This window comes from Phenylobacterium sp. (genome assembly GCF_036495085.1).
GTDB lineage: Bacteria > Pseudomonadota > Alphaproteobacteria > Caulobacterales > Caulobacteraceae > Phenylobacterium.
Window position 1 is genome coordinate 1 of the sequence record NZ_DASXNL010000169.1, and the last position, 52087, is coordinate 52087.

Consider the following 52087-nt stretch of genomic DNA (forward strand, 5'->3'; position numbering starts at 1 on the left):
GCGGGCGTTGGCCACCCGCTGGTGGATGCGCGCAACGCGCCGCATGGCCTTGCGCCGGTTGGCGCTGCCGCGCTTTTTGCGGGCCAGGTCCCGCTGGGCCCTGCGCAGGGCTCGAAGGGCCTTCTTGCCGTGGTTGGCCGGAGTGATGCTGGTTCCATCGCTGAGGGCGGCGAACACCGCCACACCCAGGTCGATGCCGACAGCCGGGGCGATGGACGGCCGCGGCTCGTCGACTGCAACCTCCCACTGCACGGCGGCGAACCACTGCCCTGCGCGGCAGGAGAGGGTGATGTTGCGGATCGCGCCCGGGACAGCATACCAGCCCCGGATCGCCACCCAGCCGAACCTGGGCAGCTTGATCCGCCCCGTCGACCTGCCGGTGCGCTCGACGCGGAGCGAGACCGGATCGGGAAAGCGGAAGCTGTCGTTCACACCACGCTTGCGTGGACCCGGGTAGGCCGCGCGACCGGTAAAGAAGTTCCGATAGGCCCGGTCGAGGTCGCGCAGCGCCTGCTGCAACGGGTGGATCGGCGCGGCCTTCAGCCAGTCCACCTCTGCGCGCAGGGCCGTAAGTTCGCGGCACTGGCCGGCGAAGCTGATCGCATGGCCGGTGTTGGCCTTATAGGCGCGCCACCAGTCCCGGCGCTGCTCCAGGGCCAGATTGTAGACGAACCGGCAGGCTCCCGCCGTGCGCGCCAGTTCCGCCGCCTGTTCCGGCGTCGGATAGAGCCGATAGGTGTTGGCCTTGCGAAGCAGCACCAGACGAATCTAGATTGGCCTATGGAAGCTGACAATGAATATCGACAGGGAAGACACTGCGTTTTCGCGCTTCATGCGCACTTGGTCTTCGTCGCAAAATATCGTCGGCGGGTGTTCACCGCAACGATCCTGGACGATATGCGCCCGATCTTCGCCAAGGTCTGCGCGGACTTCGAGGCTGAGCTGGTCGAGTTCGACGGCGAGGACGATCACGTCCATCTGCTGGTCCACTATCCGCCGAAAGTTTCGCTCTCCAGCCTGGTGAACAGCCTCAAAGGGGTGTCCAGCCGTCGCTTGCGCCGGATGCATCCTCCGCTCGTGCGGCGATACTGGAACGGCGTTCTCTGGTCCCCAAGCTATTTCGCCGCATCTTGTGGGGGCGCACCACTCGCCATTATCCGCCAATACATCGAGCAGCAGCGCACGCCGGATTGAAGACTTCTTACAGGCGCAGACGCGCCCTGGCCCTATCTCCGGCCTGAACGCCGGAGCTTGTGGGCCGGGTGATATGGGTCAACCAACAACTATAGCGGCGCTGAACCTTTCCGAGTCGCCAGGCGGCGCGCGGCCTTCTGAAGTCGCGCTGGCTCGCCCCGGTGATATTGGGAGAGAGCCGCGTCCAGTACGCAGAAAATGGCTTCAAGCCTGCTGGGGTTGTTATCCGGCTCGAGCCAGATCGGGCACCGGGCGCCCGCAAGCCATGCCGCGAGGCTGAGCTTGGTGCGAAGGACCGACGTGCTGTCGGTCGGGCAAGCCATGATACGACCGGCGGTGATGCGATAACCGCGTACCGCGGCCTCAAGTTCTGCGTCATCCCCTTCGAGGGCGGCGGCGACTCGGTCGGTAGCCGCTTCCAGTTCGGTGGCGAGCGCCTTCCAGACCTTCGTGCGGCGACGGGCGTCCACCCTGACCCGTCGAGACTCGTGAGTTTCGGGGACCAACCAGCCCACGGCGGTGTATCTCGGGCGGGCGTCCAATTCTGGGTCCGGGAGCGGCCGCGTGGCCAGCTTAACTACGTTGTGAGGGAGCGGCTGCGTTCGCCAGCCCTCAGGCTGGCGATAGGGCCCCTTCCGGGTCGTTGGGAAGGCGAGCACGTTTGACGTGCTGGGCTGTTCGACAGCCTGGCGCATTCTCGATCTCCATGCGGTCGAGCTTCGGGTCGGTCCGGAGCGAGGTGATAGCCTTGCGCAGGCCGGCTGTTAGTAACGCAAGTTGACGCACGTCGGGCACGTCGTTACGTAACGGAAATGGTTCTATCCAACGCGGAACGTCAGGCCCTCTACCGCGCGCGGCGCCGGGTGAATTCCGAAGCGCTGGCCCGGCTTCTGACAGGGTGGGCGGAGCAGCGCGAAGGCCTGATGCGCCAGATCGAGGCTCTAGAAAGCAGCCTTCGCACTCGCGCCAACAATGTCGGTGGCACAACAGACGCGCTCGCCCGGGTTCGCGAGCACATCGCCGGCTACGATCGCCTGATTGCGGAGATAACCGCCACCGAAGGGGATCGGAGCGCCGCTGGCGGCGCGGCGTCACCCCTGCCCTAGCCGAACGGCTCCGGGCCGCAGGCGAGCGAGTGGCCATTCCGGATTATCGGCCGATCGTCAGCGGTTTGAATCCTGATGACGTGGCCGACCGGGTCGCTCGCCGTCCTGGCGAAAAGTGCAGATAATGCTCGAAAAACATGTTACTCCAATAACATGGGTACGCTAACTGTTGTCGACTACGCGCTCTTCGCGGCAATGGCGGGCTGCGTCGCCGTGCTCTTCGGCGCCGGAATCGTCTGGCTCTGGCGTCGGTCCTAGGCGTCCCACGGAAGCCACCGCGATTGGCCCAGGCGATCACCAGGCCGCAATGTCGCGATCGCGGCGTTGGGCCGAACTCGAGTCACGGGCGCCTTCGGCCGGTAGCCTTGTCGCAGCTTAACGGCCGCCGGCTTCGGCGAGGTCGAACCAGGCCTCCAGCGACTCTGCGACAAAGTCGGGCAGCCGTCCCTCCCGGAAGAAGCCCCACTGGTTGAACGCGCCCTGCCACTGCGCCTCGATTAGCCGGGCGGCGAGCTCCGGCGCCACCGGCAATGGCTCCAACCGCTCGGCGACCGCCTCTCGCAGCATCTGCCAACGTTCGCGCGCCAGGGCGTTCAGCTCCGGGTCGCGGAAGTCCTCGCGCAGCCATAGCAGTCCGGTGGCCAGTACGTCGGGATCCTGGATGTCGGGAGTCAGCAGCCGGAACAGGTTGATTACCGAAGCGCGTCCGCGCATCCGCGGGGCCTCGGCGATGACGGCTGCGAACTCGCCGTTGTCCTGGGCTAGGGCGCGCAAGATCAGCCCTCGTTTGTCGCCGAACCGCTGCAGCAGCGTCGAAGGCGCGATCCCCACCTCCGCCGCGACGGCCGCCAGCGTGAACTCCGCGGGCCCGTTGCGGAACATCACCCGCAGCGCCCCTGCGAGCACGGCCGCATCGCTGATCCGTCGAGGGCGAGGCATCTTGACTTATTTATGAGTGAATGTTCATTTATAAACAGAATAGAGGGGTTCGTCCAAGCCGCCAAGGCTGCAGTGGAGGATGCCGTGAGCATGACCCCAGAAGGCTTGAGCCTGGCCGGTAAGGTGGCCCTGGTGGCTGGAGCAACCCGGGGCGCCGGACGAGGCATCGCCCGATCGCTTGGTGAGGCCGGAGCCCTTGTCTACTGCACGGGGCGCAGCGCCGCGGGGCATCCCAAGGGCCTGGATCGCCCGGAGACCCTCGACGAGACGGTCGCGTTGATCGAACAGGCCGGCGGTCGCGCCGTCGCGGTGCGTGTAGACCACACCCACGAAGAAGAGGTGGCGAACCTCTCGACCCGGGTACGGGGAGACGCCGGGCGCCTGGACGTGCTCGTCAACTGCATCTGGGGCGCCGATTCCCTGATGGCCTGGGGGCGTCCCTTCTGGGACATCGATCTCGCCAAGGTTCACGCCTATCTCGACCAGACCCTTATCAGCCACATCGTCACCAACCGACATCTGGCTCCGCTGATGGTCGAGGCCGACCACGGCCTGATCGTCGAAGTGATCGACGGCCATTTCGCGGGATATCGCGGGAACATCCTCTACGACCTCGTCAAGGCGTCGCTGGCCCGCCTCGCCTACGGAATGGCCGTTGAGCTGGCGCGAACCGGGGTCACCGCCCTTTCTCTCTCGCCAGGCTTTCTTCGTTCAGAGGCCGTGCTCGACCACTTTGGAGTCCACGAAGAGTCCTGGCCCGAGGCCGTAGCGAAAGACCCCTATTTCGCGGAATCCGAATCTCCTCGACTTGTGGGCCGCGCTGTAGTGGCGTTGACCGCCGATCCCGACGTACGCCGTAAGGCGGGGCTCATTCATTTCGCCTCCGACCTGGCTCGTGAGTACGGCTTCACCGATGTCGATGGCCGCGTGCCGGACTTCCCGAAGATGTTCGACGCAAGAATGCGGGAGATCGCCACGACACCGCCGCTTGACGAACAGGGTCGCCTCCTCGCCTGGGCGCGCTATTTCCAGATTCACCAGGATCCGGCGCGGCGTGAACTCGCCTTGCTGCTTGCCAAGGCGCTCGGCCTTGAGGGCCTGGGCCCCGGCCTTGCGCCGGTGATGACGCACCCATGAGGCGGGAGCGGCAAAGCGGCGCCACCCCCATCGGGCTGGGTTTTCGCGCGGGCCGAGGCGGCAGCGTGGTCATCGGCGTCACCGCTGAGGACGGCGAGCCTTGCGTCGTCATGTCTTCGTTTCTCGCAACGGCGGCGCAAGGAGATCGTCTCTCGCTCGAGCCGTATCACCTCGCCGCCGAAATGAAGCGAGGTCCCAGTGACGGTGTCCCGGCCGGCGCCGCCGCGGCCGTGGCTGAAGGGCGCAAACGGCAATGCCAACTGGCGGCGCAGGGCTTGGGCGACATTGTCCGGAGGCTAGAGGAAGCGAGATACGAGCCTGTCACCGCGGCGCTACTGGTCAATCGCGCCGGCTGGATCACTGATCTGCTGGCGTACAGCCTCTCCGCACCCGAACATCCCGCGGTCGCCGAAGGACTCGCCGTGCGTGAGGCGCTGCGGTTTGCACTCCGTCGAAGCGGTATTCAAGTCGCTGAAATGGACGAGAAGTCTCTCCAGGAGGCTGCGTCGAAGGCGTTGCGGAAACCCTCAGCAGATATCGACAGCGTGTTGCGAGCCTTTCGTGTGACCGCCGGCAGGCCTTGGCGCAAAGAGCAGCAGCTTGCGTGCCTCTCAGCCTGGGTCGCACTCGCGGCGCTACACGCTCGCTGCGGCTAGGTTCGGCGCTCAGGCGGAACCGGTCCAGCACCGGCTCAGGACTCACCCCGCGCCGCCCTGCGCGCGATGAGCATTGGCCCAGAGGCGTGCTTCGTAGAGTGTGTCCGGCGATTTGGACTCAAACAGGTACGGGCAGTTATGGACAGTGGCGCGTTGGACTTCCGCGACCGCAGGCGGGTGCTCGATGGGCTCGACGGGGAGTCGTTCGATCTTATCGTGATCGGCGCGGGAGTGACTGGAGCCGGGGTCGCCCGTGACGCCGCCATGCGCGGTCTGAAGGTTGCGCTCGTGGAAGCCCGCGACTTCGCGTCTGGAACCAGCAGCCGATCCTCAAAGATGATCCATGGAGGCTTGCGCTACATGGCGCAGGGCGACCTGGCCCTGGTCCACGAGGCGGCCTCGGAACGCAAGGCGGTGGAACGGATCGCCCCCCACCTGACCCGCCAGACCCCCTTCGTGATCCCGGCCAAGACACCGGCGGTCACAGCGAAGCTGCGGGCCGGACTGTGGGCGTTCGAGAAGCTTGGGAGCGTACCGAAGGATCGCCGGCACGAGGTCTGGACCCGGCGCGATCTGGAGCTCCGCGAGCCGACGGTCGAGGCCCGCGAATTCTCCGGCGCCGTCGTCTACCCGGAATATCTCACCGAGGACGCCCGCCTGACGCTCGCCAACGTCCGCAGCGCCAAAGCCTATGGCGCGCAGGTGATCAGCTATGCCCCGGTGCGCCGCCTCATCGTCGAGAACGGCAAGGCGGTTGGCGTCGTGCTCAGCGACGCGCTCTCCAGCGAAGACGCCGACCGGGCGCGGCTGTCGGGACGTGTGATCGTCAACGCCGCGGGGCCGTGGGTCGACGCCGTACGGCGGTTGGAGGACGGCGCGGCCAGGACGCAACTCCAGCTGACCAAGGGCGTCCACGTTGTGGTCCCACGTCACCGCCTCCCGGTCTCTCGCACGATCATCATGCCCGCCTCGGATCGCCGAAGCGTGTTCGCCGTGCCGAAGGGAGAGTTCACCTACCTGGGCACCACCGACACCTTCTATCCCGAGAGCGACTACTGGCCTGCCATCGAAGCTGCCGACGTCGACTACCTCCTGGCGGCAGCCCAGGCGCGGTTTGCGACGCCGCCGCTCGGCCACCAGGACATCGTCGCGGCCTGGTCGGGCGTCCGTCCCCTGGTGGCCCAGGAGGGTAAGTCGGCCTCGGACATCTCACGCAAGGACGAGGTCTGGACCGGGCCAGCCGGCGTGCTCTCCATCGCCGGCGGCAAGCTCACGGCCTACCGCAAAATGGCCGAGCGGATCGTGGATATGGTGCAGCAGGCGATTGGCCAGGAGCCGTTGGCTGCTGCCACGGCGCAAACCCCCTTGATCGGCGGCGACCTCGATCCGGCCGTGGTGCTGGCGCGCCTCGAACCCAAGCTGGGCTCGCGCGACGCCGCAGAACGCCTGGTTGGCCTCTACGGCGCCGAAGCGGAGGACCTCGCCGCCGGCGGCGCGGGACCGATCGTCGAAGCCCGCCACGCGGTCTTGTTTGAGGGCGCCGTCACCCTTGAGGACTACTGGGTGCGTCGCAGCGCGCGCGCCTGGTTCGACCACAATGCGGGCCTCGACGCGCTGGGCCCGGCGGCCACGGAGATGGCTGGGCTCCTCGGTTGGTCGCCTCAGGAGACGAATCGTCAGATCGATGCCTGCCGCGCGCTGAACACGGCGAGCCGCGCCGCCCTGCACCCGGTAAAGAACGAGGCCTGATCCATGTCCGCCGCTTACGTGTCGCAGCTCCTGACCGCGCTCGGTCAGGACAAGGTGGCGGTCGACGAGGCCACGCTGAAATCCAGACGCCATGACTACTGGATGGTCAGCCACCTGCGCGATCGCGTCGGTGGAGAAGCCCCGCTCCCCGCCTGCGTCGTGCGGCCGACGACGGTCGCCGAAGTGCGGACCGTCGTGCGCATCGCCACTGCGGCGCGAGCCCCTCTCATCACGTTCGGCCTGGGCAGTGGGGTGGTTGGTGGCGTGCTGACCACGCCCGACGCGATCCTGTTGGACCTCGGCGGGCTAAGCCGCACGCGCTTCATCGACCCGAAAAACCTGCTGGCGAGTTTCGACGCCGGCAAGAACGGCATGGAAGCAGAGCAGGAAACGGCCGCCCAGGGTCTGACGATCGGGCACTGGCCGCAGTCCATCGCGGTGTCGAGCGTCGGCGGCTGGATCGCAACGCGCGCCTCGGGCCAGTTTTCCAGCGCCTATGGCAACATCGAAGACATCGTCTATTCCGTCGAGGCGGTGATGCCCGATGGAGAGCTGGTTACGCTTGGCAAGGGCCCAAGAGCATCGGCGGGGCCGGACCTGCGCCACCTGTTGCTGGGCTCCGAAGGCGCGCTGGGGGTCGTCACCGGCGTCACCCTGTCCCTGCGCCGCGCGGCGCCGGCCCGCGCGCGATCGGCCTTCGCAGCACCGGACATGCGCACCGGCTTCGACTTCCAGCGGGAGATCGTGCAGACCGGCTGGCGGCCGCCGGTCGTGCGCCAATACGACGAGCGCGAGAGCCGCCGACTGCACGAGGCGGCGCGCAACTGCACTGTGATCATGGTCCACGAGGGCCCACAGGAACTGGTGGACGTCGAGAAGGCCGCCGTCGCCCAGATGGCCGCCTCAGCCGGCCTGAGCCCCCTGCCTGAGACCATCGTCGAACACTGGCTGGAGAACCGAAACCATGTCGCGGGCTGGGACCAGCTCCTCAGCCGCAACATCGTGGCCGACACCGTTGAGATCTCCGCCCAATGGGACCGGATCGCCGGGATCTATGACACCGCAACGGCCGCGGTCGGCAAGATGGAAGGCTGCCTCGCTGCCTCGGCTCATAGCTCGCATGTCTACCGAAGCGGGCTCAATCTCTACTTCACCTTCGCGGTCCAGCGCGCGGAGGCCGCGGCGCTTGAAGGCGCGTACTTCGAGGCCTGGCGCCATATCATGGAAGCTACAGTGAAGGGCGGCGGGAGCGTCGCGCACCATCACGGCGTCGGCCGGGTGCGCCGCGACTATCTCGAACAGGAACTCAACCCGGAAGGTTTACGTCTGTTGCGGAGCATCAAGAAGGCGCTGGATCCGACTGGGGTCATGAACCCCGGCGCTCTGCTACCCGATGCCTGAGCTTCTACTGGGTCTCGACGTTGGCACGACGACCCTCACGGCTTGCCTGTTCGCGCCCGGCGGCGAGCGGCTAAGCCAGGCTGCGGCCCCGGTGCGGACGATGACGCCCGCACCGGGACGGGTCGAGCAGGATGCGCAAGGCATCTGGCGCTCGGCCCGCCGGGTGATCCGGCGCGCCCTCACCGGTGCGGGCCGCCACGCCAACGACCTGGCCGCCATCGGCATAACGTCGCAGCGCACCAGTCTCGTGCTCTGGGATCGCGCCACCGGCCAACCCCTGACGCCTCTGGTGGTATGGAGCGACCTGCGCGGCGCAGCGCGGGCGAGCGAGCTGCGGGGAGCCGGCTACGGGATCGTCGCCCAGCAAGCGGCCGCCAAGCTGGAGGAACTCTGGATCGGGGTGGCCGACCGGGCGCAACTGCTCGCCCAACGTCGCCTGGCATGGGGCAACATCGATTCCTTCCTGATCTGGAAGCTAAGCGGCGGCGCGGCCCACGTCACCGACCGCAGCCAGGCATGGCCCACCGGATATCTCGACCTGGGGACCTTCAACTGGAACGCTGCGCTGATCGAACATCAGGGTTTGGACGAGAGTGCGTTCCCCGCGCTCGTGGACACTTGGGGGGAGATGGCGCGCACCGATCCCGCCGTCCTGGGCGCTGCGACACCGATCGCCGCCAACATCGCCGACCAGCAGGCCGCCCTGGTGGGTCAGGATGCCGAAGCGCCCGGCGCCTGCAAGATCACGCTCGGCACCTCGGCGACGGTGGACGTGAGCACCGGCGCCCAGTTCGTCTACGGCGGACCGACCATTCCGCCGTTCATATTGTCGTCGGTTGGCGCAGAGACCCGGTTCTGCATCGAAGGGATGGTCTATTCGGCGGGGTCAGCCCTGGATTGGCTCAGGAGAAGCTTTCGGCTGGGTAGCTTCAGCCGTTTCGAAGCCATCGCCGCGACCACGCCCGACAGCGGTCATGTCGTAATGCTGCCTGCGCTTCAGGGCCTGGGCGCACCCCACGGTGATCTTGGGCGGCGGGGCCTCGTCGGCGGGCTCACCCTGGCCACGGGCCCAGGTGAGATCGCCCGCGCCGGTGTCGAGGGCGTGGCGTTCCGCGTTCGCGAAGTGATCGAGCACATCTACGCTCAGAGTGGCCTCAGCCGGCCGGACGTCCTGCGCGCCGACGGCGGGCTGACCAACAGCGACGTCTTTATGCAGGCCCAGGCGGACATACTTGGCACGCCGGTGGCGCGCCACGTCCTGCGCGAAGCGACCGCCTGTGGGGCCGCCATCTGCGCAGGGCGAGGCGTAGGCCTACTCACGCCATCCGACACCGCCGGCTTCGTGCGCCACGACCGCACGTTCCGGCCGGCGATCAGTGCAGACGAATCGTCGGCTCGGCTGGCCGCCTGGCGTGACCAAGTCTACGGCCCCTAGGTCGGGCGCCTTTCATCCGATCGACAACGGCCCGTGGTGCAGCTTCGGCAGGACATGGCGGGCGAAGAGATCGCATTCGGCCTGGTGCGGGTAACCGGACAGGATGAAGGCCTCAATGCCCAGGGCTTGATAGGCCTGCAGCTTCTTCAGCACCTGGTCTGGATCTCCGACTATGGCGGCGCCGCAGCCGGAGCGCGCGCGCCCTATGCCTGTCCAGAGGTTCTCTTCGGCATATCCGTCATCGGAAGCGGCCTCGCGCAGCTCCGCCTGGCGGCGAACCCCGGCCGACGTCGAATCCAGAGACTTGGCGCGGATTGCCTCGCCCGTGGGCGCGTCGAGCCGTGACAGAAGCCTATCGGCCGCGGCGCGCGCGGCTTCTTCAGTCTCGCGCACCACCACATGGACGCGATAGCCGAATTTCAGCTTGCGGCCGTGTTTCGCCGCGCGCGCCGTCAGGTCACCGACGATCTCCTTCACCGCCTCCATCTTGTCAGGCCACATCAGATAGACATCGCAGCCCTGCGCCGCGGCCTCTCGGGCGTCCTCCGACAGGCCGCCGAAATAGAACGCCGGCGAACGCCCCGAGACGGTGCGGACGCGCGGCGGATCCACCTTGATCTTGTAGAACTCGCCTTCGAAATCGACGGGTTCGCCGTTCAGCTGGGTTCGGAGGAGTTGCATCACCTCGACCGTACGGCGATAGCGCGGCGCGCTGGCCAGCGTCTCTCCGGGCAGGTCGCTGGAGATGATGTTCACGGTCAACCGACCACCCATCATCTGGTCGAGGGTGGCGAGCTGGCGGGCCATCTGCGGGGGCCACATCTCTCCCGTACGGATCGCGGCCAGGATGCGCATCTTCTTCAACATCGGCGCGATGCCGGCGGCGAAGGCCAGGGTGTCGATACCAAGCGCATAGCCGGACGGCAGCAGGATGTTGTCGAACCCGCTCTTCTCCGCCGTCAGCGCAATATTGCGGCAATGCTCCCAGCTCGACTGGAGCAGCGGGTCCGGAACCCCCAGGAACTCATAATCGTCGTCGCAGAGCGCGGAGAACCAGGAAACTTCGCAAGGCAGGGTATTCACGGCAGCGGAACTCCTCGAGCTGCGATCAGGACGGCGTACCATTCGGGCCGGGTGAAAGTGACGCTCAGCGCCTCAGCAGCCTCGGCGATGCGCGCGAGTTGCTGGGAGCCTACAATGGGGATGGCGCGGCTCGGATGCTGCCGGATCCAGGCGTAGGCGGCGACCGTACGGGAGACGCCCTTGGCCCTGGCGAAGGCGTCCAATGCGTCGCGGACCGCACGAACACGAGGGTCCGCCGTTTCGCCGTCGCCTAGTCGGCCCTGCGCCAGCGGCGACCAGGCCAACACGCCCATGCCGGTGGCTAGCGCCTGGTCGAGGGTCCCGTCCGTCAGCGGGTCAATCGTCAGCGCAGAGAACTCGATCTGGATGCAGGCCAGCGGGAACGGCAGATGCGCCTGAAGGGCCGCCGTCTGGGCAGCGGTGTAGTTAGAGACGCCGACCTCGCCGATCTTGCCGGCTTTGCGCAGGCCCGCGAGGGCCTCGGCGACCTCAGCCGGGTGGGCCAGGCTGTCAGGGCGATGGATCTGCCAAAGGTCGATCCGCTCGACATTCATCCGCCGGAGCGAGGCCTCGACTGCGCCAGCCAGGTAAGCGGGACTGGAATCATAGGGCGTGCCCATGACGATCCCGCCCTTGCTCGCCAGTACGAACCGCTCGCGTAGCGATGGCTGGGCTTTCAGAACCTGACCCAGCAGGGCTTCGGCCGCGCCGAACGGCTCGTTGTTGTCGGGTCCGTAGATGTCGGCGGTGTCCAGCAGCGTCATGCCCGCCGCCAGCGCCGCCTCGACCCGGGCCTGCGCCGCCACAACGTCCTCGCCACGGAAGCGCCACATCCCCCAGGCCAGCGGCGAGACCTTTATGCCGGTCTTGCCCAGCGGGAAGGGTTCATTCAACAAGGCCACAGTCATTGGGCGCACCACGCATCGTTTCGGAAAAGGGCAATTGGCATGAAAAACAGCGTCCGGGTTGGGATTGTCGGCTCAGGAATGATGGGCCGAGAGCACATCCGCAACCTCCTGCTGTTTCCCCAGGTCCAGATCGCAGCCCTGGCCGATCCGACCCCTGCGTCGCTGGAGTCCGCGGCCCGTGAAGCGAAAGGCCGGGCTCCGGAAATCTTCGAAAATCCTCAGACCATGCTCGCCGCGGGCGGCTTGGACGCCGTGATCGTCGCGTCGCCGAACTTCACCCATCGCCAGGTGCTCGAGCCGCTGTTCGAGGCCGGGGTCAACATCCTGTGCGAGAAACCGCTCTGCACCACCGTCGAAGACGCGCGCTGGGCGGTTGAGAAAGCAGCCGCGAGCAAGGCGGTCTTCTGGACCGGCATGGAATACCGCTTCATGCCCCCGGCCGCGGCCTTCATCGATCAGGTCAAGGAAGGGCGCGTCGGACGCCTGGTCATGCTCTCGATCCGCGAGCACCGCTTCCCGTTCCTCGTGAAAGTGGGCGACTGGAACCGTTTCAGCCGCAACACCGGCGGCACCATGGTCGAAAAGTGCTGTCACTTCTTCGACCTCATGCGCCTGATCGTCGGCGAAGAGCCGGTGCGCGTCTTCTGTTCGGGCGCGATGGACGTCAACCACCTGGACGAGCGCTACGGCGGCGAGACGCCAGACATCATCGACAACAGCTACACCGTCGTGGACTTCGCCGGCGGCCAGCGGGCCATGCTCGACCTCAACATGTTCGCAGAGGGCGCCAGGAACCAGGAAGAGCTGGCCGCGGTGGGTGACAAAGCGCGACTCGAAGCCTTGATCCCCGACGGCGACCTCGTGTTCTCCCCAAGGGTCGGATTCCGCAAGCCGAAGCAGGTGCAGACCACCCACATCGATGTCGATCAGGCCGCGTTGGACGCGGGGTCCCACCATGGAGCCACCTACTATCAGCTGGAAGCCTTCCTCAAAGCGGTGGCCGGCGACGGACCGGTGCAGGTGACCGCCGAAGACGGCCTGCGCGCCGTCGCAATGGGCGCAGCCGCCGAGCTCAGCGCGCGGGAAAAGCGCGTCGTCCACATGTCGGAGTTCGGGCTCTAAAGGCCAGCCCGAGGAACCACCGGCCGTATCGCCGGAGGTTCCTCGGGATTTTCTAGAAGTCTTTGCGCAGGGTCGCGCCCCAATAGCGGTCGTCGTCGCGCGGCACGAAGCGGGCGACCCCGGCGACCGAGCCGTAGGCGATATAGGGCGAGTAGTGCTGGTTGGTGATGTTCTTCACGACACCGCGCAGCTGCCAGCCGTTGTTCGCCCCCAGCAGTGCGACGCCGGCGTTCCAGATTCCGTAGGCGGGCTGGATCGTGTCCGGGGTCTCTGAAAGGGAGTACTGCGTCTTGTCCTTCCAGGTGTAGTCGGTGGAGAACTGGAGGTCCCAGTCGCTGGTCAGACGGGTGGTGTAGTTGGCGTCCGCGTGGACCTTGAGCTTCGGAGCGAACGGCAGCGGCTGGCCGTTGATGTTGCAGCTTACCGGTGAGCCGACCGGGCAGGTGAAGTCATCGACCTTGGCATCGGTCCGCGCGAAGGAGAGATCCAGGTCCAGGCCGTCGATGGGCCGCGCACTGAAGTCGCCTTCAATGCCCTTTGAAGAGACCTTACCGGCGTTGATCAGGCGCGTGACGAGGCCGCCGGCGACGGTGTCGGTGAAGTTCGCCTGGTAGTTATCGAACTTGGTGTCGAAGATCGCCAGCGCGCCGGACAGCTTGCCGCTCAGCAGGCTGCCCTTGATGCCGACTTCGGCCGAGTTGGACGTCTCGGGCTGGAGCGCGATCTCGTCGATCGCCTGCATGTTGAAGAAGACGTTGTAGGCCGGGCCCTTATATCCACGGGAATAGGTCGCATAGATCATCGAGTGATCGTTGAGATCGTATTGCAGGCCCGCGCGGCCGCTCCAGTTGTCGTCGGTGGTGGACCCCTCGCTCGAGTGGAACGGCCGGATGCCGGTCAGAGCCACCGCGGTCGAGGCGACCCGGGTATGGTAGTAGGACAACTCATCGCGGATCGCGCGCGCGCCCAGAATGGCGCGGAACGCCGGGGTGATGTTGAAGTTGCCCTCCCCGTAGAGCGCCATGTTGGTCGACTTGATCCCGTAGTCGGCGAGCCCAAAGTCGGAGACTGGGGCGGCTCCGACCAGGCGAATAAGGTCGCGGCGGTATACTTCGTCGGTGACCTCCCGGAGATAGTAGGCGCCGGCTACGTAATCGAAGAAGCCGCCCTTAGGCGAGGTGATCCGGAATTCCTGGGATGTCTGGTTGGAGTCCACCAAACCATCGTCGCGGACGTCAGGAAAGGCGGCGGTCACCACCGGCAGATTGTCGAAGTCCGGGACCTGGTGGTTCTTCCAGATCCGGTAGCCGGTGATCGAGGTCAGCACAAATTCACCCAGCTTGTAGTCGGCCTGCAGATTGGCGCCGTAGTTGCGGTCCTTCACTGTCGAACCGATGTTCGCCACCGATGACTTGTTGTCGGCGCCGGGGGTGACGCCATAGCTCGCCAACAGGGTCGCGAGCGCGGGGTTGGGCGTCACGACGTTGGTCGGATAGGCCACCCGGTTGGTCGAGGAGAAGACGCCATTGGGCGCGCTTTCCTTACCGTCGGCGTAGTCGGCCCCGAAATTCAGGGTCAGCTCGTCGGTTGGGGTCGCCTCCAACCGCATCCGCACGCCGTGGTGCGTGTAGCCGTTGATCTTGGAGTTACGCAGGACGTCGTCGACGTTGCCGCCGTAGCTGGCGGTGACCGCCGAGATCAAGCCGTTGAGCTTGCCGGCGATCAGGGGCCCTGAGACGGAAGCCTTGAGGCGGGTCTCGTCGCCTTCGTAGTAGGAAGCGTCCACATAACCATGGAGGTCGGCGGTCGGGCCTTTGGTGATGATGTTGACCACCCCGGCCGAGGCGTTCTTGCCGAACAGAGTGCCCTGCGGTCCGCGCAGCACCTCGATGCGCTCCAGGTCCAACAGGTCGAGGGTCGACTGGCCCGGACGGCTGAGCACGATGCCATCAATGACAGTGGAGACAGATGGCTCGACGCCAGGCGAAGTCGTGATGGTACCAACACCGCGGACGAACACCGTGCGGTCTTTGTTGGAGGCGCCGGTGCGGAAATCAACCGTCGGCACCGACTGGGCGATGTCCTGCAGGTTGTTAAGGTTCTTGCGCGCGAGCTGATCGCCGTTAAGCGCGCTGATCGCGATCGGAACGGTGTTCAGCGACTCTTCGCGGAAGCGGGCGGTGACGGTCAGTTCCTCGACCGTCGAGTTGGCGGCGCCGGCCTCGGCGGCGACGGCTTGGCCGGCCCCGATGACTGCAGCGCCAGCCAGAAGAGCTCTTAGCCATGCTTGTCGGCGGCGGACCGAATTCGTCCGAGATGGGTCGGTATGCACTCACTATCCCCTTCGTTTTGTTCGCCCGCGGCCCCTCGAAGGGTTCGCCACGATCCCGGCGCAAGGCCGGGGCCTGGAAGGATCACTTCCAGTGCGCGCTTCGTGTTATCGAGGTTGCAGCGGCTGGGCCGCCTTCCCTCCCCCAGTTCGTCCAGCCCGCTTCTTTCCGGTGGTCGTGGACTCAAGGGCCATCTTACGCAGACTGGCCTACGTCGCAATGCATCGATATGCAGCGTTTCTCAAAGCGATACGAGCTCCACTTCAGGCAGTGGCTGAAGCTTCGGCACCCAGGCGTGCAGCCAAGCCAGGCCGAGGAGATACGAGACTGAGGCGATGGCCAGCAACGGCGCGTAGCCCAGGCCCGCGGTCAGGATCTGTCCCGCAAGGAAGACGATGCCCATGCCGGCCAGGTTTCCGCAGAGGGCTCCGAAGGCGGTGACCGAACCGATCCGCGAACGCGGCGTGATGTCGGCGATGGTCGAAAAAATGCTGATCGAGAAGCCCTGATGGCCCCCAAGCGTGACAGCCAGCAGCCCTGCGGCAATCCAAAGGTTGTGCGTATAGAGCGCCAGGGGAACGGTCGTGACCATCAGGGCGCAGACCAGCATCACCCCTTTGCGCGTGGCGTTGACGCTTACGCCGCGCGCCAGCAGGCGTGAAGCAGCCCAGCCGGCTGCGACCGAGCCAAGAGCCGAGCCGAGATAGGCGACGGCGAGCGGAGGACCGAGATGAGCTGCCGATATGCCGAACACCCTATGGAAGAAGTCCGGCGCCCAGAACAGCAGCAGCCACCAGACCTGGTCGGACAACACCTTGGCGCCGGCGATGCCCCATGTACGGCGATCGGCTAGCAAGACCTTGAGGCCGCCCAGCGTGCCCGGCGATGCTTCCGTGGGCGCGGGCCTGGCGAAGGCGACACCACGAGTGACGCCGATCCACAACGCGACCCAGACGAACCCGAGCGCGCCGACCAAAATGAAGGAGCCTCGCCAACCCACGCTCACGGCGAGGAGCGGCAGGACCAGCGGCGCGGCGATGGCGCCGATGGACGAAGCGCCGTTGGAAACGCCGAACGCCAGGGACCTGGTGCGCGCGCTGAAGACGCTGCCCAGCGTCTTGACGAATGCCGGGGTTCCCATGGACTCAGTCGCGCCCAGCGCGATCCGCGCTGCGGAGAACTGGCCCATGGTCATCGCCCAGCCATGGACCATGGCCGCCAGGCTCCACGCCGCCACGCCGGCCGGCGTCGCCCACTTCACCCCGAGCCGGTCGACGATCCAGCCGACGCCAATGTAAGCCAGGGCCGCCGACAACTGGAACAGCGAGGCGAGCTTTCCGTAGTCGGCGTCGCTCCAGCCCATGTCCACTTCGATCAGGGGCTTAAGGACGGAGATCAACTGGCGGTCGACGAGGTTGAGTATGCCGGCGGTGATCACCAGTCCGAGCAGCCACCATCGGCGGCGCTCAGCTTGGACATCCTTTGACGCGAGAGCCTCCTGCGCGGGGACGACACTTTCAGCCACGGGTTACCTGTTTGCCATCGAGAAGAAGTGGCACGGCATTGCGGCGCAGCCGCCGGGTGCCGGGATTGAGCATCACCTCGGGCGTATATTGCGCGAGGTAGACGCGGCGCATGTTAGGTGTGCGGTTGGCGCCGGTGGCGTGCAGCAGGTGGCTCGAGAAGGCGACAATGCTGCCGGCCGGGACCTCCACGGCGACGCCTGTTTCATCGCCCTTCCAGCCCACCAGATCGTTGGTCCCCGGCTGGCGCTCGTGCGGCAGGATCCAGTCGCGGGCCAGCGGCGTCTGCGAAAAAGGCAGCACCCTTACGGTCCCGTTCTCCACCGTGACGTCGTCAAGCGGGCACCAGCAGGTGAGATAGGGCGCGTGATCCACCGGCCCGCCGTTCCCGACCACGTATCCGCTGTCCTGGTGCCAGCCGAACGGCAGGCCGCCCTCGGGCCCCTTCACGACGTACTGGTCGAAGAAGAAGTAGGCATCATCGCCTATTGTGGCCCGGCAGATATCCGCCATGGTTTCGCTGAACAGCATCCTGCGCAGCGCGGGGGCCTCGCGCTGGCATTCGTTGGCGAAGTACCGCTTGCCGCGGTGGCTGATGCCCATTGAATCGACGCCGGCCGCGTCCATGCGGGCGTCCTCGCGGGCCACGAAGGCCGCGCACTGCTCGCGCAGCAAGTCGAGCAGTTCGCCCTCCAGCGCACGCTCGAACACGGCATAGCCCTCGCTTGCGAATTGCTCGCGCTGCGGCCCGTAGCCCATTTCAGTCCTCATGTTGGCGGCACGACGATTCGCAGAACCGCCCCTTCTGAAGTTCGTGGCAGCCTCCTGCCCGCAGGTCCATAGGCTCATCATCTCGATCTCGAAGACGGCGCGACGGCGCTATCCCAGAACCGGCGGCTTACGATCTGTGGGGTAAGGCGAGGAAGCTCGGCGGGCCCGGCTGGATCGCAAGCGATCCGTCACAGGAGGCCCGATTGGTGCATGGCGAGAAGAGATATCAGCCTCGCCAGACGCGGATTGGCGGTCTGCCCCCCGGGGGCTGTCCCCGGGGACTTCTCGACTGTCTTCGCCTGGACCAGGCGCCATGCGCCGCAGATTCAGCGCCGACACCCTCACCGCACAGCCACTCTGTCCTGCGTCCAGATTGGCTTCAAGGGCGACGTCTTACCTAAGGCATGGCCGCCGGCCTTGGACTGAACCAGCCGCGTCGGTAGGATCGGCCGCCCGCCAGATCGCGCGGCGGCCGCCAACCGCTATTTGGTGAAACGCACTTCCCGAGCCGTCGTGCTGCCGCGGTTGGTCCGCAAGGAATCCCGTGCGGCGAACGCCTGATTGCTCTTCACGACAGTGCCGAACGCGGCGGCGCTGGTCGCATCGCTCTCGGCGAGAGGACGATCGAACGCCGCCATGTTCTTGTACTCGATCATCAGGAGGACATCCGGCTCGTGATCCCGCGGGGAATCGACCGCCAGCACCTTGTAGTCGAGCACGTAGCCGGCCTTCTTTTCGGCCTCGTTGACCTGGCGCCACTTGCCGGCGAGGTAGGCCATGTAATCGTCGAACATGCCGGGCTTGGTCTCAACCCGGCTGATCACCCAGACCGGGCCGTTGTCGTAGACACGCTCTGCGGTCTGCGCCTGGGCCAGGCCTGCGCCCGCGATCGACAAGGCCATCGCCGCGGCTGCGGCGCAAAGAAATGATTTCATGACGTGGTTTCCCCGGTGGGTCGGCCCCGCTCGCATGAGCAACCAACCCCCCGTTCACTGAACGTCGTTGGATAAAATTTGGCAAGGGTCGCATCGGGCCAGGGCAGCGCGTTCGCCATAGCCTGCAGCCCTGAAGGCCACCGGCCGGTTCCATGTCCGATCCGGGCGTCGCGAAGCAGGAGGTTGCAATTGCCAGCCTCAACCGGCCGGTTCGAGATCGGTCTCGAGCCGGAGGGTCGCTGCAATCCTTATATTCATTGCGGACTACTACGCTCAGGCGACACAGGACGCGCCTGGCGGCCTCCCCGATTGAGGGCGGGGCTCGGCGGCGCGGCCGCCGAGCGTGCGGCGCGCCACCGGCTTGGCGACATGCCGAATTCGGCGGCGAACCAGCGATTGAACGAGCTTTGCCGAACGTAGCCAACGAGGCCCGCGATGCGGGCCAGCGGCAGGCCCTCGTTCGACACGTAGCGGACCGTAAGGTCGCGGCGGATCCGGTTGAGCAGGTCGGAGAAATCGGCGCCTTCGGCGGCGAGCCGTCGCTGGAGCGTACGCTCATTGAGGCCCAGACTGGCCGCCACCCTGCCGATCGAGGCCTCGCCGACCGGCATCAGGAGATAGATCGCCTTCTGCGCCTCTTGGGCCAGCGATTGGCGATCGGCGTTCGGCAGCGTCTGGACGTAGCGCTCCGCATGTCGCGCAAGGATCGGGTCGGCCGTGGGATTGGGCGCATCCATGTCCGCGCGACTGCAGGTCAGGCCGTTGAAGTCGCTGCCGAACTCGCAGATGGGTCCGAAGACGCGTCGATGGATGGCAAGGTCTGAAGGCGGAGCGTGGTTGAAGTTCACGCTCTGCGCCCGCCACCTCGGTCCCAGGACCGCGCGGAACAGGCGGTAGATGACCCCTATCGCCAACTCATAGGCCTGCCGCGTGTCATGCCTCCCGCTCACGAGCAGCTCCTCGCGCACAACCACGACGTCGCCATGCTCTTCGACCGCCACGACGAGCGACGGGTTCAAGAGCTGCCGGTATTGGACCACCGTCATCAGCGCGTCGCGCATTGTCGCCTGGTGCGTGATCAGCAAACTCACCGCGCCGAAGTCGGCGAGTTGCCGCGACTCCGCCATCCTCAGGCCGAAGGTCTCACAGCCTGAAGCCTGAGCCGAAGCCTCCAGCAATTCCACGACGCTGTCGGCCGAAATCTGCAGATCCGGGTCGTCAAGCGCGCGCCGGTCGATGCCGATGCGGCGCACCATCGCGTTGCCATCCAGGCCGACCTGTGTGGCGACCTCACCATAGTTCGAGAGCGTGGCTGCGCGGACGAACGGCGTCATGCGTCACCTCGGAAGTGGCTGTCGTGAAATGAAAATGGCCTGTCGTCAAATGAAAAACCGACGTTGCGTCAAGCCTTAGAGCTCCTTGTCAGTGAGACGAGGGTTCGCAGGAACCCCGTGAGGAGACGCTAGGGTGCATAAGGCGATCAGATTCCACGAGGTAGGCGGTCCGGAGGTGATGAACCTCGAGGACGTCAACGTGGGAGAACCGGGCCCCGGCGAGGCGCGCGTGCGCCACGTGGCCGTCGGCCTGAACTTCGCCGACACCTATTTCCGCAGCGGACTCTATCCGTCGGCGCTGCCGGCGGGACTGGGCGTCGAGGCCGCGGGCGTCGTCGAGGCGGTGGGCGCCGGCGTCGACAATGTCTCGGCGGGCGATCGCGTCGCCTACACCGGCAGTCCGCTCGGCGCCTATTCCACAGCTCGCGTGATGCCGGCCGACTCGCTCGTGAAGCTGCCTGACGAGATCGCCTTCGAGACCGCCGCGGCGATGATGATGCGCGGCCTGACCTCGGCTTACCTGCTGCGGCGGATCTGGCCGCTCCAGTCCGGTGACACCGTCCTGCTGCACGCCGCCGCAGGTGGTGTCGGCCTCATCGTTTCCCAATGGGCCAAGCTCCTCGGCCTGACCGTCATCGGCACGGTCTCCAGCGACGCCAAGGCCGAGCTGGCCCGGGCCCACGGGTGCGACCACATCATCCGCTACGACCGCGAGGACGTCGCCGCCAGCGTGCGGGCCCTGACCGCCGGCGCTGGCGTACCGGTGGTCTTCGACAGCGTCGGCAAGGACACCTTCGCCGGCTCGCTGGACTCGCTCAGGCGCCGGGGTCTGTTGGTCTGCTTCGGCACCGCCTCGGGACCGCAGCCGCCGATTCAGGCCATGCAGCTGGCGATCAAGGGTTCCCTCTTCGTAACGCGGCCGGCTCTGGCCGATTACATCGCCGACCCGGCCGAGCGGGCCGAACTGGCGGGCGAGCTCTTCGGCCACGTCGCCGCCGGCCGCATCCGCATCGAGATCAACCAGCACTACGAACTCGCCGACGCCCGGCGCGCCCACCAGGACCTCGAGGGTCGGCGCACCACCGGCTCCTCGATCTTCGTCCTCTGAGCCACGGAGTTCGGACCATGCCCAGCAGCGTGACCACCGCCCCCCGAAAGACCGGCCTCGGATCGATCCGGGCCACGCCACTGACCTGCTTCATCGGCGCGGAGCTGAACAATCTCGACCTCGCCCATGCGGCGGCGGACGCCGACCTCTTCGCGGAGGTGAAAGCGCTGCTGCTGCAGCACAAGGTGCTGTTCCTGCGCGACCAGACCATGAGCCGGGCCGAGCACGTCGCCTTCGCCAGCCGCTTTGGCGCGCTGGAGGACCATCCGGTCGTCGGCAGCGATCCGGAGCACCCGGGCCTGGTCCGCATCTACAAAAACCTCGAAAGCCCGCCCGAGCACTACGAGAACGCCTGGCATTGCGACGCGACCTGGCGCGAGGCGCCCCCGATGGGCGCGGTCCTGCGATGCATCGAGGGTCCGGCGGTCGGCGGCGACACGATCTGGGCCAACATGGCCCGGGCCTACGAGGACCTGCCGCCCCACATCAAGGACCAGATCGCAACCCTGCGGGCGAGCCACTCGATCGAGTCCACCTTCGGGGCGGCCATGTCCGTGGAACAACGCCACGCCCTGAAGGCGCGCTTCCCGGACGCCGAACATCCCGTCGTGCGCACCCACCCCGAGACCGGGGAGAAGGTGCTCTTCGTCAGCGGTTTCGCGACGCACTTCGTGAACTTCCACACGCCGAAGAACGTCCGCTTCGGCCAGGACTACGCGCCCGGCGGCGCGAACCTTCTGGCCTACCTCATCGGCCGCGCCGCGATCCCTGAGTACCAGGTCCGCTGGCGCTGGACGCCGAACAGCGTGGCCATCTGGGACAACCGCTGTACCCAGCATTACGCCGTCCAGGACTACTGGCCGGCGGTCCGCAAGATGGAGCGCGCCGGGATCGTCGGGGACGCGCCGTTCTGACCGCGCCGCCCAGCACACCTTTCCATACGACACCCCTCCACAAGGAGACGCTACGATGAACTTCCTCGACGACTCGCTGCTTCCGGAGAACCAGGAAGACCTGGTGATCACGGTCGCGCCCTATGGCCCCGAGTGGGTGATGTCGGACTTCCCGGAGGACTTGCCGCTGACCATGGACGAGCACGTCCAGAAGGCGGTCGATTGTTACAACGCCGGGGCCACCGTCCTCCACATGCACGTCCGCGAGCTGGACGGCACGGGCTCGAAGCGCCTGTCGATGTTCAACGAACTGCTAGCGCGTCTGCGCGAGGCCGTGCCGGACATGATCCTCCAGGTCGGCGGCTCGATCTCCTTTGCGCCCGAGGGCGAGGGCGAGGCGGCCAAGTGGCTCTCCGACGACACCCGCCACATGCTGGCGGAGCTGCAGCCGCGGCCTGACCAAGTGACGGTCGCCGTCAACACCAGCCAGTTCAACATCGTCGAGCTGATGGACGCCGACGACTACAAGGGCACTTCGTTCGAGGACCCGGCGCTCTACGAAGCCTACCGCGAGATGACCATCCCGGCCGGCCCAGGCTGGCTCGAGGAGCACGTCCGCAGGCTGTCAGCCAACGGTGTCCAGTCTCACTTCCAGTTCGGCCACATCAGCCAGCTCGAAACCGTCGAGCGCATGATGCGGCGGGGCAAGTTCTACGGGCCGCTGATCCTCACCTGGGTGGCCATCGGTGGCGGGTTCGACGCGCCCAACCCCTACACCATGATGAACTTCATCCGGCAGGTTCCGGATGGAGCGGTGCTGACGCTGGAATCCTCGATGCGCCACGTCCTGCCGCTGAACATGATGGCCATCGCCATGGGCCTGCACGTCCGCTGCGGGAATGAGGACAACCTGTGGACCCAGGACAAGCGCAACAAGATGAGCTCGGTCGAACAGGTCGAGCAGCTGGTCCGGATCTCGCGTGAGTTCGGCCGCGAGATCGCCACCGGCAAGGAAGCCAAGCGCATCTACCGCATCGGCGAGTTCTACCAGAGCGTCGACGAGACCTTGGCGAAGAACGGCTTCGCGCCGAACCGCGAGCCTGGCCAGAAGGGCTTCCTGCTGCACGCGTAGGGCGGCGGCGGAATCTCAACCATGACTAAGGAAAGGGGCGCGATGCGCTCGACGATCTTGTTCGTCCCGGGTTTGCGCGACCACGTGGCGGAACACTGGCAGACGCTGCTCGCAGCGGAGCTTCCCGGATCGCGAACCGTCGCGCCGCTGGAGCACGACAAGCTCAGCTGCGCGGCGCGGATCGAGGCCCTCGACCGCGCAATCGCCGCGATCGAGGGGCCGGTCGTCCTGGCCGCTCACAGCGCGGGCTGCATGATGGTGGCGCACTGGGCCCAACAGCATCACCGCCCGATCAAGGGTGCGCTGCTGGCCACGCCGGCCGACATCGAGCGCCCGCTGCCCGCCGGCTATCCGACCTTGCCCGACCTTCAGGCCAATGGCTGGTTGCCGCTTCCGCGCTCGCCGCTGCCGTTCCCCAGCATCGTCGCAGCCAGCAGCAACGATCCCCTGGCCGCGGCGGACCGCACGGAGGATCTCGCCCGCGCCTGGTCAAGCCAGCTCGTCCAACTGGGCAAGGTCGGACACCTTAATCCGGCCGCCGGCTTCGGGCCCTGGCCAGGCGCTTTGGAGCTGCTGCACGCCCTCGACCGCGAGGGCGCCGCTTGAGCGCAACTCACGTCCTGGCAGGCGCGCCGACCGACGCCGGCCTCACCCAGTCGCTCGGCGCGATGGAGGGCCTTCCCCTCGGCGTCGCGGCCACGCACCGCAAACCCGGGTCTGGCGCGCGCGCGCTGCTGTTCGCCGTCTACCCCGGCCTGCTCGCCGCACTGACCATCGCGCTCGCCGCGACCTGGCTTTCCCAGCACTACCGCGTCCCGGTGATGCTGTTCGCGCTGTTGTTCGGCATGGCCTTCAATTTCCTGCACCAGGAGGGGCGTTGCGTCGCCGGGATCGATTTCGTCTCGAAATCGGTGCTGCGGGTGGGCGTAGCCCTGCTTGGCGCGAAAATCACCGCAGGCCAGATCCTGGGTCTGGGCGTGATGCCCCTCGTTACGGTGCTGGTCGCCGTCACCAGCACCATCAGCCTGGGCGCGTTGGCGTCGAAGCGGTTCGGACAAAGCCGCGCGTTCGGCGTCCTGACCGGCGGGGCCGTGGGCATCTGTGGGGCCTCGGCCGCCCTGGCCATCGCCTCGATCCTTCCGCAGACCGAGGATAGCGAGCGCGACACGATCCTGGCCGTCGTGACCGTCACGGCCTTGTCGACGATTGCGATGATCACCTACCCGCTGATTGCGGCCCTCGTGGGTCTCGACCACGCGCAAGCCGGCATCTTCCTGGGCGGTACGATCCACGATGTCGCCCAGGTCGTGGGCGCCGGCTACACCGTCTCGCCACAGACCGGCGACATCGCCACCTACGTGAAGCTGCTACGGGTCGCATTGCTGCTCCCCGCAGTCCTGGTGCTCGGCCTTGCCTGGCGCGGAACGGCCGCCCGAAGCGGCGAAGCGCGCGGCAAACTACCCTTTCCGCTCTTCCTACTGGGCTTTGCGGTCCTGGTCGCGGCCGGCAGCTTCAGGCTGCTGCCGCCGGCCGCGGTCGACGCGGCGTCCGCCCTCTCGCGCTGGTGCCTCGTGGCGGCGGTGGCGGGGCTCGGAATGAAGACGTCGTTTGGAGCCCTGGTGAAGGTCGGCTGGCGCCCGGTCGCGCTGATCGTCACCGAAACTGTCTGGATCGGAGGGCTCGTGCTCGCCGCGACGCTGCTGTGGCGATGACCGCAAGAAGCATCGAGATCGGCCACACGGTCAGCGCGGACGAAAGTCCCGCTCGCCCAACAACGCGCGCCTGGCTGGTGTTCGGCGTCTCCTTCGCGCTGCTCCTGTCGGACTACATGTCGCGCCAGGTCCTCGCAGCGGTCTTTCCGCTGTTGAAGGTCCAGTGGTCGCTGAGCGACAGCCAGCTCGGTACTCTGGGCGGCGTCGTCGCCCTGATGGTCGGGCTTCTGACCTTCCCGTTTTCGCTCCTGGCCGATCGCGTCGGACGCGCGCGCTCCGTAGCGGCCATGGCCCTCACGTGGAGCGTGGCCACCTTGGCCTGCGGGCTTGCCGCCAGCTACGGCCAACTGTTGCTCGCACGCCTGGCCCTGGGCGTTGGCGAGGCCGCTTACGGCAGCGTGGGCCTGGCCGTGGTCTTCACCTATTTCCCGCGCACCATGCGCGCCACCATCACCAGCGCCTTCATGGCCGGCGGGGTTTTCGGCTCGTTCATCGGCCTCGTGTTGGGCGGCGCTGTCTCGGCGCAGATGGGCTGGCGCGGGTCCTTCAACGTCATGGGAGGCATAGGTCTTGCGCTGGTGGTCGGCTACGTCCTGATCGTGCGCGACAGGCCCCGGCCCGCCTCGCAGGTCAAATCGGCCTCGTCGCCGTCCGTTTTCAGCCTGCCCGGCGTGCTCCGGGGCCTGTTCGGAGATCCCGGCGTTGTCCTGACGTACATCGCCAGCGGACTGCAGCTCTTCGTTCTCGGAGCGATCACCGCCTGGGCGCCCAGCTATCTGAACCGCCAATACGCCTTGTCACCAGCCGCAGCGGCCTCGACGGCCGCCGTCCTGCTACTCTCGTGCGGCGTAGGCATGGTGGTCTGGGGGGGATTGAGCGACCGCCTGTCGAAGGCGCGGCCACAGCGGCGCCCCGCGCTGGCTGCGGCCCTCGGCCTTTCGACATTCGTCCTGCTCGAAGCGGCCCTTCTTCTGCCCCACGGCGCGCTCCAGACGCTGTGTGCGGTGATCGGCCTCTTCTGCGCCGGCGGGACCACCGGGCCGGCCGGGGCGGTCGTCGCCGACCGGACGCCGCCGCTCCTGCATGGCGCGGCGCTCGCAGTCCTGACACTTGCCAATAATCTCATCGGCCTCGCGCCCGGCCCCGCCGTCACCGGCGCCCTGGCCGATCGCCTGGGTCTCCAAGCTGCGCTGCAGGTGGCCGCCTGCTTCGCACTCTTCGCCGCTGGCGTCTTCTGGCTCAGCGGCCGCTTTCGTAACTCCAATCCACAAACAGGGCCCCAGCGGGCCTAGGGGGAAACAATGTCGAATCGTAACTTCTGGCGCCTTGGCGCCTCATGGATGGTGCTCGTCGCCTGCGCGGCGCCGGCGCTCGCCCGAGCCGCCGACGCCACGCCCGATGCGGGCGCTGCGGCTGGGGCCGTCGAAGAAGTGGTCGTGACCGCCCAGAAGCGCGCTGAGAATATCCAGGACGTGCCGCTCTCGATCATGGCCGCCTCAAGCAAGCAGATGGAGGCGAAGGGCGTTCAGAGCGCCGTCGATCTCGAGCGCATCATGCCGAACCTGCGCTTCGACTCCATCGCCCAGGCCTCCGGCATCGCCGTACGCATCCGCGGCTTCGGCGCAAGTTCGAACGCCGCTATCGATCCGAGCGTCGCGCCCTACATCGACGGGGTCTACATCCCCCGCCCAGGCGCCATCCTGTCCAGCTTCCTCGATGTCGAAGGTGTCGAAGTGCTGCGCGGTCCCCAGGGCACGCTCTTCGGCCGTAACGCCACGGTCGGTGCGGTCTCGCTGCATACCTATGCGCCCTCCACCTCCGGTTTCTCAGCCCGGGTGGCCGCACAGGCCGCCAACTACGGCAGCTACCAGGGCGAGGGGATGGTCAACATGCCCGTGACCCAGGACTTCGCGGTCCGTGTGGCGGCCCTCGCCAACACCACCGACGGCTTCATCAAGAACCAGCTGGATGGCCACACCTACGGCAAGAACAGCACCGCAGAGGGCCGCTTGTCGGCGAAATGGACGCCCACCGCCGACCTGACCTGGATCGGCCGGGTCGACTACGCCCACACGAGCGGCGACGGCGTGCTGATCAACCAGGTGGACACGTCCACCGCCACGGCCGGCCAGATCGCCGCCTACACCGCGCGCCTGGGCGGCAACCCGACAACCCTGTCGTTCCCGCCGAGCTTCCACACCAACCAGAAGTTCGACAACCTGAACCTCTCCGACCGGCAGTGGGGTGTCTCCAGCGACCTCAACTGGAGCTTTGCGGGCGGCTACACGCTGCGGCTGATCGACTCCTATCGCGACTGGCAGAACGAGCAGAGCGACGGCGATGTGGTGTTCACCACGCGCGACATTCTGAACCGCGACGCTTCGTTCGCCAGCAAGGCCCAGAGCCACGAACTGCAGCTGATCTCACCCAAGGGCCTGCTTGACGGCAAACTCGATTTCGTCGCCGGCCTCTACTATTTCGACGAAGACTACCACATCACCGAGCGGTTCAACCTCGGCAGCCAGTACTGCAGCTTCGTGATCGGCGCGGCCGCACCAGGGCTGGTCGGCGCCTGCAACGCCTTCCCGAAGCTCGGCGCCGCCAATGGCGCGTTCGAACAGACAGCGAAGAGCTACGCCGGCTACGTCCAGGCAAACTATGCGCTGACCAAGGACCTCAGCCTGATCCTCGGCGCACGTGAGACGCACGACGACAAGTCGGGCAGCTTCGTCGAAACCCTCACCAACCCCACCGCAGCCCCTGTCCGCGCTGCGGAGAACACGCCCAACCTCAGCTTCAAGGACTCACAGCCGAACTGGCGGGCCAGCCTGAACTATCAGGTCGCGCCGGCCGTCACGACTTTCCTCACCTACTCGACGGGCTACAAGTCCGGCGGCCTGAACTCGGCCGGCGGGGCGCAGGCTCTCGGCGCCAAGCGGCTCTTCAATTCGGAGACTTCGACCGACTGGGAAGCGGGCATGAAGTCGACCTGGCTCGACCACCGCCTGCTGCTCAACGTCACCGCCTACCGCACCGAACTCGACAACTTCCAGGACCGCTCGTTTGACGGCGTGAGCTTCATCGTGCGCAACGCCGGCAGCGTCCGCGCCCAAGGCCTGGAGTTCGAAGGCCAGTTCCGGCCGGAACAGCATGTCAGCGTCGATTTCGCGGCCGCCTACCTGGACTCGAAATTCACCGACAACAAAAACGCTCCGGGGCTGCCGGCATGCACCGGCGCTGCGACCTCCTGCCCGATGACGCAGGATCTCACCGGCCGGACGACCACCTTCGCTCCGAAGTGGCAGGGCAACTTTGGCGCGCAGTACGAAACCGACCCGCTTTTCGGCGGCTTCACGCTGGCGCTGCGCGGCGACGTCAACTTCAACTCCGGAATGTACACGACCAACGACCTCAACCCGCAGGGCTGGACGGACGGCTCGACGCTGTGGGGCGGCCGCGCGACCCTGACGAGCCAGGACCGGAGCCTGACCCTGGCGCTCTTTGGCGAGAACCTCACCGACGAACACGACTTCCGCACCAAGTTCCCGCAGGTGCTGGATTCGGTCTTCGGCGTGCGGATCCCGTCGACCGGGGCGACCTTGATGCGGGGCTTCATGAACACGCCAAGGACCTTTGGCCTGCGCGTGACCAAGACCTACTAGCAGGGCTTGGGCCGCGACCTTAGGGTCGCCGGCCCGCCGGCCAAGTTCAGCGGCAGCGGCGACCGGGGGGCGTCGCCCGCATGGACTTGGCCGGTTCCTGCCAATTCCTCTGAGACTTTGAACGACCCGAGGATGACCTGGGAAGGCCGCGGACGTGTCCAACGTCCATCGACCCGTCAGCCGGTCCTAAGGCGAACGTTTCAGCGGGCTAACCGCGGCGGCTTGCGATACGCGCCGCCAGCGGGCGTCGAGAGCCCTCGCGGCAGCCTCGGCGCCGCCTTGCGTCCAACCGTCGGCGAGACGGCGGCCATGCTTGGCCGCTGCCGACGCGCCAGTCGTCGCGATCGTAATCTAAGGGTTCCTTTCCTGCAGGCGCTCGAGAACGCCCCAGGTGGAGGCGCAATCCGATCCGCCCCCTTGCAGGGCCGGGTCGATCGGCGCCGCAGGTCGTAGCTCGCCGCCTCGCGCCGCCTCGGGTGCGGGCGCCCTGCGTCCGACGTTGCTTGTCGATCGCCCTGCCATTCGGCCTCTCAATTCGACAGGCGTGAGGCGGACCGATGATGGCGGGCCGATCCGGGCTTTTCGAAGAATTGGCGTAGGCGCACAAACGGACCGCCTCGCGTCAATGCGCGCGCCATCTTATTGTGGCGCTTGTTTACTATCGCTCCGTCCTTCTAATCTGGTTCTTCGAACAGTATAAGGACCCGATCATTCAGCCGAGGGCAAACGACAGACGATAACTGACACCGGAGGACCAAGAATGCGCGACCCGATTACGATCGCTTACTGTGGCCCCGCCGCTCTGCCAGGCGATCTCCTGACGCGCTGGAACATTGATCCCTTGGTGCTGGCGGCGATCGCGGGGTTGGCGATCGTGATTGCGAGCGGTCGCAGCGCCAACGCCCGCACGGGCTGGGCAGCCGCAATCCTGATCACCGCGATCTTCGTCTCACCGCTCTGCGCACTCTCCTCGGCGCTCTTCTCGGCGCGCGTGCTGCACCATGTGCTGTTGATTGCTGCGGTTGCGCCGTTGCTCGCGCTTTCCTTCCCGATGTCGAAGCTTCCATTCCCGCCGATCGCCCTGCTCGTCGGCCTCCACGCCATCGTGCTGTGGGTCTGGCACATGCCGGCGCCATACCAGTGGGGACTTGCCAGCGTGCCGACGTATTGGCTGATGCAGGCCTCGCTGCTTGGCAGCGCATGGCTCCTGTGGCGAGCGGTCTTGTCGTCGAAAACGCAAGCCGGTTCGGCTCTCGTCGCGCTCGTGGCGACGATCGCACAAATGGGTCTGCTGGCTGCGCTGATCGTCTTCGCACCGCGCGCGCTCTACGCGGTCCATTTCGCCAGCACCCAAGCTTGGGGAATGAGCCCGCTCGCCGACCAGCAGCTGGCTGGGCTCCTGATGTGGGCCCCAGCGTCCCTGCCCTATCTCGGCGCAGGGCTGTGGCTGGCCTGGTCGAGCTTGCGGCCGGCCGGGTCGGTCGCGTGACGACCCTCCTCAAATTCATCCACCTCGCCACCATCGCCATCTGGTCAGGCGGACTGGTCGTTCTGCCGTTCCTATTCTGGCAGCGCCGCGCCTTGTCGTCAGGGCCGGAACTTGATCGGCTGCACCGGCTGACCCGTTTCGTCTTTGTGGAGATGTGCTCCCCGGCCGCCTTCATCGCCATCGGCAGCGGAACTGCGCTCATCTTCCTGCAGACCACGTTCCTGGAGTGGTTCTCTCTGAAGATGGTGCTCGTGGGACTCCTGGTGATGCTGCACGTCGCCGCCGCCCTGGTCCTCGCGCATCTGTTCGAACCCGGCAGGAGCTTCGGGCGCATCGCCTCGGTAACGCTCACCGGGTCCTACGTGATCCTGATCACGTCGATCATATGGGTGGTGCTCGCCAAGCCCCATATCGATTCCAACCAGATCGCCGTCGGTCTCTTCGCGCCTGGGGGCCTGCGTCAGTTCCTGGGCGAAACCAGAATTCCGATGCCATGATCGAAGACCAGCTTGCCGCCGTGCCAACCCGCGAACCCCGCCAGAGCCGCGGCCAGGGCGGAAAGCGCGAGACCATGCGGCAGGATCGATTCCGGATAGTTCAGCCGCAGGCCCCAGTTCGCCCCGCTGGTCGCGACCAGCGTCATCGCCGCGATCGCATGGGACCAGCTCGCTTCACGCATGCGGATGCCGCGGACAAAGAGCAGTTCCCCGGTCCCGACAAGGCTGGCTGCAACGCCGGTCCAGAAGGTGAAGCCGGCCGCCCAAAGCCCCACCCGGACCCAAAAGACATCCCCCGACCACCAGTAGAAGACGTCGACGCCAAGCGTGGCGATCACGAAGGCGATCGGGAAATGCACCATCATCACGTGGATGGGGTGGCCGACCAGGGCCATCGCCGAGCCGGTGTCGAGGCGAAGCAGCTCGAGCAAAACCGGGCTTTGACTTGTCGCGGACGGATCGTCCTTGCCTGTCGCCATGAGGTCACCCCTCCGCGTCCGAAGCCCGCTCGCCGGCCCGATCATATCGTTCCAAGCCGGGCAGTCATCCTTGCAGTATCGACCGCGCTGGCTGGATGCGCCGGTCCTTTGTCGACGCTTGATCCGGCCGGGCCGGCGGCCAAGTCGATCGCCCATCTCTGGTGGGTGATGTTGGCCGGCGCCGTCGCGCTCTATGCGCTCGTCATGATCCTCTTCGCGCTGGTGATGATGCGGCCCGGATGGGGAGGGATGGTCTCGCCGGCGCGCTGGATCGTGCTCGGCGGCCTGTGCCTGCCGGGGATCATTCTGACACCCTTGGTCGCCCATGCGCTCATGACCGGCGAGGAGCTCTTGCCGGGTCGCGCCGCCAATCCGATGCGGATCGAAGCGGAGGCTCAGCAGTGGAAATGGACGTTCCGCTACCCGGCGCTGGAAGGCGCCGAGACGGTCGGCGTGCTGCATCTCCCGGCCGGTGTGCCGGTCGATATCGTCGTCACGAGCCGTGACGTGATCCACGCATTCTGGATCCCAAGATTGGCCGGCAAGATCGACGCGGTGCCCGGGCACACAAACGTCCTGCGGGTCCAGGCCGCCGCGCCGGGCCGATACCAGGGGCTATGCAACCAATTCTGCGGCATGGGCCACAGCGCGATGCACTTCGATGTCATCGTCCATCCGGCCGCGGAATTCTCGGCCTCGCTCGCCGGCTCCGACGAAGCCGCGGCGGCGCCGCAATGAGCCCCGCGATGGAAGGCTCCACCCACGCAAGCCCGGCCCTTAGGCTGCATCGTCAGCTTGCGGAGATCTGGGGCACGGGCCCTGGCCTGCAGCGCCTCGCGGCGGTCAACCATTCGGTTATCGGCCTGCGCTTCATGGTGACGGCCTTCGCGTTCTTCGCCATCGGCGGCGTGCTCGGGATGCTGACCCGCGTGCAGCTGGCGACGCCCCAGGCGCGGTTCATGGATGTGGAGACCTACAACCAGGTCTTCACCATGCACGGGTCGATGATGCTCTTCCTGTTCGCGATACCCATGCTGGAGGGGATCGCGGTCTATCTGACGCCGAAGATGCTTGGCACGCGGGACTTCGCGTTCCCGCGTCTGACGGCGTACGGCTACTGGTGCTACCTGTTCGGGGGCGCGATCCTCACCGCGGCTTTGGTCGCAGGTGTCGCTCCCGACGGCGGCTGGTTCATGTACACGCCGCTAAGCTCAAAGGTCTTCACGCCCGGAATCAACGCCGACATCTGGCTCTTGGGGGTGACCTTCGTCGAGATATCGGCGCTGACGCTGGCCGTTGAGATCATTGTCTCGGTCCTCACGATGCGGGCGCCGGGCATGTCGCTCGACCGGATGCCGATCTTCGGCTGGTACATGCTGGTGACGGCCCTGATGATGGTCGTGGCCTTTCCACCATTGATCCTCGGCTCGATCCTGCTGGAAACGGAACGGGCCTTCGGCCTGCCGTTCTTCGACCCGACGCGGGGCGGCGATCCGCTGCTCTGGCAGCACCTGTTCTGGCTCTTCGGCCACCCCGACGTCTACATCATCTTCCTGCCGATGGCCGGGCTTCTGTCCACGATGATCCCGGTCTTCGCCGGAACCCCCCTGGTCGGATACCGCGCCGTCGTCGTGGCGATCATCGGGCTGGCTTTCGTCAGCTTCGGAATCTGGGTGCACCACATGTTCACCGTGGGCATCCCGCATCTCGCCCTGGCCTTCTTCTCGGCGGGATCGGCGATCGTCGCTGTGCCAACTGCGGTGCAGCTATTCGCCTGGCTCGCCACCCTTGCTCAGGGGCGGCCGCGCTGGAACGTGCCGATGCTCTACATCTTCGGCTTCTTCTCGACCTTCGTAATCGGAGGCCTGACGGGCGTGATGCTCGCGATGGTGCCGTTCGACTGGCAGGCCCACGACACCTATTTCGTCGTCGCCCATTTCCACTACGTCGTCGGCGGCGCTCTGGCGTTCCCGATGCTGGCCGCCCTCTATTATTGGCTGCCGCTGCTGACGGGGCGGAAAGCTGTCCACGGTTTGTCGATCCCTGCGTTTTGGCTGATCTTTGTCGGCTTCAATATGACGTTCTTCCTGATGCACCTGGTTGGGCTGCTCGGCATGCCGCGGCGCATCTACACCTACTCGGCGATCGAGAACTGGACCTGGCTCAATCTCCTGTCGTCGGTTGGCGGCTTCGTCATGACCATCGGCTTTGCCCTCGTGGTGATCGATCTCATCGCGCAGCTCCGTTTCGGGCGCCGGGTGAGGCGCGATCCCTGGGATGCCGCGACGCTCGAATGGGCCATGCCGATCCCGCCGACCGCTTACGCCTTCGCCTCGCTTCCCAGCATCGAGGCTCGCGCGGACCGGATCGCCGCCGGCGCTTTGGCCCCCTCGCTGGCCCGCGGCGAGGGGTATCTTGGGTTCGCGCGCAATGGCTGGCAGGAGACCCTCGGCGTCAACATGACGACTGGGGCGCCGGAACAACTGATCGTGCTGGCGCGGCAGACCTACCTGCCGCTCTGGACAGCGCTTTCGACAGGCGCCGCGGTGCTTTCGATGTTGTTCCATTTCTATCTGGGCGCCCTTGCCATGGCGCTGGTGACGGCGGGTCTGTTCGTCCTGGCCGGACAGAGCGCAGGCCTCGCCCGTGACTATGGACCTATGCCGGTCGGCCGAGGCGTGAGCCTGGCGCCCCACACCGAATCCGCCGATCCGCCGGCTTGGTGGGCATTGATCTTCGCGCTGGTCGCGGACGGCACGCTGTTCACCTCATTGGTGTTTGGGCTGCTCTACCTGTGGATTTCCGCGCCGAACTGGCCGCCGGCGGGGAGGCCCGAGACGCACCTCCTGCCTGCACTTACGTCCGTGGCCGCGCTTGTCGTCGCCGCGATCGGCGCGCGCGGAGCGCTGCGCTCGGTCGCCGCCGGCCGCCCGCCTGAGCGATGGATCGCGCTGGCGGCGCTCGGCCTGATCGCAGCGATTGCGGGGATCGTCGTCTTGATCGGGAATGTGGTTCCGCGTCCGAACGTGCATGCGCTTGGCGCAACGGCTGCGGCCGTTCTTGCCTTCGTCGCGCTTCATGCTGCGATCGGTCTGCTTTTCCTGCTCAGCAATCTGCTGCGTCGCCGCTCCGGCCTGGTGTCGGCGCTGCGCCGGGTGGATTTTCGCCTGAGCCGGCTTTGGATCGACTACACGACGATCACCGGCGCGCTGGCCATCGGCCTTGTGCTCGCCTTGCCTGCGCTCGTGGATATTTTGGGGATGCGCGCGTGAGAGCAGCGTCTCAGCCGAGATCTCCGAGGAGCGGCGCCGAGGGGGCCGGTCGAGTTCGTTTCTATCCGCCTTGGTTGCTCGGACTGGGCTTCTGCATCTGGGCAAGCGCACTTGTCGTCGCCTACGTCCTTCATAGCGTCGGCTGCACCTTTGCCTGGCCGACCGGCGCGCTTCGCCTGAGCCTGACCTTGGCGATCCTTGCCCACCTTGCCTTGCTCGCGGGGCTATGGGGCGCCTACGCGAGGGCTCGTTCCGGCCCGGAGCTCGGCCAGACCGGCTCGTTCCTGCGCTGGGTTGTCGTCTGGACCCTCATTGCGGCTTTCGTGACGACCGCCTTCACTCTGCTACCCGCGCTCTTTCTAACGACGTGCACCTGATCGCGCGCATGGGATCCTGGCGATGACTTATGTTGTCAAAAGTGCCGTTTGGATCGCCGTATATCTGCTCTTCGTCCTCTCGCCGCTATTGGCGTTGCTGGCGGGCTCGTTGCCGCCCGCGCGCGATTTCTGGACCGAGTTTTCGGCTGCCCTTGGCTATTCAGGGCTGGCGATCATGGGGCTTCAGTTCGGGCTTACGGCGCGTTTCCGCCAAGTGACCGAGCCCTGGGGCGAAGACGTAATCTATCATTTTCATCGGCGGATTTCGCTGTTCGCGGTCGGCCTGGTGATCGTGCACCCGCTGATCATGTTCGCGGTCCAACCGGAGTTGCTCGTCGCGCCCGAATTTCGCGACATCCCGTTGGGCGCCGTAGCGGCCTTCGTATCGGTCTTTTCAGTGGTGGCGCTGGTGGTGATGGCGCTGTGGCGCTCGAAGCTGAGGATCCCTTACGAGACCTGGCATCTCAGCCATATCGCGCTGGCGGTCATCGCCGTCACAGGCGGGCTTCTGCATATGATCGGGTGGGGATTCTACCTGGTGGACCCCTGGAAGCGGCGTCTGTGGATGGGCCTGACGGTCTTCTGGCTCGGATTGCTGTTCTACGTCCGGATCATCAAGCCACTGTTCATGCTCCGACGGCCCTACCGCGTAACGGAAGTCCGCCAGGAGCGCGGAGAGACCACAACGCTGGTGATGCGCCCGGAGGGTCACCCGGGATTTCGCTTCAGGCCAGGCCAGTTCGGCTGGCTGACCGTGTGGGGCAGTCCCTTCAAGATTACCGGGCACCCGTTCTCATTCTCTTCCAGCGCCGCGGCGGCGGATGGTCGGGTCGAGATGTCAATTCGGTCGCTGGGCGACTTCACCAGCGGAATTCCCGATGTCCCGGTGGGCCGGCGGGTCTACATCGACGGACCCTACGGCGCCTTCAGCATCGGCAACCCCGCAGACATGCATGTCCTGATTGCCGGCGGCGTCGGGGTGACGCCGATGATGAGCATGATCCGCACGCTCGCCGATGCCGGCGATAAGCGCCCGGTGGTCTTGCTCTACGGCAGCAAGCAGTGGGACCTCATCACCTTTCGCGAGGACCTGGACGCGCTCAAGGCGCGGCTCGACCTGAAGGTCGTCCATGTGCTCGCAGACCCGCCGGCCGACTGGACCGGGGAGCGGGGTTTCCTGTCCGCAGACGTGCTCAGGCGGCACCTGCCGAAGCCCTACGCCGGCCACGAATACTTCATCTGCGGTCCGGGCGTGATGATGGACGCGATCGAAGCGGCGCTCGCCGAACTGGGGGTGCCCCTGATGAAGTACCACTCCGAGCGCTATAGTTTCGTCTAGGGAGCTTACCGATGCGCCGCTTGTTCGCCGACCGACTGGTCCTTGCCACGGGGGCGCTCGTGATCCTGGGGGCAGTTCTGTTCGCAATCTTGCGGGCAGGGTAACCCCGCGCCTGGACGGCCTTGGGCCGGAGCCGGCTCGCACCGGCGCACGTGATCACCGCGAGCATTTACCGGGTCACGTGCAGTCTCGTCCGGCCTGAACGGGCCGGCGCGGTCAGGGCTGGTGGGCGCACGGACAGAAATATTGGAGCCACGCATCCTCCGTAGCCACCCCCTTTGACGACTACAGCGGCCGAGGCTTGGCGACAAGGGTTTCACCCGATGGCCCGGACGGCGCGCGCGGCGGACCTTGCCCCCCGATAGCGGCCTCGCGTTCGCGCCACCCGCCTTCCTGAGAGGTCCCCCAGCATGAAACCCGCAGCCGCCATTATCCCCAAGCATGATCCCTCGTGGCAGATGGGGAAATACGGCCCGATCTGGCCCAAGACGCCGGCCTGCTACGGGTTTACCCTGATCGCGAAGGTGAAGCCCGGGACCGCTGAGACCATCCGCGGCTATGGCGCCAAGCTCGCGAGCGCCCTGGAAAAGGAACCGTACCTGCTGGCGCCATTGAAGCTGCACTATTTGCGTTGGGTGCTTTTCGACGACGACACGCGCTTCATGTACCAGGGCATCTTCGACACCGACTTCGACAAGTACACTGAAGACGCCATCGACCTGTTCAAGCGGTCGGGCGTCGACACCGTCTTCGAGAACCTCGAGGACTTCCCCGAAGACTGGAAGACCAACCCGGAGGCGTTCATCAGGTTCGTCCGCGCGCACCAGTGCCCGAGCTTCGTGGAGTACGGGGAGTACCCCTTCGTGACGAGCGACGAGATCAAGAAGGCGCTCGCGGTGAAGGAGGCTCTCTCCCAGATGCTCGAGCAGATGCAGTAGGCCGCCGCCGGCGAGAGCCTCGACCAAACCTCGATTTAACCGCGCCTTGCGGGAGAATGACGTGAGCGAACCCGCCCGAACCTACAATCAGACCCACGCGCCGCGCCCCTACGCCAAGGGACGACGTCGGCTCAGCATCTATATCTCCTGGAGCTATCCCGGAGAGGCGAACCGCAACGTCACCGAGTTGGATAATCGCTTTTCGACGCTGACCGAGGTCCGCCGGGTGCTCTGGCCGGCTTACGAAGTCCCCCGCTTCGCCGACCCGCTGCAGTTCCAGCAAGGCATCGCCGGCGCGCTCGAACTCTTCTTCTGGTCCTGGGTCCCGTTCCAGACCCTTGTCCAGGAGGTGAGCGGCGAACGAGTGCCCGTCTTCCAGAGGGTTGATCAGGCGGGCTTCGGCCTGCCGCTCGACGAGCGCGTTCTCGACGACGTGGACACCCTGCTGGTCTTCAGTCTCGACCACAGCGTCACCGGCCAGGAGCCCTCGGCCGCCGAAATCGAGGCGGTGAGCGAGTTCCTGAAACGCGAGGGGACTTGCCTGCTGGTCGGACCCCACCATGACGTCGGCTCCGCAGATGACCTCGACCGGCGGGCCATCGAATATGCCCACCACGGTGACGCTCTGGTGCCCCGCCAGCAGCGGTTCGGCCTCTATGGCCGCACACTGCTGCAGGCGTTGGGCGTGCCCGTAGAGAACCGCCATGCCCTCAGACCCGCCATGCTTCCCGGTTCGAACAAGATCGCGCCGCTGACCATCGCGCGCGACCTCGACAGCAAGGGCTGGCTGGAAGGGGTCGAGAGCTTCAACTTCCACATGCACCTGCCGCACTACGCGGTGACGCGGGAGGACGGGACCGCCCTCGTGCTCGCGAAACAGCCCCTGGATCTTACCAGGCCTCACCCGTTCAGCGACGCCGGCGAGCGAGAGTTCAACAGCCTCGTCTGGGCGCCTCCGCGCGGCGATCGGGCCGGCGACATCCTGGTGGCCGACTCGACAATCTTCAGCACCCTCTTCGGGGGCGACCAGAGCCTGGAACGCTTCTGGAAGAACCTGGCCACGGCGCGGTGAGGCCCGGCGCATGCCAGCAACCTCGCAGATGCACCTGGAACTGGAAGACATTCAGAGCGGCGTACTGCGCCCTCGCCCCTCGCCATATGCCGCCACCTACATCGTGCTTCGCATCGATGATCCGCGGCAAGGTCGCCAACTGATCGGCAGGCTGACGGACATAGTTACGCCCGCCGCAGCCGCGGGGACCACCGATCGCGACACCTTCGTCAGCGTCGCTCTCAGCTATGAAGGACTGAAGGCGCTGGGCGTTCCGGAGGCCTCGCTCGCCTCCTTCGCCTGGGAGTTCCAGCAAGGGATGACCGCCCGCGCCACGGCCCTCGGAGACCTTGGCGAGAGTGCGCCCGAGTTCTGGGAAAAGCCGTTCGGCACCTCCCAGGTCCACCTTGTGTTGATCGGCGTAGCCCCCGATGAGGCGCGGCTTGAGGCGGCGATCGCGCGCGGCCGGCAGGCCTTCGCCGACTTGACGGGCGTGGTCCCAATCTGGCGACAGGACTGCCGCGCTCCCCCTGACGAAAAGGAGCCCTTCGGCTTCCGGGACGGCATCAGCCACCCGGCCGTCGAAGGTAGCGGCATTCCTGGCGACAACCCCTATGAGCAACCGCTCAAAGCCGGAGAGCTGGTGCTCGGTTACGAGGACGAACTCGGGGCGATCGCACCGGCGCCGGAGCCGGCTGCGCTCGGACGCAATGGGACCTACGTCGTCTTTCGCAAGCTTCACCAGCGCGTCGCCGAGTTCCGCCGGTACTTGCGGAACAATGCCAAGGACACCCAGGACGAGGAGCTGCTGGCGGCGAAGATGATGGGCCGCTGGCGGAGCGGCGCACCCCTGGCGCTCTGTCCGCTGCACGACGACCCGGAGCTTGGCGCCGACTCCACGCGCAACAATGCCTTCCTCTACCGGCAGGACGACTCCATCGGCTACAGCACCCCACGGGGCTCCCACGTCCGCCGCTGCAATCCCAGGGATTCGGACGTCGCGGGCGTAGTGCGCCTTCACCGCATGATCCGGCGCGGAACGGCGTACGGGCCTTTGCTCCCGGAAGGCGTGACCGAGGACGACGGCGCCGAGCGCGGACTGATGTTCGCCTTCGTGGGCGCGCACCTGAAGCGGCAGTTCGAGTTCGTTCAGTCTGAGTGGATCAACGGGGGAGACTTTCTGGGCCTCGGCGATGCAAGGGACCCGGTGGCAGGCGCTGCGCTTGGGGACGGCTCCTTTTCCATTCCAAACAAGCCAATCCCGCGACGGCTTAAGGGGCTTGCGCGGTTCGTCGTCACGCGCGGCGGCGAATATGGCTTCATGCCAAGCCTGAGCGGACTGCGCTGGCTGTCCAATCTCGGCGGCGAGGCGACATGAGCGGCTCTGATCCGCAACAGTATGACGTCGTCGTCGTAGGCGCCGGTCCGGCGGGCGCAATGGCGGCGCTTACGGCGGCAGACCGTGGGGCCGGCACCGCGCTCGTGACCGACAACGCCTTCGGCGGCATGGCGGCGAACGACGGACCGGCGCCGGTGCGGACTTTGGCTCACGCCGCGCGCTTGCTGCGCGAGGCGCGCCAACTCGGCCGATACGGGGTGTCCGTGGGCGAGCCCGTGCTCGACTACCCTCGCCTGCTCGAGCGCGTGCGCGAGGTGGTCTCCGAAGTGGGAGCCGCCTCGGCGCTGCGCCCTCAGATCGAGGCCGCCGGCGCCGAGATCTACGAACACGCCGGAGCGGCGCGGTTCGACGGGCCGCAGACCCTGACCACCGCGACGGGACGCAGGTTCAGCGCCAAACGCTTCATCCTCTGCACCGGCGGGGTAAGTCGGCGGCTGCCGATCCCCGGGTTCGAACTCACGGCGACCCATAGCGACGCCTGGTCCCTCACCGCCGTCCCAGAATCAGTGATCGTCGTGGGAGCCGGCGCAACCGGCGCCCAGGTCGCTTCGGTACTGAACGCCTTTGGGAGCCGGGTGCAGCTATACCAGGCTGGCGAGCGGATTCTGGCGACCGAGGAGCCAGAGGTCTCGGCTGCGATGGCCGAGGCGTTCCGCGCCTCAGGCATCGAGGTGCATGAGGGCTTCGGGAACATCGAGGCGTTCGAGCGAACTGCGGACGGGATTCGCATGATCTTTGCAAAGGATGGCGTGCGACGCAGCGCCGAAGCCGCCCTCATCGTCTCGGCGGTCGGCTGGTCGGCGGACACCGAAGCCCTCAATCTCGCCGGAGCGGGCGTCCGGACCGATCCGCGCGGGTTTGTCTCCGTGGACGAACACCAGCAAACGTCATCGCAGAGTGTCTTCGCGGCGGGCGATGTCACCGGCCGCCTGATGCTCGCCGGCCAGGCCCTGCAGGCCGGCTTCGTGGCCGCGACGAACGCGCTCGGCGGTGCGTCCCTCTCCTCCCCTGAGCAGGTCGACCCGGTCGGCAGCTTCACCGACCCGGAGTACGCCCAGGTCGGGCTGGGTGAGGCCCAAGCTCGCGAGACCCATCAGATCGAGGTGGTGAAGGTCGATTTCGCGGCCATGACACGGGCGATCATCGATGGGCGCACGTACGGCTTCTGCAAGCTGATCGTGGACCGCTCCAGCCACCGGATCCTGGGCTGTCACCTGGTGGGCGAGCGCGCTGTCGACATCGTCCAGATCGCCGCCATCGCAATCGCCGCCGGACTGCGGGTGGACGAGTTCGCCCGCGTGCCGCTTTCCTTCCCCACCTACGCCGGCATCCTGGGCCGCGCGGTGGTGACGGCCGCGCGCCGATTGAACCGAGGCGCAGAGGGCTCCTCGCTGCAGCCTGCAGAAATCCTGTGAGCGATGCCGGGGCCCGCCGATGCGCGAGCGGACAGCGCGGTGACTGGAGCCCGAGGCGAGGGGGCGTGGTGGCGAATTATCGCCGCCGTAGTCTTTGCCGCACTGCTCGCAGCGCCGATGCACGCCCGGGCCCAGGACGACGGCCCCAAGGTCTATCAGCTTGCGCCGCTCGGCGCGAAAAACCTCACTGGATTCGCCGTCGCCAAGCGTAGCAACGAGACGCCCGAAAGCGGCGACGTCATCGTAGGCTCGAAGATCGACACCGACATTGTGGTGGTGCGCTACGCCCAGACCTTCAGCCTCGGCGGCGAGCAACTCAACCCGTTCATCATCCTTCCCGTCGGTCACGTGCGCTCGACGGTGCATAGCCCGGAGGGAGACGTGGTTAGCGAAAGCTCTGGCTTCGGAGACGCACAGATCGGCGGCGTGCTGGGCCTTTTCGGCGCGCCGGCCTTGGCGCCCGCCGCCTTCGCGGAATTCAGGCCCCTGATCAGCACTGGACTGTTGGCCCGTGTCTTCTTCCCTACGGGGGCCTACAGCGCCGACCAACCGGTCAACCTCGGGTCAAACCGCTACTCATTCCAGCTCGGGCTGCCCATCGGCCTGATCTTCGGCCAGTCCTATCTCGATCCGGCATTGACCACGCTCGAGCTCCTGCCGACCGTCACCTTCTACGACGCCAACACCAGGCCCTTTGGCGCCGGCCGGGTGACCAAGGCGCCGCAGTTCGCTCTGGAATCCCACCTCACCCGAAATTTCGGTCCATCGGCGTGGGTTTCCGGCGATATCCTTTATCGGCAGGGCGGTGAGACCACGACGGATGGCCAGGCGGACCACAACCCGATCCGCGGCTTGTCCGCCGGACTGTCCGGCGCCCTCAAGCTTGCGCCGAACGCGAGCGTAATCCTGACCTACGAGCAGGTCGTTGCGCGGAGCGACCAAGGCCCCGACGGCTGGTTCTTCCGAACAGCGCTCGTCGTGCCATTCCGATGACGCAGGCCGATACGAGCGTGGGAGGCTGGGCCGCGCGTCAGGATCGCGACAAGGCAATCGGCCGTCGCCCATTGACCATCCACGGGCGCCTTGCGCCGAGCAGGCTGCACAACGCCTATAGTTCTAACTCGCGCTCGTCGGCGTCGCGCCGGCGAGCGTGGGCCCGAATATCAGGTGCAGGCCGCCTGAGGCCGGGCGGGCCAGCGCCCGGAGCCCCAAACCTCGCAGCGCCGTTTCGTCAACGTCGCCGGGAGACTTGAGATTCAACAGCAGACGGCTCGACGTCGTCTCCAGGGATAGGACGTTGTCCGGACCGCCGACGGCGGCCAGCACAGCGGGAAGGTCCGCCGACGTCAGGGCCGCGGACCCCGCCACCGGGGCCTGCGCCGATCGGGCGTCAGGCTGGGCGCCCAGCTCGGCACGGATCTCCCGAGCGACATCGTCAGCCTGGGGTCCCAGCACCACTTGCAGGTCGTGCGGCGTGGGGCGCACAAAACCGCGGGCCCCCAGCGCCTTAAGCGCCGCCTCGTCGACCGCGCCCTGTTCCTCGACCGACAGCCGAAGGCGCGTCGTGCAGGCGTCCACCGAGCGCAGGTTCGCGGGCCCGCCGAGCGCAGCGACGAACGCGCCGGCGCGACTGCCCGCCGCCGCGACTCGTGAGGCTTGAGGCGCCGCCTCGTCCTCGCGCCCAGGGGTCTTTAGGTCGAAACGGGTGATCACCCAGCGGAAGACCCCGTAATAGAGGGCGAAGTAGGCCGCCCCCACCGGCGCCAGCAGCCACGGCCGGGTGGCCTTGTTGAAGTTCAGGACGTAGTCGAACAAGCCCGCGGAGAAGCCGAAGCCCATTCTCACGTGCAGCCCGTCCATCAGCGCCATGGATATCCCGGTCAGCAGGGCGTGCAGGAGGTAGAGAGCCGGCGCCAGGAACATGAAGCTGAACTCGATCGGCTCGGTGACGCCGGTAAGCAGCGCCGTCAGCGCCAGCGACAGCAACATGCCGCCAACCGCCTTTCGCCGCTCGGGCTTGGCCGCGTGGTACATAGCCAGGCACGCGGCCGGCAGGCCGAACATCATCACCGGGAAGAAGCCGGCCATGAAGGCGCCGGCCGTCGGGTCTCCGGCCATGAAGCGGTTCAGGTCGCCCGTCACGCCGTGGAAGTCACCCAGGATGAACCAGGCGATATTGTTGAGGATGTGGTGCATGCCAGTGACCAGCAGCAGGCGGTTGAGCACCCCGTAGACGAAGAGGCCGACGGGCCCTGCAGCCACGACGGCCCGGCTCAGGTTGTCCATGCCATGGCTGAGGCCGGCCCAGCCCAGCCCTACGGCCAGCGCCAGACCCAGGCCCGCGAAACCGCTGACGATGGGCACAAATCGGCGGCCGCCGAAGAACGCCAGGTAGTCTGGCAGTCGTATCGAGCCGAACCGGTTGAAGAACCCGCCGGCTATCAGTCCCGAGAGAATGCCGATCGGCACGCCGAGCTTGGAGATCGCCGCATCCTTGAACGCCGCGGCCGCCAGGGCGGCGGGTTTGCCGGTCAACCCGGCGATGGCGTCGGGCGGCGCTTTGAGCAGGGCCTGCGCGCCATGGGTTGCGACAAGGAAGCAGACGACCCCCGCCAGGCCCGCCGCCCCGTCGTTTCCGCGCGCCAGGCCCACCGCAACGCCGACGGCGAAAAGCAGGCCGAGGTTGTGAAAGATCGCATCGCCCGCCGCGGCCATGAGAGGTCCGGCGATCGCCAGGCCCGGAACGAACGCCAGGTCCGGCTGGCCCAGCCGCAGCATCAAGCTGGCGGCGGGCAAAACCGCAATCGGTAGCATCAGCGCGCGGCCAAGCGGCTGCAGGGCGCCGAGGTTCAGGCGGAGGCGGTTGGGCATGAGGGGGCTCCGGTCGCGGGCGGCGTCGCGTCTTTAAGGCCGCCCGCCAGGCTGCGCACCGCGGCAGCAGAAACCTCGGCGCAGGCCCGGGCGGCAAGCTTGCGGCAGTCGGCGCTGTTCAGGGTGCGGACGAGAGCCTTGATCTCCGGGATCATGGCCGGCGCAGCGGAGAGCTCGGTGACACCCAGTCCAATGAGGATCGGCACAGCGACCAGGTCCGAGGCCAGGGCGCCGCAGACGGCCACCGGCCGCGCGTGCTTGCGCCCGCCCTCCGCCGCCAGACCGATAAGACGCAGCACCGCGGGATGGAGAGCGTCAACCTGCCCCGCGAGCGCCGGATTGCCGCGATCCATCGCCAGCACGTACTGCGCCAGGTCATTGGTGCCGATCGACAGGAAGTCGGCATAGGCGGCGATCAGATCGGCGGTGACCGCCGCAGCCGGCGTCTCGACCATGACCCCCAGCGCCACACCGCCATCATGGCCGGTCTCGCCTCGAACTTCGTCGAGCAGGGCGCGGACCGCCAGGAGTTCAGAAAGGCTCGCCACCATCGGCAGCATGATGCGGCACTGGCCTGCGGGCCGGACGCGCAAGATCGCCCGAAGCTGCGTTCTCAACAGATCCGGATGGCTCAACCCCACGCGGACGCCGCGCAGGCCCAGGGCCGGGTTCTCTTCGCCGGGCAGGTCGATGTAGGGCGCGGGTTTGTCGCCCCCGACATCAAGGGTCCGGATGACCACCGGCAGGTCCGGCAGCGCATCTGCGACGGCTTGGTATTGCGCCGCCTGCTCGGCTTCATCCGGCGGCGTCTGGCGATCCAGGAACAGGAACTCGGTGCGCAGGAGGCCGCAGCCCTCGGCGCCGTTTTCCGCCGCGCGCCGCGCCTCACTTGGCGAGCCGACGTTTCCGCGAACCTCGATCCGGACACCGTCTGCGGTCCGGCAGGGCGCCTTGGCGGCCGCTGCCACCAGCGCCTTGCGCGAAAGGCGCGCAGCGATGCGAGCCCTGGCGGCGTCAACCTGGCTCGACCCGGGATCGGCGGTCAGCAGGCCGGCGTCGCCGTCGACGATCACCGCCTGCCCCGCCGGGATGGCGAGCACACCAGGCCCGGCGGCGACGACCGCGGGAATTCCGAGCGCTGCTGCGATCACCGCGACGTGGGATGTCGGTCCGCCACGCGCTGTGCAAAGGCCCGCGATCTGCCCCTCATCAAGGTGGGCGAGGTCCGAAGGCATCAGGTCGTCGGCCAACAGGATGGCGCCCGCCGGCCAATCGATCTGCGCCCCGCTCTCGCCGCTGAGCTCCAGAAGCACCTGGCGTTGCAAGTCGCGCAGGTCCGTCGCGCGCTCCGCAAGGCGCTCGTCTCCCACCGCCCGCAACGCCTCGACATGGCCCTCGATCGCGTCGCGCCAGGCCACGCCGGCGCTGGAGCCCGCGGAGACCGCGCGGCCCGCAGCCGCGACCAGGTCTTCGTCTTCGAGGATGGCGAGGTGGGCCTGAAGCACAGCGCCGCGCTCCCCGCCGAGCGCGACGGCGCGGGCGGCGAGGCGCGCGGCCGCCGAGGCCACGGCAGCGTCCAGGCGGGCGGCCTCTTCCGCCACGCCGGCGCCGGCCTCGTTCACATGGACCGGCGCCGAGATGAATTGTACTGCGACCCCCATGGCGAACCCTGGTGCGGCGGCGACGCCGACCAGGGCCGAGCCGTCGACTGGGTCCGGCCGTGCGGCGGCGGCCGGCGCGACCTTGGGTTCGGGTGCGGCGTTGATCTGACGCTCGATCAACTCGACCACGCCGGCGAGCGCGGCCTCGGCGCCCTCGCCGCGCGCTGTCAATGCGATCTCGTCGCCGCCGCGCACGCCGAGGCTCATCAGCGCAACAGGGCTCCTGGCGTTTGCCTGGCGTCCGCCGAACAAGACTTCGATCGCTGCGGCGCTGCGCTTGGCTTGCGCGGCGATGAGCGCCGCGGGCCTTGCATGCAGGCCGTGCGCGTGGGTGATCCTCACGTGCTGCGAGGCTGTCGAATGAAGAGCGTGCTCGCCCAGCGGGGAAGGCGCCGCGCCACGTGGCGCAAGCTCAAGGATGGGCTCCCCCGCCGCGACCTCGCACCCGGTCCGCCGCCATGTGACGGCGAAGGATTCCGGATTGGTGAGGATGATCGGCGTCATCACGCTCGGCGCACGTCGGGCGAGTCGATCCAGATCGAAACTGAGCAGGCGCTCGCCGGCCCGCACCCGCTGGCCGTCTGCGACATGGGCCTCAAATCCCTCACCGTCCAAGGCCACGGTGTCGACACCCACATGGATAAGGATCTCCGCGCCGCCCGGCGCGCGCAGGGTCATCGCGTGGCGTGCGTGGTGGACTTTGACGATCTCGCCGTCGCAAGGCGCGAGGATCGTCTCGCCCACCGGATCGATGGCGATCCCTTCCCCGATCAGCCCCTTTGCGAACACCGGGTCGGGAACCTCTTCGAGCGGCGCGGCCCAGCCGGCGACTGGTGCGAGGAGTATGAGCGTCGACACGCCTCAGGACCTCCCGCCGGCCACGCCCGAAGGCAGGGCGAGTTGCACCCAATCGATCGCCAGCATCGGGTCGAAGCCTGCCGAGGTATAGGTGATGCAGAGATCGTGACGGCCGCTTCGCGGCGGCAGCGGCACGGTGACGCTAGCACGATCGCCGACCCCGCCCGGCGGAAGGGGCGCCACGGCGAGCGGGTCGGTGAGGCAGCTGTCCTGACGTACCTCCAACTCGCCGCCGACCAGCCTCGGCGGTCGCACGACGGTGGTGTTGTGGCCGGCGTCGAGGCCGAAGTTGAACGGCAGGCGGACGAACGCCACGGTGACCTTCTCCACGCCCGCAAGCTCTGCGCCCGAGTAGATCCAGCACCGGTCCTGCGGATTGATGAGGTAGGCCGGGTCGGGCCCATTGCCGCTTCTGGCGCCTCCAAGGTTCAGCGCCAGAGCCGGATTGCAGAGGCGCAGCTGCTGGCTCGCGCGCCGGCGGATCGTCGTGGCGTCCAGCGCCTGGTCGGCGACCGGCCCGGCCGCGACGCCATCCATCAGAACGAGCGCGCGCACCCTCGCAGGGAGCTTGACCGAAAAGGGTTGACTGTAAAGCGGCGAGGCTGACTGCGGGGCGGATCCATCGAGCGTGTAGCGAACCTCACCCACGCCGAGCTGGCTCGTCAGGGTGACGCTCGCACCTTCCTCGGCGGGGGAGGCCTCTATGCTCACCGAAACCGCGGCAGGATCTGCCCCGACGCCGAGGGCTGCATAGCGGCTGAACTGCGCCGGGAGGCGGTGAGCGAAACTGGTCCAATCGCGTCTCTCGGGCGCAGACCAGGCAGCCTCCGCCACCGCGGCGATCCGCGGGAAGGCCATCGCCTCGAGCTGCGTCTCGGTGCGGACGTGCTCGGTCCAGACATTGCCCTGCAGGCCCAGGACATGGCGGGCCGCCTCCGGCGTCAGGATCGTTGGAAGAGGGTTGAAGCCATAGACGTCGCGCAGGCTCACGGTCAGGCCGCGACCGGGCGGCTCGCCGGCGCGACTGGCCTGCTGATTGTCGAAATAGAGCACCGGCGCAGGGGCCAGGATCGCGTCATGACCTTTGGCGGCGGCGGCAAGCGCGCCGTCGATCCCATGCCAGGACATCACCACCGCGTCGGCCGGTAGGTCTCCGCCCTGGAGGATCTCGTCCCACCCGACCAAACGACGACCGCGGCCCTCGACGAATCCGGCGATCCGCGCGGTAAAGTCTGCCTGTAGAGCGGCGGGATCCGATCTGCCGAGCGTCTTGAGCCGCGCCTGAGCGGCGGGCGATGTGTTCCACCTCTCCTTGCCCACCTCGTCGCCACCGATGTGGATATAGCGGCCGGGGAACAGTTCCATGACCTCGGTGAGCACGTCCTCAAGGAAGGCGAAGGTCGCCTCGTCGACGTTGTAGATATTGGGAAAGCCGCCCCACCGGACCTGCTCGCTCGGCGTCGGCGGCGCGCCGGCGCTGAACTGCGGATAGGCGAGAAGAGCTGACACCGCGTGCCCCGGCATCTCGATCTCCGGGACGATCTCCACGTGGCGCGCCGCTGCGTAGGCGACGATCTCGCGGATCTGACCCTGGGTGTAGAAGCCCCCGTAGCGACCGGGCGCTCCGGATGGGGCAGCGTCAGGGGAGCCGGGCTCCGGCGTACGCCAGGCGCCTACCTCGGTGAGCTTTGGATATTTCCGGATCTCCAGGCGCCATCCCTGATCGTCCGTTAGATGCCAATGCAGGACGTTCAGCTTGTGCAGCGCCATCCAGTCGATCATCCGCTCGATCTCGGCGGGCCGCTGGAAATGCCGGGCCGAGTCGATCATCAGGCCCCGCCAGGCGAATTGGGGGCTGTCTTCGATCCGCGCGGGGGTGAGCGTCGCCGGCCCGCGCCGGCCGTCTGCCGTCAGCAACTGCCAAAGGGTGACCGCGCCGTAGAAGAGGCCTGCGTCGTCGGTGGCCGTAATCCGCGCCTGGTTCCCTTCGACGTCGAGTCGGTAGGCCTCCGCGCCAAGCCCGCTGCGCCTTTCGATGACGATCGCCGGACCCGTCGCCGGAGTCCGCCCGCTCGTCATCGGCTTGAGTGTCAGGCCGCGAGATTTCAACGCGAGATCGGCGAGGTAGCGCGCCGTAGCCTGCGCGGCGGCGTCGCCCCGGGGCGCGACGATGGGCTCAGCGTCAGCGATTGCGACCGGGGTCGGGTCGGCCGGCTCGGTGACCGAAAGCGGCTCGGGAATGACGTTTATCCGCGCTCCCCCAGCCTGCCCCGCGGGCTGGGCGAGCGCGAGCCCTGGCCCGGCCAACAGCAGCCCGAGAATGGCGGCAGGGGTCCGTCGGACGGGCCTAGCCATGCACCGCCGCATCCCGCCCGCCCTTAGGACCGCCCGTTTCAGAATCCGCCCCGCCGATCCAGGTGTCGAGGACCTTGAGGCTATCGTCCAGCAGCACGAGGTCGGCGCGATAACCGGGGGCGATCCGGCCCATGACGTCACCCAGCCCAAGGAATTCAGCCGGGTTGCGGCTCGCCATCCGCGAGGCGTCGGCCAGATCCAGGCCGAGCAGCCTGACCGCATTGCCCACGGCGCCGGCCATATCCAGATCGGAACCGGCCAGCGTCCCATGCTCGTCGACGCAAACGCCGTCCCTCACAGCGATCGCCTTGCCCTGCAGGACGAAGGACGTCGCCTCGGAGCCCACCGAGGGCATCGCGTCAGTGATAAGGATGAAGCGATCGTGCGACTTGCAGCGCAACGCGACCCGCAAAACCACCGGATCGACGTGGTGACCGTCGACGATGATGCTGCACCAGCTGTCGGCATCTTCCAGGGCGGCCCCGACCACGCCCGGCTCGCGGCTGGTGAGCGGCGCCATGGCGTTGAAAAGATGTGTGAAGCCGGAGAGACCCTTGTCCAAGGCGGAGCGGACGGTTGCGTAGTTGGCGTTGGTATGGCCGGCCGAGACCACGACGCCCGCGGCGACGAGCCGGCCGATCATCTGCGGATTGGTGGTTTCGGGCGCGAGCGTGACCAGGGTGCGGCCGACGCTTAGCGAGGTCAGCAGTTCGAACGCCGCCTCATCCATGCGGCGCAGCTTGCCGAGCTCGTGAATGCCCTTGCGCTTCGGGTTGAGGAACGGCCCCTCGATATGGACGCCGAGCACGCCTGGCACCCCGCCGATGATCGCGGCCCGCGCCCCGACGATGGCGGCTTCAACGGCGGACAGCTCGTCGCTGATCAGGGTCGGCAGGAAGCCCGTGGTGCCGAACTGGCGGTGCGCCCGGCCGATGGCGGCGATGGTCTGGGCGGTCGGCGCGTCGTTGAAGAGGTGGCCGCCGCCGCCGTTCACCTGAATGTCGATGAACCCCGGCAGCAGGAGGCCGCCATAAAGGTCCCGCGTCTCGGCGCCGGAGGCGACTTCGGCGGCGGGGCCCAGGGCGGCGATCCGGCCCTGGCTCAGCCGCACCGCCAAGCCCTCCTCGATCCCGCGATCGGTCATCACCCGACCATTGACGAGCGCCTTGTCCATCAAGTGGTCTCGGTCACTTTGGAGAGGTGTGGCGGGCGATCCGGGTCGAAACCCCGCGCCACCGCAAGTTCGCAGACCATGCGGTAGAAGCCCTGCACGAAGACGATCGGTTCGAGAACCGGGTGCGCGTTGGGCGCGGGCAGCCGAATGACGCCCGCCTGGTCGGCGCCGCCCACCTTCATCACCGAGGCGCCCTGGTTGACGCAGGCCTCGACAGCGGCTTCGACGCCTGGGCGGGTTTCATCGTCCTGGGCGAAGGCGAGTATGGGAAAGCCCTTGCCCACCAGGGCCATGGGACCGTGCTGGACCTCCGCGGTGCTGAACGCCTCGGCGTGCAGGCCGCAGGTTTCCTTGAACTTCAGGGCGGCTTCCTGGGCGATGCCGAAGCCTATGCCGCGCCCGAGCACGTAGAGCGAGCGGGCATCGACAAGTCGCCCCGGAGCCGCCGTCCACGGCCGCCGCCAGGCCTCGGCAAGCAGGTCGGGCAGGCCGTCGAGCGCCTCCAGCAGAGCACCGTCCTCAATCCAGTGGGCCGTCAGCTGGGTGGCTGCGGCGAGCGCGGCGATATAGGACTTGGTCGCCGCAACGCTGCGCTCGGGGGCGGCTCCGAGCGGGATGGTCAGGTCCGCCTGCGCCGCCAGCGGCGAGGCTTCATCGTTCACGAGCGCCACCACGAGCGCGCCCGCCGAAGACGCGGCCTGGGCGGCGGCAAGCAGATCGGGGCTTCGGCCGGACTGCGAGATGGCCAGGCAGAGCATGCCGGCCATCCCGGGCGAGGCGTCATAGACCGAACTGACCGACGGCGCCGCCGATGACGTGACCACGCCGAGCCGGGTCTCGATCAGGTAACGGGCGAAGGTCGCGGCGTGGTCGGAGCTGCCGCGCCCGAAGGTCACCACCGCACGCGGCGGGGCGGCGCGCAGCCGCTTGGCCAGGGCCGCCACGATCGGGGCGTTGCGGATCAGTTGCGTGCGGATGACGTCGCAGGCCTCCGCAGCCTCGCGGAACATCATGGTGGCCTCAGGCACGAGGGCCGCCTTGTCCGTCGACTTGGAAGGAGGCTTCGTACCCAACGCTATCTCATCTGCTGCCATTCACGAGGCCGAGGTATTGAGCTCGGCCACGAAGTCGTAGGCGTCACCGCGATAGTAGGACTTCGTGACTTCCACCGGCCGGCCGTCTTTGAGGAAGCTGCGGCGTTCGATGAGCAACCCCGGAGCGCCGTCCTCAATTCCCATCAGCTTGGCGCGCTCACCGGTGAACAGGATCGCGCGCAACCGCTGCAACGCCCGGACCGGCCGCACCGAGCGTTGTTCAAGGGCTTCATAGAGAGACTCGCCGACTGACATCTCGCTCGCCAGGCAGAAGCCCGGCACGGTGGAATACTCAAGGGCCATCGGCTCGCCGTCGGCGTAGCGGATCCGATTGAAACGGTAGACCTGGCTTCCGGGACTGAGGCCAAGCGTCAGGGCCTCTTCCGGGGTGACCGTGCCGGCCGACCGGCTGAGCCAGACACTCTCGGGGCGACGTCCGCGCGAGATCATATCTTCCGAGAACGACGAAAGCTTCGAGAAGCTCTTTTCGACACGGCTCTCACTGCGCGCGGCCACGAAGGTGCCGGCGCCTTGCCGGCGGGTGAGCATGCCTTCCCCCACCAAGGCGTCGAGCGCCTTGCGTACCGTGATCCTCGAGATTCCGAACTCTTCGGCCAGTTCGCGTTCAGGCGGCAGCGCCTCGTCTGCGGCGAGACGGTTGTCTTCGATCGCGTCGCGCAGGGCCCGCTGCAGCTGCTGGTACAGGGGCGCGCGGTTCTGTTCGCTAAGGCCGCCGACGAGTTGGGAAAACGACGTCAAAACCCTTCCTCTCGTTGGACGCGGCGCCCACTGGCGGCGGCGTCGCTGATCTTTGTGCCACAGGGTAATACCACTTGCATATCAATTATTGATTGGTCTGCAAAAGGGTCGCATTTGGACTTGCATTGCGGCGTGAATTGGTGACAGCTTCGTGACTGGAGCGGTTGTGGTCTATGAGTCCGGGGCCGCGGCCCGCTATTGGTCTTATAATGGGCTTATACGGCTGAGATTTCGGGGCAACCGATATGGGGGAAAGCACCATGGATGTTCGTAGGCGTATTCTAGTCGGTTCGGCCAGCGCGCTCGCTCTGGTCTGCGCGGCCGCAACCCCGGCGCTCGCCGCCGACGCGCCGCCGGCCGTGAGCGAGGTTGTCGTAACCGGCATCCGCGAGTCCTTGCAAAGGGCCATCGAGCTCAAGCGTGCAAGCGACAACAACGTGGAGGTGATCTCCTCCTCCGATATCGGCAAGTTGCCGGACAAGAACGTCGCCGACGCCCTGCAACGCCTGCCCGGCGTGAACACCACCTCGGCGGCCAGCGGCGAAGGCGGCTTCGACGAGAACGACCGCGTCTCCATCCGCGGCACCTCGCCCAGCCTCACCCAGGTGACGGTCGACGGACACCCCGTCTCGACCGGCGACTGGTTCATCCTTGATCAGTTCTCGACCGTCGGCCGCAGCGTGAGCTTCACCCTGTTGCCCGCCGAGATCGTCGACACGACCAAGGTCTACAAGACCCAGGACGCGTCCCTGCTGGAAGGCGGCGTCGCCGGCACCGTCGATATCCTGACCCGCAGGCCTCTCGACCTGCACCAGCCGCTCACCGCCCAGGGGTCGCTCCAGGGCGTCTACAATTCGCTCACCAAGTCGACGAAGCCGCAGGTCAGCGGCCTGCTCTCTTGGCAGAACGCCGACGCCACCTTCGGGGCC

General features: G+C 67.0%; 44 protein-coding genes. 27 read left to right on the forward strand and 17 right to left on the reverse strand.

Annotated elements, in window-relative coordinates; genetic code table 11:
- Nucleotides 1-759 (reverse strand): transposase (locus VGI62_RS18300; RefSeq protein ID WP_331505984.1); only part of this gene is annotated, 759 nt, incomplete at its 3' end.
- Between the two features lie 21 nt (nt 760-780).
- Between VGI62_RS18300 and tnpA the strand changes: the two genes are divergently transcribed.
- The gene (gene tnpA / locus VGI62_RS18305) at nt 781-1194 is read left to right on the forward strand and encodes an IS200/IS605 family transposase (RefSeq protein ID WP_331505985.1); all 414 of its coding nucleotides are present in this window, start codon (nt 781-783) and stop codon (nt 1192-1194) included.
- 89 nt (nt 1195-1283) lie between these two features.
- Here tnpA and VGI62_RS18310 read toward each other — a convergent pair whose 3' ends face one another.
- Nucleotides 1284-1664 (reverse strand): hypothetical protein, encoded by a 381-nt coding sequence (locus VGI62_RS18310; RefSeq protein WP_331505986.1) that lies wholly within the window; start codon nt 1662-1664, stop codon nt 1284-1286.
- Nucleotides 1665-2006: 342 nt separating this feature from the next.
- On the opposite strand from VGI62_RS18310, the gene VGI62_RS18315 reads away from it, so the two are divergent.
- Nucleotides 2007-2300: a hypothetical protein gene (locus VGI62_RS18315; RefSeq protein ID WP_331505987.1), complete on the forward strand. Its 294-nt coding sequence runs from the start codon at nt 2007-2009 to the stop codon at nt 2298-2300.
- A gap of 375 nt (nt 2301-2675) precedes the next feature.
- Here the strand turns inward: VGI62_RS18315 and VGI62_RS18320 are convergent, their stop codons facing one another.
- On the reverse strand, nt 2676-3239 hold the full coding sequence (locus VGI62_RS18320) for a TetR/AcrR family transcriptional regulator (RefSeq protein ID WP_331505988.1): 564 nt from the start codon (nt 3237-3239) through the stop codon (nt 2676-2678).
- A gap of 90 nt (nt 3240-3329) precedes the next feature.
- On the opposite strand from VGI62_RS18320, the gene VGI62_RS18325 reads away from it, so the two are divergent.
- From VGI62_RS18325 to VGI62_RS18345, 5 genes are all read left to right on the forward strand, one after another.
- Nucleotides 3330-4376 (forward strand): SDR family oxidoreductase, encoded by a 1047-nt coding sequence (locus VGI62_RS18325; protein ID WP_331506027.1) that lies wholly within the window; start codon nt 3330-3332, stop codon nt 4374-4376.
- Nucleotides 4377-4441: 65 nt separating this feature from the next.
- The gene (locus VGI62_RS18330) at nt 4442-5032 is read left to right on the forward strand and encodes a hypothetical protein (RefSeq protein WP_331505989.1); all 591 of its coding nucleotides are present in this window, start codon (nt 4442-4444) and stop codon (nt 5030-5032) included.
- Nucleotides 5033-5170: 138 nt separating this feature from the next.
- Nucleotides 5171-6781, forward strand: a complete 1611-nt coding sequence (locus VGI62_RS18335; RefSeq protein ID WP_331505990.1) for a glycerol-3-phosphate dehydrogenase/oxidase — start codon at nt 5171-5173, stop codon at nt 6779-6781.
- Nucleotides 6782-6784: 3 nt separating this feature from the next.
- Nucleotides 6785-8182: an FAD-binding oxidoreductase gene (locus tag VGI62_RS18340; protein WP_331505991.1), complete on the forward strand. Its 1398-nt coding sequence runs from the start codon at nt 6785-6787 to the stop codon at nt 8180-8182.
- Complete coding sequence (locus tag VGI62_RS18345; RefSeq protein ID WP_331505992.1) at nt 8175-9617, forward strand: FGGY family carbohydrate kinase; 1443 nt, start codon at nt 8175-8177, stop codon at nt 9615-9617. The genes VGI62_RS18340 and VGI62_RS18345 overlap by 8 nt, the downstream gene beginning before the upstream one ends.
- A gap of 12 nt (nt 9618-9629) precedes the next feature.
- Here the strand turns inward: VGI62_RS18345 and VGI62_RS18350 are convergent, their stop codons facing one another.
- The gene (locus VGI62_RS18350; RefSeq protein WP_331505993.1) at nt 9630-10700 is read right to left on the reverse strand and encodes an LLM class flavin-dependent oxidoreductase; all 1071 of its coding nucleotides are present in this window, start codon (nt 10698-10700) and stop codon (nt 9630-9632) included.
- Complete coding sequence (locus VGI62_RS18355) at nt 10697-11608, reverse strand: aldo/keto reductase (protein ID WP_331505994.1); 912 nt, start codon at nt 11606-11608, stop codon at nt 10697-10699. The genes VGI62_RS18350 and VGI62_RS18355 overlap by 4 nt, the downstream gene beginning before the upstream one ends.
- Nucleotides 11609-11647: 39 nt before the next feature.
- On the opposite strand from VGI62_RS18355, the gene VGI62_RS18360 reads away from it, so the two are divergent.
- Nucleotides 11648-12730 (forward strand): Gfo/Idh/MocA family oxidoreductase, encoded by a 1083-nt coding sequence (locus VGI62_RS18360; protein ID WP_331505995.1) that lies wholly within the window; start codon nt 11648-11650, stop codon nt 12728-12730.
- 52 nt (nt 12731-12782) lie between these two features.
- Here the strand turns inward: VGI62_RS18360 and VGI62_RS18365 are convergent, their stop codons facing one another.
- From VGI62_RS18365 to VGI62_RS18385, 5 genes are all read right to left on the reverse strand, one after another.
- Nucleotides 12783-15062 carry a TonB-dependent receptor gene (locus VGI62_RS18365; RefSeq protein ID WP_331505996.1) on the reverse strand — a complete coding sequence of 760 codons (2280 nt, stop codon included), beginning with the start codon at nt 15060-15062 and terminating at the stop codon, nt 12783-12785.
- 239 nt (nt 15063-15301) lie between these two features.
- Nucleotides 15302-16585 carry an MFS transporter gene (locus VGI62_RS18370; protein WP_331505997.1) on the reverse strand — a complete coding sequence of 428 codons (1284 nt, stop codon included), beginning with the start codon at nt 16583-16585 and terminating at the stop codon, nt 15302-15304.
- Nucleotides 16578-17342 carry a phytanoyl-CoA dioxygenase family protein gene (locus VGI62_RS18375; RefSeq protein WP_331505998.1) on the reverse strand — a complete coding sequence of 255 codons (765 nt, stop codon included), beginning with the start codon at nt 17340-17342 and terminating at the stop codon, nt 16578-16580. The genes VGI62_RS18370 and VGI62_RS18375 overlap by 8 nt, the downstream gene beginning before the upstream one ends.
- A 494-nt stretch (nt 17343-17836) precedes the next feature.
- Nucleotides 17837-18289 carry a hypothetical protein gene (locus tag VGI62_RS18380; RefSeq protein ID WP_331505999.1) on the reverse strand — a complete coding sequence of 151 codons (453 nt, stop codon included), beginning with the start codon at nt 18287-18289 and terminating at the stop codon, nt 17837-17839.
- 254 nt (nt 18290-18543) lie between these two features.
- Nucleotides 18544-19623 carry an AraC family transcriptional regulator gene (locus VGI62_RS18385; protein ID WP_331506000.1) on the reverse strand — a complete coding sequence of 360 codons (1080 nt, stop codon included), beginning with the start codon at nt 19621-19623 and terminating at the stop codon, nt 18544-18546.
- 133 nt (nt 19624-19756) lie between these two features.
- On the opposite strand from VGI62_RS18385, the gene VGI62_RS18390 reads away from it, so the two are divergent.
- From VGI62_RS18390 to VGI62_RS18430, 9 genes are all read left to right on the forward strand, one after another.
- The gene (locus VGI62_RS18390) at nt 19757-20731 is read left to right on the forward strand and encodes a quinone oxidoreductase (RefSeq protein ID WP_331506001.1); all 975 of its coding nucleotides are present in this window, start codon (nt 19757-19759) and stop codon (nt 20729-20731) included.
- A 17-nt stretch (nt 20732-20748) separates the two neighbouring features.
- The gene (locus VGI62_RS18395) at nt 20749-21645 is read left to right on the forward strand and encodes a TauD/TfdA dioxygenase family protein (RefSeq protein WP_331506002.1); all 897 of its coding nucleotides are present in this window, start codon (nt 20749-20751) and stop codon (nt 21643-21645) included.
- Nucleotides 21646-21700: 55 nt separating this feature from the next.
- Entirely contained in the window at nt 21701-22756 is a 1056-nt protein-coding gene (locus VGI62_RS18400) for a 3-keto-5-aminohexanoate cleavage protein (RefSeq protein ID WP_331506003.1), read from the forward strand.
- 21 nt (nt 22757-22777) lie between these two features.
- Nucleotides 22778-23362: an RBBP9/YdeN family alpha/beta hydrolase gene (locus VGI62_RS18405; RefSeq protein ID WP_331506004.1), complete on the forward strand. Its 585-nt coding sequence runs from the start codon at nt 22778-22780 to the stop codon at nt 23360-23362.
- Entirely contained in the window at nt 23359-24468 is a 1110-nt protein-coding gene (locus VGI62_RS18410) for a YeiH family protein (RefSeq protein ID WP_331506005.1), read from the forward strand. The genes VGI62_RS18405 and VGI62_RS18410 overlap by 4 nt, the downstream gene beginning before the upstream one ends.
- A complete protein-coding gene (locus VGI62_RS18415; RefSeq protein ID WP_331506006.1) occupies nt 24465-25760 on the forward strand; it encodes an MFS transporter in 1296 nt (431 codons plus the stop codon). Before VGI62_RS18410 ends, VGI62_RS18415 begins: the two co-directional genes overlap by 4 nt.
- Before the next feature lie 9 nt (nt 25761-25769).
- Nucleotides 25770-28130 (forward strand): TonB-dependent receptor, encoded by a 2361-nt coding sequence (locus tag VGI62_RS18420; protein WP_331506007.1) that lies wholly within the window; start codon nt 25770-25772, stop codon nt 28128-28130.
- Nucleotides 28131-28890: 760 nt separating this feature from the next.
- Complete coding sequence (locus VGI62_RS18425; RefSeq protein WP_331506008.1) at nt 28891-29619, forward strand: cytochrome c oxidase assembly protein; 729 nt, start codon at nt 28891-28893, stop codon at nt 29617-29619.
- Nucleotides 29616-30116 (forward strand): hypothetical protein, encoded by a 501-nt coding sequence (locus VGI62_RS18430; protein WP_331506009.1) that lies wholly within the window; start codon nt 29616-29618, stop codon nt 30114-30116. Before VGI62_RS18425 ends, VGI62_RS18430 begins: the two co-directional genes overlap by 4 nt.
- On the opposite strand, the gene VGI62_RS18435 is transcribed toward VGI62_RS18430, so the two are convergent.
- Entirely contained in the window at nt 30080-30595 is a 516-nt protein-coding gene (locus VGI62_RS18435) for a DUF2231 domain-containing protein (protein WP_331506010.1), read from the reverse strand. The two genes, VGI62_RS18430 and VGI62_RS18435, sit on opposite strands and share 37 nt — an antisense overlap.
- A 108-nt stretch (nt 30596-30703) precedes the next feature.
- On the opposite strand from VGI62_RS18435, the gene coxB reads away from it, so the two are divergent.
- The 9 genes from coxB (at nt 30704) to VGI62_RS18480 (ending at nt 41379) form a co-directional block, all read left to right on the forward strand.
- Complete coding sequence (gene coxB / locus VGI62_RS18440; RefSeq protein WP_331506011.1) at nt 30704-31333, forward strand: cytochrome c oxidase subunit II; 630 nt, start codon at nt 30704-30706, stop codon at nt 31331-31333.
- Nucleotides 31330-33867 carry a cytochrome c oxidase subunit I gene (ctaD, locus tag VGI62_RS18445; RefSeq protein ID WP_331506012.1) on the forward strand — a complete coding sequence of 846 codons (2538 nt, stop codon included), beginning with the start codon at nt 31330-31332 and terminating at the stop codon, nt 33865-33867. The genes coxB and ctaD overlap by 4 nt, the downstream gene beginning before the upstream one ends.
- Nucleotides 33864-34244 (forward strand): hypothetical protein, encoded by a 381-nt coding sequence (locus VGI62_RS18450; protein WP_331506013.1) that lies wholly within the window; start codon nt 33864-33866, stop codon nt 34242-34244. Before ctaD ends, VGI62_RS18450 begins: the two co-directional genes overlap by 4 nt.
- Nucleotides 34245-34266: 22 nt before the next feature.
- On the forward strand, nt 34267-35583 hold the full coding sequence (locus VGI62_RS18455) for a ferredoxin reductase family protein (RefSeq protein WP_331506014.1): 1317 nt from the start codon (nt 34267-34269) through the stop codon (nt 35581-35583).
- Nucleotides 35584-35993: 410 nt separating this feature from the next.
- On the forward strand, nt 35994-36521 hold the full coding sequence (locus VGI62_RS18460; RefSeq protein ID WP_331506015.1) for a hypothetical protein: 528 nt from the start codon (nt 35994-35996) through the stop codon (nt 36519-36521).
- A gap of 61 nt (nt 36522-36582) precedes the next feature.
- Nucleotides 36583-37593, forward strand: coding sequence for a hypothetical protein (locus VGI62_RS18465; protein ID WP_331506016.1), 1011 nt, complete (start codon nt 36583-36585; stop codon nt 37591-37593).
- Between the two features lie 10 nt (nt 37594-37603).
- On the forward strand, nt 37604-38950 hold the full coding sequence (locus tag VGI62_RS18470) for a Dyp-type peroxidase (protein ID WP_331506017.1): 1347 nt from the start codon (nt 37604-37606) through the stop codon (nt 38948-38950).
- Entirely contained in the window at nt 38947-40386 is a 1440-nt protein-coding gene (locus tag VGI62_RS18475) for an NAD(P)/FAD-dependent oxidoreductase (protein WP_331506018.1), read from the forward strand. Before VGI62_RS18470 ends, VGI62_RS18475 begins: the two co-directional genes overlap by 4 nt.
- A gap of 39 nt (nt 40387-40425) precedes the next feature.
- The gene (locus VGI62_RS18480; protein ID WP_331506019.1) at nt 40426-41379 is read left to right on the forward strand and encodes a transporter; all 954 of its coding nucleotides are present in this window, start codon (nt 40426-40428) and stop codon (nt 41377-41379) included.
- 123 nt (nt 41380-41502) lie between these two features.
- On the opposite strand, the gene nagE is transcribed toward VGI62_RS18480, so the two are convergent.
- Genes nagE through VGI62_RS18510 form a run of 6 tightly spaced genes read right to left on the reverse strand, consistent with a single transcriptional unit; the run spans nt 41503 to nt 51158 of the window.
- A complete protein-coding gene (gene nagE, locus VGI62_RS18485; RefSeq protein WP_331506020.1) occupies nt 41503-43257 on the reverse strand; it encodes an N-acetylglucosamine-specific PTS transporter subunit IIBC in 1755 nt (584 codons plus the stop codon).
- Nucleotides 43236-45776 (reverse strand): phosphoenolpyruvate--protein phosphotransferase, encoded by a 2541-nt coding sequence (gene ptsP, locus VGI62_RS18490; RefSeq protein ID WP_331506021.1) that lies wholly within the window; start codon nt 45774-45776, stop codon nt 43236-43238. The genes nagE and ptsP overlap by 22 nt, the downstream gene beginning before the upstream one ends.
- Before the next feature lie 3 nt (nt 45777-45779).
- Entirely contained in the window at nt 45780-48131 is a 2352-nt protein-coding gene (locus VGI62_RS18495; RefSeq protein ID WP_331506022.1) for a family 20 glycosylhydrolase, read from the reverse strand.
- Nucleotides 48124-49305: an N-acetylglucosamine-6-phosphate deacetylase gene (gene nagA, locus VGI62_RS18500; protein WP_331506024.1), complete on the reverse strand. Its 1182-nt coding sequence runs from the start codon at nt 49303-49305 to the stop codon at nt 48124-48126. The genes VGI62_RS18495 and nagA overlap by 8 nt, the downstream gene beginning before the upstream one ends.
- Nucleotides 49305-50399 (reverse strand): SIS domain-containing protein, encoded by a 1095-nt coding sequence (locus VGI62_RS18505; protein ID WP_414695707.1) that lies wholly within the window; start codon nt 50397-50399, stop codon nt 49305-49307. Before VGI62_RS18505 ends, nagA begins: the two co-directional genes overlap by 1 nt.
- Nucleotides 50400-51158, reverse strand: coding sequence for a GntR family transcriptional regulator (locus VGI62_RS18510; protein WP_331506025.1), 759 nt, complete (start codon nt 51156-51158; stop codon nt 50400-50402).
- Nucleotides 51159-51418: 260 nt separating this feature from the next.
- On the opposite strand from VGI62_RS18510, the gene VGI62_RS18515 reads away from it, so the two are divergent.
- Nucleotides 51419-52087, forward strand: a 669-nt coding sequence (locus VGI62_RS18515) for a TonB-dependent receptor plug domain-containing protein (protein WP_331506026.1), incomplete at its 3' end; no start/stop codon positions are given.

Coding starts and splice junctions, on each gene's coding strand:
- tnpA (WP_331505985.1), top strand. CDS start 781: ATGGAAGCTGACAATGAATATCGACAGGGAAGACACTGCGTTTTCGCG.
- VGI62_RS18315 (WP_331505987.1), top strand. CDS start 2,007: ATGGTTCTATCCAACGCGGAACGTCAGGCCCTCTACCGCGCGCGGCGC.
- VGI62_RS18320 (WP_331505988.1), bottom strand. CDS start 3,239: ATGCCTCGCCCTCGACGGATCAGCGATGCGGCCGTGCTCGCAGGGGCG.
- VGI62_RS18325 (WP_331506027.1), top strand. CDS start 3,330: ATGACCCCAGAAGGCTTGAGCCTGGCCGGTAAGGTGGCCCTGGTGGCT.
- VGI62_RS18335 (WP_331505990.1), top strand. CDS start 5,171: ATGGACAGTGGCGCGTTGGACTTCCGCGACCGCAGGCGGGTGCTCGAT.
- VGI62_RS18340 (WP_331505991.1), top strand. CDS start 6,785: ATGTCCGCCGCTTACGTGTCGCAGCTCCTGACCGCGCTCGGTCAGGAC.
- VGI62_RS18345 (WP_331505992.1), top strand. CDS start 8,175: ATGCCTGAGCTTCTACTGGGTCTCGACGTTGGCACGACGACCCTCACG.
- VGI62_RS18355 (WP_331505994.1), bottom strand. CDS start 11,608: ATGACTGTGGCCTTGTTGAATGAACCCTTCCCGCTGGGCAAGACCGGC.
- VGI62_RS18360 (WP_331505995.1), top strand. CDS start 11,648: ATGAAAAACAGCGTCCGGGTTGGGATTGTCGGCTCAGGAATGATGGGC.
- VGI62_RS18375 (WP_331505998.1), bottom strand. CDS start 17,342: ATGGGCTACGGGCCGCAGCGCGAGCAATTCGCAAGCGAGGGCTATGCC.
- VGI62_RS18380 (WP_331505999.1), bottom strand. CDS start 18,289: ATGAAATCATTTCTTTGCGCCGCAGCCGCGGCGATGGCCTTGTCGATC.
- VGI62_RS18385 (WP_331506000.1), bottom strand. CDS start 19,623: ATGACGCCGTTCGTCCGCGCAGCCACGCTCTCGAACTATGGTGAGGTC.
- VGI62_RS18395 (WP_331506002.1), top strand. CDS start 20,749: ATGCCCAGCAGCGTGACCACCGCCCCCCGAAAGACCGGCCTCGGATCG.
- VGI62_RS18400 (WP_331506003.1), top strand. CDS start 21,701: ATGAACTTCCTCGACGACTCGCTGCTTCCGGAGAACCAGGAAGACCTG.
- VGI62_RS18405 (WP_331506004.1), top strand. CDS start 22,778: ATGACTAAGGAAAGGGGCGCGATGCGCTCGACGATCTTGTTCGTCCCG.
- VGI62_RS18415 (WP_331506006.1), top strand. CDS start 24,465: ATGACCGCAAGAAGCATCGAGATCGGCCACACGGTCAGCGCGGACGAA.
- VGI62_RS18420 (WP_331506007.1), top strand. CDS start 25,770: ATGTCGAATCGTAACTTCTGGCGCCTTGGCGCCTCATGGATGGTGCTC.
- VGI62_RS18425 (WP_331506008.1), top strand. CDS start 28,891: ATGCGCGACCCGATTACGATCGCTTACTGTGGCCCCGCCGCTCTGCCA.
- VGI62_RS18435 (WP_331506010.1), bottom strand. CDS start 30,595: ATGGCGACAGGCAAGGACGATCCGTCCGCGACAAGTCAAAGCCCGGTT.
- ctaD (WP_331506012.1), top strand. CDS start 31,330: ATGAGCCCCGCGATGGAAGGCTCCACCCACGCAAGCCCGGCCCTTAGG.
- VGI62_RS18455 (WP_331506014.1), top strand. CDS start 34,267: ATGACTTATGTTGTCAAAAGTGCCGTTTGGATCGCCGTATATCTGCTC.
- VGI62_RS18460 (WP_331506015.1), top strand. CDS start 35,994: ATGAAACCCGCAGCCGCCATTATCCCCAAGCATGATCCCTCGTGGCAG.
- VGI62_RS18470 (WP_331506017.1), top strand. CDS start 37,604: ATGCCAGCAACCTCGCAGATGCACCTGGAACTGGAAGACATTCAGAGC.
- VGI62_RS18475 (WP_331506018.1), top strand. CDS start 38,947: ATGAGCGGCTCTGATCCGCAACAGTATGACGTCGTCGTCGTAGGCGCC.
- nagE (WP_331506020.1), bottom strand. CDS start 43,257: ATGCCCAACCGCCTCCGCCTGAACCTCGGCGCCCTGCAGCCGCTTGGC.
- VGI62_RS18495 (WP_331506022.1), bottom strand. CDS start 48,131: ATGGCTAGGCCCGTCCGACGGACCCCTGCCGCCATTCTCGGGCTGCTG.
- nagA (WP_331506024.1), bottom strand. CDS start 49,305: ATGGACAAGGCGCTCGTCAATGGTCGGGTGATGACCGATCGCGGGATC.
- VGI62_RS18505 (WP_414695707.1), bottom strand. CDS start 50,399: ATGGCAGCAGATGAGATAGCGTTGGGTACGAAGCCTCCTTCCAAGTCG.